The sequence below is a fragment of the Myroides albus genome (genome assembly GCF_009711045.1).
GTDB lineage: Bacteria > Bacteroidota > Bacteroidia > Flavobacteriales > Flavobacteriaceae > Flavobacterium > Flavobacterium album_A.
Map to the genome: position 1 here is coordinate 15,458 of NZ_WMJX01000017.1, position 40,838 is coordinate 56,295.

41 protein-coding genes and 5 tRNA genes are annotated in these 40,838 nt (G+C 34.4%); 25 read left to right on the plus strand and 21 right to left on the minus strand.

The window, feature by feature from the left end; all coding sequences use genetic code 11:
* Position 1: 1 nt before the first annotated feature.
* The 5 genes from GJV76_RS09200 to GJV76_RS09220 all read right to left on the minus strand — a co-directional run bounded on the left by GJV76_RS09200 (position 2) and on the right by GJV76_RS09220 (position 1,883).
* Positions 2-82: transfer RNA gene (locus GJV76_RS09200), tRNA-Tyr, on the minus strand.
* Positions 83-123: 41 nt separating this feature from the next.
* Positions 124-204, minus strand: a tRNA-Tyr gene (locus tag GJV76_RS09205).
* Positions 205-243: 39 nt separating this feature from the next.
* Positions 244-327: transfer RNA gene (locus tag GJV76_RS09210), tRNA-Tyr, on the minus strand.
* Positions 328-488: 161 nt separating this feature from the next.
* Positions 489-1,307 (minus strand): 3-deoxy-8-phosphooctulonate synthase, encoded by an 819-nt coding sequence (kdsA, locus tag GJV76_RS09215; protein WP_155092328.1) that lies wholly within the window; start codon positions 1,305-1,307, stop codon positions 489-491.
* A 12-nt stretch (positions 1,308-1,319) separates the two neighbouring features.
* Positions 1,320-1,883, minus strand: a complete 564-nt coding sequence (locus tag GJV76_RS09220; protein ID WP_155092329.1) for a DUF4199 domain-containing protein — start codon at positions 1,881-1,883, stop codon at positions 1,320-1,322.
* Between the two features lie 170 nt (positions 1,884-2,053).
* Here GJV76_RS09220 and GJV76_RS09225 point away from each other — a divergent pair, with 170 nt between their 5' ends.
* From GJV76_RS09225 to GJV76_RS09235, 3 genes are read left to right on the plus strand one after another with little or no spacing between them, the layout of a single operon-like run.
* Positions 2,054-2,560 carry a SixA phosphatase family protein gene (locus tag GJV76_RS09225; protein ID WP_155092330.1) on the plus strand — a complete coding sequence of 169 codons (507 nt, stop codon included), beginning with the start codon at positions 2,054-2,056 and terminating at the stop codon, positions 2,558-2,560.
* A complete protein-coding gene (gene ppk1 / locus GJV76_RS09230) occupies positions 2,541-4,655 on the plus strand; it encodes a polyphosphate kinase 1 (RefSeq protein WP_155092331.1) in 2,115 nt (704 codons plus the stop codon). Before GJV76_RS09225 ends, ppk1 begins: the two co-directional genes overlap by 20 nt.
* Positions 4,656-4,663: 8 nt before the next feature.
* Positions 4,664-5,575 carry a Ppx/GppA phosphatase family protein gene (locus tag GJV76_RS09235; RefSeq protein WP_155092332.1) on the plus strand — a complete coding sequence of 304 codons (912 nt, stop codon included), beginning with the start codon at positions 4,664-4,666 and terminating at the stop codon, positions 5,573-5,575.
* 11 nt (positions 5,576-5,586) lie between these two features.
* Here the strand turns inward: GJV76_RS09235 and GJV76_RS09240 are convergent, their stop codons facing one another.
* Together GJV76_RS09240 and GJV76_RS09245 are read right to left on the minus strand one after the other, a co-directional pair.
* Positions 5,587-6,345 (minus strand): TIGR02757 family protein, encoded by a 759-nt coding sequence (locus GJV76_RS09240; RefSeq protein WP_155092333.1) that lies wholly within the window; start codon positions 6,343-6,345, stop codon positions 5,587-5,589.
* Positions 6,346-6,353: 8 nt separating this feature from the next.
* Positions 6,354-7,019 carry an ABC transporter ATP-binding protein gene (locus tag GJV76_RS09245; RefSeq protein ID WP_155092334.1) on the minus strand — a complete coding sequence of 222 codons (666 nt, stop codon included), beginning with the start codon at positions 7,017-7,019 and terminating at the stop codon, positions 6,354-6,356.
* A 258-nt stretch (positions 7,020-7,277) separates the two neighbouring features.
* Here GJV76_RS09245 and msrA point away from each other — a divergent pair, with 258 nt between their 5' ends.
* Both msrA and GJV76_RS09255 read left to right on the plus strand, forming a co-directional pair.
* Entirely contained in the window at positions 7,278-7,826 is a 549-nt protein-coding gene (gene msrA, locus GJV76_RS09250) for a peptide-methionine (S)-S-oxide reductase MsrA (RefSeq protein WP_155092335.1), read from the plus strand.
* Positions 7,827-8,205: 379 nt separating this feature from the next.
* Entirely contained in the window at positions 8,206-8,628 is a 423-nt protein-coding gene (locus tag GJV76_RS09255; protein WP_155092336.1) for a hypothetical protein, read from the plus strand.
* Positions 8,629-8,688: 60 nt separating this feature from the next.
* Here GJV76_RS09255 and GJV76_RS09260 read toward each other — a convergent pair whose 3' ends face one another.
* From GJV76_RS09260 to GJV76_RS09270, 3 genes are all read right to left on the minus strand, one after another.
* Positions 8,689-9,204, minus strand: coding sequence for a DMP19 family protein (locus GJV76_RS09260; protein WP_155092337.1), 516 nt, complete (start codon positions 9,202-9,204; stop codon positions 8,689-8,691).
* Between the two features lie 61 nt (positions 9,205-9,265).
* A complete protein-coding gene (locus tag GJV76_RS09265; RefSeq protein ID WP_155092338.1) occupies positions 9,266-10,330 on the minus strand; it encodes a nucleoid-associated protein in 1,065 nt (354 codons plus the stop codon).
* Between the two features lie 64 nt (positions 10,331-10,394).
* The gene (locus GJV76_RS09270) at positions 10,395-10,940 is read right to left on the minus strand and encodes an IS1096 element passenger TnpR family protein (RefSeq protein ID WP_155092339.1); all 546 of its coding nucleotides are present in this window, start codon (positions 10,938-10,940) and stop codon (positions 10,395-10,397) included.
* A gap of 233 nt (positions 10,941-11,173) precedes the next feature.
* On the opposite strand from GJV76_RS09270, the gene GJV76_RS09275 reads away from it, so the two are divergent.
* Genes GJV76_RS09275 through GJV76_RS09295 form a run of 5 tightly spaced genes read left to right on the plus strand, consistent with a single transcriptional unit; the run spans position 11,174 to position 15,038 of the window.
* A complete protein-coding gene (locus GJV76_RS09275; RefSeq protein WP_155092340.1) occupies positions 11,174-11,347 on the plus strand; it encodes a hypothetical protein in 174 nt (57 codons plus the stop codon).
* Entirely contained in the window at positions 11,325-12,716 is a 1,392-nt protein-coding gene (locus GJV76_RS09280; RefSeq protein WP_155092341.1) for a 2TM domain-containing protein, read from the plus strand. The genes GJV76_RS09275 and GJV76_RS09280 overlap by 23 nt, the downstream gene beginning before the upstream one ends.
* A gap of 2 nt (positions 12,717-12,718) precedes the next feature.
* Complete coding sequence (locus tag GJV76_RS09285) at positions 12,719-13,078, plus strand: hypothetical protein (RefSeq protein WP_155092342.1); 360 nt, start codon at positions 12,719-12,721, stop codon at positions 13,076-13,078.
* Positions 13,065-13,829, plus strand: coding sequence for a LytR/AlgR family response regulator transcription factor (locus GJV76_RS09290; RefSeq protein ID WP_155092343.1), 765 nt, complete (start codon positions 13,065-13,067; stop codon positions 13,827-13,829). The genes GJV76_RS09285 and GJV76_RS09290 overlap by 14 nt, the downstream gene beginning before the upstream one ends.
* A 54-nt stretch (positions 13,830-13,883) precedes the next feature.
* Entirely contained in the window at positions 13,884-15,038 is a 1,155-nt protein-coding gene (locus GJV76_RS09295) for a TlpA disulfide reductase family protein (protein ID WP_155092344.1), read from the plus strand.
* 133 nt (positions 15,039-15,171) lie between these two features.
* On the opposite strand, the gene GJV76_RS09300 is transcribed toward GJV76_RS09295, so the two are convergent.
* From GJV76_RS09300 to GJV76_RS09325, 6 genes are all read right to left on the minus strand, one after another.
* Positions 15,172-15,894: an LOG family protein gene (locus GJV76_RS09300; protein WP_155092345.1), complete on the minus strand. Its 723-nt coding sequence runs from the start codon at positions 15,892-15,894 to the stop codon at positions 15,172-15,174.
* 12 nt (positions 15,895-15,906) lie between these two features.
* A complete protein-coding gene (gene uvrA / locus GJV76_RS09305) occupies positions 15,907-18,735 on the minus strand; it encodes an excinuclease ABC subunit UvrA (RefSeq protein ID WP_155092346.1) in 2,829 nt (942 codons plus the stop codon).
* 228 nt (positions 18,736-18,963) lie between these two features.
* A complete protein-coding gene (locus GJV76_RS09310; RefSeq protein WP_155092367.1) occupies positions 18,964-19,461 on the minus strand; it encodes an META domain-containing protein in 498 nt (165 codons plus the stop codon).
* Between the two features lie 601 nt (positions 19,462-20,062).
* Positions 20,063-21,340, minus strand: a complete 1,278-nt coding sequence (gene creD / locus GJV76_RS09315) for a cell envelope integrity protein CreD (protein ID WP_155092347.1) — start codon at positions 21,338-21,340, stop codon at positions 20,063-20,065.
* A gap of 51 nt (positions 21,341-21,391) precedes the next feature.
* Positions 21,392-21,691 carry a winged helix-turn-helix domain-containing protein gene (locus tag GJV76_RS09320; protein WP_155092348.1) on the minus strand — a complete coding sequence of 100 codons (300 nt, stop codon included), beginning with the start codon at positions 21,689-21,691 and terminating at the stop codon, positions 21,392-21,394.
* Positions 21,692-21,696: 5 nt separating this feature from the next.
* Positions 21,697-22,326, minus strand: coding sequence for a hypothetical protein (locus tag GJV76_RS09325; protein WP_155092349.1), 630 nt, complete (start codon positions 22,324-22,326; stop codon positions 21,697-21,699).
* Positions 22,327-22,658: 332 nt separating this feature from the next.
* On the opposite strand from GJV76_RS09325, the gene GJV76_RS09330 reads away from it, so the two are divergent.
* The 6 genes from GJV76_RS09330 (at position 22,659) to GJV76_RS09355 (ending at position 28,396) form a co-directional block, all read left to right on the plus strand.
* Complete coding sequence (locus GJV76_RS09330) at positions 22,659-23,627, plus strand: quinone oxidoreductase family protein (RefSeq protein ID WP_155092350.1); 969 nt, start codon at positions 22,659-22,661, stop codon at positions 23,625-23,627.
* A 127-nt stretch (positions 23,628-23,754) separates the two neighbouring features.
* Positions 23,755-23,919, plus strand: a complete 165-nt coding sequence (locus GJV76_RS09335) for a hypothetical protein (RefSeq protein WP_155092351.1) — start codon at positions 23,755-23,757, stop codon at positions 23,917-23,919.
* 24 nt (positions 23,920-23,943) lie between these two features.
* Positions 23,944-24,123 (plus strand): hypothetical protein, encoded by a 180-nt coding sequence (locus tag GJV76_RS09340; RefSeq protein WP_155092352.1) that lies wholly within the window; start codon positions 23,944-23,946, stop codon positions 24,121-24,123.
* Between the two features lie 416 nt (positions 24,124-24,539).
* The gene (locus tag GJV76_RS09345; protein ID WP_155092353.1) at positions 24,540-25,394 is read left to right on the plus strand and encodes an energy transducer TonB; all 855 of its coding nucleotides are present in this window, start codon (positions 24,540-24,542) and stop codon (positions 25,392-25,394) included.
* A 644-nt stretch (positions 25,395-26,038) separates the two neighbouring features.
* Positions 26,039-27,379, plus strand: coding sequence for an NCS2 family permease (locus GJV76_RS09350; protein ID WP_155092354.1), 1,341 nt, complete (start codon positions 26,039-26,041; stop codon positions 27,377-27,379).
* Positions 27,380-27,454: 75 nt separating this feature from the next.
* Positions 27,455-28,396, plus strand: a complete 942-nt coding sequence (locus GJV76_RS09355; RefSeq protein WP_155092355.1) for a ketopantoate reductase family protein — start codon at positions 27,455-27,457, stop codon at positions 28,394-28,396.
* A 92-nt stretch (positions 28,397-28,488) separates the two neighbouring features.
* Here the strand turns inward: GJV76_RS09355 and GJV76_RS09360 are convergent, their stop codons facing one another.
* Complete coding sequence (locus tag GJV76_RS09360; RefSeq protein WP_155092356.1) at positions 28,489-29,106, minus strand: hypothetical protein; 618 nt, start codon at positions 29,104-29,106, stop codon at positions 28,489-28,491.
* Positions 29,107-29,206: 100 nt separating this feature from the next.
* Here GJV76_RS09360 and GJV76_RS09365 point away from each other — a divergent pair, with 100 nt between their 5' ends.
* A complete protein-coding gene (locus GJV76_RS09365) occupies positions 29,207-30,058 on the plus strand; it encodes an alpha/beta hydrolase family protein (protein ID WP_155092357.1) in 852 nt (283 codons plus the stop codon).
* Between the two features lie 145 nt (positions 30,059-30,203).
* On the opposite strand, the gene GJV76_RS09370 is transcribed toward GJV76_RS09365, so the two are convergent.
* From GJV76_RS09370 to GJV76_RS09380, 3 genes are read right to left on the minus strand one after another with little or no spacing between them, the layout of a single operon-like run.
* Entirely contained in the window at positions 30,204-31,244 is a 1,041-nt protein-coding gene (locus GJV76_RS09370) for a COX15/CtaA family protein (RefSeq protein WP_155092358.1), read from the minus strand.
* A 12-nt stretch (positions 31,245-31,256) separates the two neighbouring features.
* On the minus strand, positions 31,257-32,693 hold the full coding sequence (locus GJV76_RS09375; RefSeq protein ID WP_155092359.1) for a CCA tRNA nucleotidyltransferase: 1,437 nt from the start codon (positions 32,691-32,693) through the stop codon (positions 31,257-31,259).
* Positions 32,694-32,714: 21 nt separating this feature from the next.
* Positions 32,715-33,287 (minus strand): L-threonylcarbamoyladenylate synthase, encoded by a 573-nt coding sequence (locus tag GJV76_RS09380; RefSeq protein ID WP_155092360.1) that lies wholly within the window; start codon positions 33,285-33,287, stop codon positions 32,715-32,717.
* A 203-nt stretch (positions 33,288-33,490) separates the two neighbouring features.
* Between GJV76_RS09380 and GJV76_RS09385 the strand changes: the two genes are divergently transcribed.
* The 5 genes from GJV76_RS09385 to GJV76_RS09405 all read left to right on the plus strand — a co-directional run bounded on the left by GJV76_RS09385 (position 33,491) and on the right by GJV76_RS09405 (position 36,066).
* A complete protein-coding gene (locus tag GJV76_RS09385; protein ID WP_155092361.1) occupies positions 33,491-33,934 on the plus strand; it encodes a PaaI family thioesterase in 444 nt (147 codons plus the stop codon).
* A 2-nt stretch (positions 33,935-33,936) separates the two neighbouring features.
* A complete protein-coding gene (locus GJV76_RS09390) occupies positions 33,937-34,998 on the plus strand; it encodes a chorismate-binding protein (RefSeq protein WP_155092362.1) in 1,062 nt (353 codons plus the stop codon).
* Positions 34,999-35,091: 93 nt separating this feature from the next.
* Positions 35,092-35,808 (plus strand): bacillithiol biosynthesis deacetylase BshB1, encoded by a 717-nt coding sequence (gene bshB1, locus GJV76_RS09395; RefSeq protein WP_155092368.1) that lies wholly within the window; start codon positions 35,092-35,094, stop codon positions 35,806-35,808.
* A 67-nt stretch (positions 35,809-35,875) separates the two neighbouring features.
* Positions 35,876-35,949 (plus strand) — tRNA-His (locus GJV76_RS09400).
* A gap of 43 nt (positions 35,950-35,992) precedes the next feature.
* Positions 35,993-36,066: transfer RNA gene (locus tag GJV76_RS09405), tRNA-His, on the plus strand.
* A 338-nt stretch (positions 36,067-36,404) separates the two neighbouring features.
* Here GJV76_RS09405 and GJV76_RS09410 read toward each other — a convergent pair.
* Positions 36,405-37,448 (minus strand): M28 family metallopeptidase, encoded by a 1,044-nt coding sequence (locus tag GJV76_RS09410; RefSeq protein WP_155092363.1) that lies wholly within the window; start codon positions 37,446-37,448, stop codon positions 36,405-36,407.
* A gap of 105 nt (positions 37,449-37,553) precedes the next feature.
* On the opposite strand from GJV76_RS09410, the gene GJV76_RS09415 reads away from it, so the two are divergent.
* The 3 genes from GJV76_RS09415 (at position 37,554) to GJV76_RS09425 (ending at position 40,738) form a co-directional block, all read left to right on the plus strand.
* The gene (locus GJV76_RS09415; protein WP_155092364.1) at positions 37,554-38,363 is read left to right on the plus strand and encodes an SDR family oxidoreductase; all 810 of its coding nucleotides are present in this window, start codon (positions 37,554-37,556) and stop codon (positions 38,361-38,363) included.
* Positions 38,364-38,447: 84 nt separating this feature from the next.
* Complete coding sequence (gene fsa, locus GJV76_RS09420) at positions 38,448-39,104, plus strand: fructose-6-phosphate aldolase (RefSeq protein WP_155092365.1); 657 nt, start codon at positions 38,448-38,450, stop codon at positions 39,102-39,104.
* Between the two features lie 233 nt (positions 39,105-39,337).
* Complete coding sequence (locus tag GJV76_RS09425; protein WP_155092366.1) at positions 39,338-40,738, plus strand: serine hydrolase; 1,401 nt, start codon at positions 39,338-39,340, stop codon at positions 40,736-40,738.
* The last annotated feature ends 100 nt before the right edge of the window (positions 40,739-40,838 follow it).

Sequence of the window (40,838 nt, forward strand, 5' to 3'; positions counted from 1 at the left end):
GTGGGGAGAGCAGGATTCGAACCTGCGAAGGTTTCCCAACGGATTTACAGTCCGTCCTCGTTGGCCGCTTGAGTATCTCCCCTCCGATATTTTAAAATGTATTATAGTCTATAAAAATAGTAGTGGGGAGAGCAGGATTCGAACCTGCGAAGGTTTCCCAACGGATTTACAGTCCGTCCTCGTTGGCCGCTTGAGTATCTCCCCTCCGGTATTTTACAATATTTTTACAGTCTATAAGAACTTTGGTGGGGAGAGCAGGATTCGAACCTGCGAAGGTTTCCCAACGGATTTACAGTCCGTCCTCGTTGGCCGCTTGAGTATCTCCCCTAAGCTTGATTGCTTATCTTCTTGTTAAGAACGGTGCAAAGATAGAGCTGTTTCCTTAATCTGCAAGCGTTCTTGAATTTTTTTTTGAAGTTTTATTTTCTCTGTACTGCTAAACCTTTGGTTATAAAAATAGTACAGAGAAAATTATTTTTCATTTTATTTTAGAATTTATTTACTGTTTGGCGTATCGCAACTAATTTAGTCATCAAGTCTTCAAAATAGTCCAAATGCAACATGTTTGCTCCATCACTTTTTGCATTAGCTGGATCGAAATGTGTCTCTAAAAATAATCCATCAACTCCTACTGCAATACCCGCTTTTGCGATAGTTCCAATAAGGTCAGGTCTACCTCCAGTAACACCAGAACTTTGATTTGGCTGTTGTAATGAATGTGTAATATCTAAAACAGTTGTTCCAAATTGTTTCATAGTTGGAATACCTCTATAGTCAACGATCATGTCTTGGTAGCCAAACATAGTACCTCTGTCCGTCATCATTACGTTCTCATTGTTGCAATCCAGTACTTTTTGAACTGCGTGTTTCATACTTTCAGGACTCATGAACTGCCCTTTTTTCAAGTTAACAGTTTTACCTGTGTTAGCAGCAGCAACCACAAGATCTGTTTGTCTAACTAAGAAAGCAGGTATCTGCAAGATGTCAACGTATTCTGCTGCCATTGTAGCATCGCTAATTTCGTGAATGTCTGTTACAGTTGGAACACCAAATTCCTTACTTACTTTTTGCAAGATTTTTAGTGCTTTTTCGTCGCCAATTCCCGTAAAACTATCAATTCTCGAGCGGTTTGCTTTTTTGAACGACCCCTTGAATACGTATGGTATTTTCAATTTGTCTGTTACTTTAACAATGTGCTCTGCGATGCGCATTGCCATTTCTTCACCTTCAATAGCACAAGGACCTGCTAATAAAAAGAAATTATCAGCATCCGTATTTTTGATTTGTGGGATATTATTTAAGTTCATAATCTTATCAGTTTAATATGTCTTTCTTTTTGTTTTGTTCTTTTTTACTTTGACTACTTCTGCTTTTTGAGTCGCATTTTTCTTTAGCAGTTCTTTGTCTTTGGTTTGTTGAAAATAAGAAACTACTGCGATGATAACTACTCCAAACGACAAGTTATTGGTAACACCGTTTCTAAGGAAAATGTCAAAGGTAGCATTCTTTTGAGCTTCTTCAAGCGGAATGTTGGTTTGTGTTACAATAGCTTGAGTCAAAGTATCCATGAATTCAGGAGTCACTTGATTAAAGGTAATGTATTGAATCATTGGGTAAAAGAATGTGATCAGAATACACATGACCAATCCACTTAAAAATGCTTTTTGCCAAGTAATAATACCGTTGTAAAATTCTTTCTTTTTCTGTCTTATACCTAACCAATAGAAAAGAATTAGAATAAAATTAAAAAGTATTTCAAGAAGGACTTCGAATCGGATCTTTTCAACGCTATGAAAACCCAGTGATTTAACTACAAACATCCAGACTAATGCAGCAAGTGTAGCAATCGCAGCCCACTTAAACTCAATTGAGAAGTTTCTCATTATGCTATATTAAAATTAATACCTCAAAATTAAAGTTTTTATTTTAGAGTATAAAATGTATTTTATTTTGATTTTTTTTATTAGATTTAAAGTTACTATTGATAACTCATTATGATTTAGACTATAAAACCAACAAATTTTAACCATTAATCAACAAAAAATGCTTTATTATGAAAACAATTATTTTGATTCGACACGCTAAATCTTGTTGGGATATAGTAACAGATGACAAAAGTCGTCCTTTGTCACGTCGCGGAATTAAAGATGCGCATTTAGTTTCAAATGCAATATTGTCTTATCTGCCAAAAAAATTCATTGTTTGGTCAAGTACAGCTGTACGCGCAAAACAAACTGCAATCATCTTTGGTCAGAATATGGATATTAACTTAGATTGTATCGTTTATAATGATGAGCTTTATACTTTTGATGAGTATGATCTTTTGAAAGTCATAAAAAAATGCAAAAATGAACATAATACTCTAATTCTTTTTGGGCATAATGACGCTATAACAAATTTTGTTAATAAATTTGGTAACGAATCTTTCGAGAATATTCCAACTTCAGGGTCTGTCATTATGAAATTTAGCATAGATAATTGGGAGGATATTTGCAAAGGGAAGATTCAATTAACCATATTCCCAAGAGATTTAAAAAATAATGAACACAAATACGCCTAAATACCATTACGTAGATAGAGAGAAAAGTTGGTTGTCTTTTAATGAAAGAGTACTGCAAGAAGCAGCTGACTCAACTGTACCGCTATTAGAAAGACTTAGATTTATTGGGATTTTTTCCAACAATCTGGATGAGTTCTTTCGCGTGCGCTATGCGACAATTAGACGAATGACACTTACTGGTCAAAGCAACCGAAAATTGAGTAGTGGAGAAGTTGTCAAAACGCTATTGAGTGAGATTACGAAAAGAGTAATTGAACTACAAAACGAAAGTTTGCGTATTCTGACAGAAGTTGAATCGAAGTTGGAGGAGGAGAATATTTTTATTGTCAATGACAAGGAAATAAACGAAAAGCAACAAGCTTTTGTAAAGGATTTCTTTCTGCATCAAGTATCTCCTGACTTAGTGACAATTATATTAAGTGATTTAGCTGAGTTTCCTTTATTGAGAGATACGCATGGGTATCTTGTTGTGAAATTGATGTTAGATGACAAATTAGTGCAAAAGCATCAATCAGAGAAAATTAGAAAGGCTGTATCTCCTGTGCGTTATGCTATTATAGAAATACCAAATATAATCAATCGCTTTGTAGAACTCCCTTGTGAAGGAGATAAGAAGTTTATCATTATGATAGATGATATTATCCGATTTAATTTAGATTCTATTTTCAATATTATTGATTATAAGGCGGAAGCAGCTCATATGATTAAAATCACAAGAGATGCTGAATTAGACTTCGATACGGATTTACACAAGTCGTTTGTAGAAAAAATATCAAGTGGAGTCAGGGATAGAAGAGAGGGTGCTGTTGTTCGATTTGTCTTTGACCGCGAGATGGAGGAGGAAACTTTGCAGTTTTTACTTCAGAATATTGAAATAGAATTGAACGACAGTATTATCCCTGGTGGCAGGTATCACAATAGACGAGATTATATGGGGTTTCCCAATATGGGGAGAACGGATCTTACCTATCCAAAATTACTGCCAGTAGGAGTGCCTAATTTAAGTCTTGAAGATAGTATTATACAGCAAGTACAGAAGAAAGATTATATGGTATATACTCCTTATCAATCTTTTTCATATTTGGTTAAATTTTTAAGGGAAGCTGCATTAGACCCCCAAGTATTATCTATAAAAATCACTTTATATCGATTAGCTAAGAACTCGCAGATTATCAGTTCTTTGATAAATGCAGTGAAGAATGGCAAGCAAGTAATTGCTCAGATTGAATTACAGGCGCGTTTCGACGAGGCTAGTAATATCTATTATTCAGAGTTAATGCAAGCAGAGGGCATTCACTTAATTTTTGGTGTAAAAGGGCTAAAAGTACACAGTAAGATATGTGTTGTTGAGCGTCTGGAGAATAAAAAAGTAAAGAGATACGGCTTTATATCAACAGGGAACTTTAATGAAAGTACGAGTAAAATCTATACAGATGTCACTTTGTTTACAAGTCATAATCAGATTATGAAAGACGTTTCCAAAGTATTTGAGTTTTTACAAGTAAACTATAGGGTTCACAAATACAAACACCTTTTAGTATCTCCTCATTATACTCGTAAGGGATTTTATAAGCTAATCGAGCGTGAGATAACTAATGCTAAAAATGGTTTGCCTGCTTATATAGGGTTGAAAATGAATAGCTTGTCAGATATTAAGATGATTGATAAACTATATGATGCAAGTTGTGCAGGAGTGAAAATACAATTGATTATTAGGGGAATATGCTCTCTTATTCCTGGTGTGCCTGGTATGAGCGAGAATATCGAAGCAATTAGTATCGTAGATAGGTTCTTAGAGCATTCTCGAGTTTATATCTTCGGCAATAACGACAAACCTGCAGTATATATTTCTTCTGCAGATTTTATGACTAGAAATTTAGATGAAAGGGTAGAGGTGACTTGTCCAATTTACGATGAGGATATCAAGCAAGAATTAATTGACACTTTCAATATCGGTTGGAAAGGAAACTATAAGACGCGTATTCAAAGTGGTGATTTATCTAATAATTACAGAAAAATTGAAGAAGGAGAAGTTTTCCATTCTCAAATGGAAATGTATAAATATTACAGAGAAAAATTAAATAACAAGAGTTAATATAATATATGCTAAAGATAAAGAAATACGCCGCTATAGACATTGGTTCTAATGCCATGAGATTATTAATAACGAACATAGTTGAGGAAAAAGGAAAAACGACTGTGTTTAATAAGAGTTCATTGATTAGGGTCCCAGTGCGTTTAGGACAAGATTCATTTACTAAAGGAGAAATTAGTGAAGAGTCGAAGTTGCGTATGATTGATTCTATGAAGGCCTTTTATTTGCTAATGAAGGTAAATAAGGTGGATAGGTATATGGCTTGTGCTACAAGTGCTATGAGAGAGGCTGAAAATGGAGAGGAGATTGTAGAGGAGATATATAAAGAATCTGGAATAAAGATTAGTATAATTGATGGGAAAAAAGAAGCGATGATAATTGCGTCCTCTGATTTAAAACACTTTATCAACAGTACACAAAATGTGATGTATATTGATGTAGGTGGGGGGAGCACTGAGTTTACGATATTTTCAAATGGAGAACAAGTTGCATCTCAGTCGTTTAGAAATGGTACAGTGCGACTGATAAACGATATGGTACCTAAATCAGTTTGGATAGAGATAGAATCGTGGATCAAGGAGAATACAGTAAACTTAAAAGACCTTGTTGTTGTCGGATCTGGTGGGAATATCAATAAGATATTTAAGATGTCAGCCAAAGCACAAGATAAACCTTTAACTTATAGTTATTTGACACAGCAATACAATAAGTTAAAGGAGATGTCTTATGATGAGCGTATTTCCGAATTAGGTTTGAATCCAGATCGCGCCGACGTTATTATACCAGCTCTACGCATTTATAGCAGCGCGATGAAATGGAGTGGTGCTAAGTATATTTACGTTCCTAAGATAGGAGTATCCGATGGAATCGTTAAAGCGATTTACTATGACCGTGTGCCATTAGATTATCAAAGTATGTAAATATAGGCTATTTAGAATTTTTCAATAGCACCTAAGCCAAATAAGGCAAAGTCATATTTTACTGGATCTATAGGATCCATCTGACGCAAAACATTATCTAATTCAGCTAATGCTTTTGCGTCATTTTGTTTGCGCTTTAGTATCCCCAGTTTACGAGCAACATTGCCAGAGTGTACATCTAAGGGACAAGATAGATCAGCGGTGCTTATGGTATTCCATATGCCAAGATCTACACCGTTATTGTCATTTCGCACCATCCAGCGGAGGTACATATTAATTCTCTTTGCAGCAGAGCCTTTCATAGGGTCGGAGATGTGTTTCTCTGATCGAGTAGGGTGTTCTATTTCAAAAAATAATCTTTTGAAATTAGATATTCTCTCTTGCATAGGAGCAGATGTATTTGCAAAAACACTTTCTAAACCATTGTGATTGGTATAAATGTGTTTGAGCCCTTTTATAAAAGTTGCAAAATCTACTCCGTTAAAGGTTCTATGGACGAATGAATCAAGATTGTCTAAGTGGTCTTGCTTGTGCTCCATAACGAAATCGTAAGGAGAATTCCCCATGAGTTCCATCATTCGCTTCGCATTCTTTATAATCATCTTTCTATTGCCCCATGCTATAGTAGCACTTAGGTAGCCAGCAATTTCAATATCCTCTTTCAACGTGTAAAGATGTGGTATCTGAATCGGATCATCAACAATAAAAGCTGGAGCATTGTATAAAAGAACTTTTTCGTCTAAAAATTCTTTAAGATCGTTTAAATTCATTTGTTTTATTACTTTGATACTATAATTCCATCAACCATTGTAAGCTTTCTATCTGCCATATCAGCTAATTCTTCATTGTGAGTAACAATGACAAAAGTTTGTCCTAATTCATCTCTTAATTGGAAGAATAGTTTGTGGAGGTTTTCTGCCGAGTGCGTATCTAAATTTCCCGAAGGCTCATCTGCGAAAATGACCTGTGGCTTGTTAATTAGAGCTCTTGCAACTGCCACTCTTTGCTGTTCTCCTCCTGATAGTTCAGATGGATAGTGCTTTATCCTATGAGATAGATCTAAGTAATTTAACAGATCAATAGCGTCTTGTTCCACTTCTGAAATAGTTTTTCCAGCTATAAGAGCGGGAAGATAAACATTTTCTAAAGCTGTGAACTCAGGGAGTAATTGGTGAAATTGGAAGATAAATCCAAGGTTTAGGTTTCTAAACTTAGAAAGTTCTTTATCGTCTAACTGCAGTATATCGCTGCCATTGATATGTAGAGAGGTGTTTTCTTGTGTAGTAGGATGATCAAGAGTACCTAATATTTGTAATAAAGTTGTTTTTCCTGCACCAGATGCACCAACAATAGATACAACTTCTCCTTTTTTAATGTGAAGATCTACTCCTTTAAGGACTTCTAATTTATCGTAGAATTTGTGAATATTTACTGCTCTAATCATATTTTGATTGTGGTTTTAGTATTGCAAAGTAACGATTTTTATGTTGCAAGAGCGAAACTTTGTCAGATTGTTTTTACAGTTATCAAATAAGTAATTGTGGAAATTACTTTAGAATTTAGTAGAACGACAAAGTCAAAGTAAGATTGTGAATACTTTGCTGTGACATATAACAACTAATTAATTCAGTCATTTTTTTTTATAGCGTAAAATATAATATTTTTATCTCTGATAAATAGTAATAGAAAATAGTATAAACAAATGGAGAACAATATAAACTTGCAAAAGGCCATTTTTGCTGGAGGGTGCTTTTGGTGTACAGAAGCCATTTTTAAAAACTTAAAAGGAGTAGAACAAGTGCTACCTGGATATATTGGAGGACACACAGTTGATCCTACTTATGAGCAGGTTTGTACAGGAGAGACCGGTTTTGCAGAGGCAATTCAAATTATGTATGATGGAAATGTTGTTAATTACAATCAATTGTTAGAGGTATTCTTTGCAACTCATAATCCTACTACTTTGAATAGGCAAGGAGCAGATGTGGGCACACAGTACCGAAGTGAGATATTTTATACGGGTCTTGAGCAGAAGACTTTAGCAGAGGAGTACATAGCTGTGTTGAGTCAAGAGCGCGTATTTGAAGATCCTATAGTAACTGTAGTCAGTAAGGCAACTTTATTTTATGTAGCAGAAGATTATCACAAAGATTACTTTGCTGTTAAGGGGGATAGTAATCCCTATTGTCAGATGGTTGTAAAGCCCAAAGTAGATAAGTTTATGACCAACTTTAGTAATAGAGTAAAATAAGTTAGATGTGATTGGGATGTCATTGCAAACTATCATATCGAAAGACTGACAACCTTTTTGCGAATTGGCTAAGGTGTTAGAGCTGTTTTCTTTTTAGGGGATTGAGATGATAATTATTTAGTATTTGCAGTGATATCCTCATCGTGCTTAATGTTGCTCTATCTAATCAGAAAGGGAAAAAAGAATAATTTAGTTTACTTCATTTTAGAATTATTGTCGAGAATTAATCTTATGCTAACTTTTGCATTAAAATGGCACTGTATAGGGCGAATTAATTGGTAGAGGTATTTGTTTAAATCATAAATTTTTATTAAATTTATAATAGAAATAAAAAAGAATAATATTAATAGTGTAATTGATTAACGCAAATTTGTTCCTTATGAAGAAAATTTTTACAATTCTATTTTTGGCATTAGCTTTTGGTGCTTGTAAAAATACAAAAGAAAGTAAGTCTCTTGGAGATCAGAGAGCTGGTGAATCTGTAATTGGTATGTATTACTACTTTGTTACAAATCAGAAATTAGATTCTTTACCTAATTACGTGGATAGCGAAAGTTTCACTGCTCAAGATGTAGAGGCATTAACAAGTCAAATAAAAGAAAGACATGACAGCTTAGGACCTATTGAAAGTTTTAAAATGGCTGACTGGAAATTAACAGAGCACAACAAAAAGGAGAAAACAAAAGATTTCATTTTTGATTATACTGTAGAGTATAAGACAAAAACAGTAAAAGAAAGAATCCATCTTGATAGAAAAGGTAAGGATTTGAAAATATCTAAAATTGAGTTTGATGTAGAGTAATATCTACGGTAATTCAATAGTAAAAAAAACACCTCACAATTTTAATTGTGAGGTGTTTTTTTATTGTATAAAATCTACTATTATCTTTTGCATTTCATCGATACTAACTACTTTTAAATCGGGATGATTTCTCAGCCAATTCTGATGATCTTCTTTAAGATCTGAAGTGAAATCCTTGAAAGAGTTATCTTCGAGTAATAGAGCAATGTCTTTTTGACTTTCAAATTTAGAGTCTAAGAATTTAGCCAGTTTAACTTTACTGAAAAGTTTGATTTTGCGCATTTGTTTCTGGAAATATTCCAAGTACTCAGTATTGCCGATAGCTTCTAAGCCAGCTTCTATAATTTCAATTAATTCTAATTCCCATTTGCTTTCGTGAATAAACTTAGCAAGACCTTGGTCTTTCAATATAGTGTGAAAATAGTCCACACAATAGCTTGTAAACCCGTCAGGATGGAGTTCGTCATCATTGACTTCAGATGCTCGTAAATAATTGATAACAGAAATGTTAGAGTTGATTAAATCATTGTTCTCAAAGGAATTTTCTGATATAAGTATGTATTCAAATTCTCTCATGATATGGTCGGTATTTAACAATAAAAGGCTATTCTTTGTGTGAATAGCCTTATGTATATAATTACGCTTTTTGTTCTTTGTTGAAGTAAACTAAGTAGTAGTACATTTGTTTTTCTTCATCCCATCCTTTTTCGACAAACTTATCTGCACTCTCAGGATTGATAAAGTCAAGCTTGATTTGAATATTCGTATCAAGATTAATGATGTTCTTGATTTTCTTGCGAGCATCAGTCACTGCATTATTTGCGATTGGGAAGTTGCTGATGTCTTCAATACTGTATTTTTCTCCTTTATCTACTTTGTAGTTTTTAAACTCTGCAGCTAAGTCAGGATTCTCAATTACCTCATTGATGAAGTTTGATTCTTCAAACTCGTCGTTCTTTGCAAAGTAGTTCACTGAACGGTTCATGAACATTACTTCTTCTTTTTTATCTTCTGCTGGAAGTACAACTTCTTTAGCGAAATCTTGACAGAACTTCAAGTATTTTTTAGTCATGAATGCTTCGTCTTGGAAGATATCTACAGATAAGAAATGCTCTAACCAATAACGTGCATCATATTTGTTGCTGTCAATAGTCAAGATTTTGTATCCTTCTTCTTTTTTGTAATTGAAGATAATACATCCTTTGTCTAATTTATTTAAGTTAATCCCCTGTTGTAGGATCATTTCTAAATTAGAACCATTTTCTTGGAATTGTAAGAAGTCAGCTTTAATCTCACTTTTAAATATCCCTATTGCATCAACTACATTGTTGTCTATAGATACATTGGTCAAGTAAGTAACATAAACTTCCCCATTTTTAATATGTGGGTGATTTGATTGCTCAAATAAGTGTTTTGTTATTTTCTGAGAAACTTCATGAGATTTAGCACTTGATGGAGCATTGAATAATTCACTTGCATAGTTATACATCTCATTAAATTCCAAATCAACATCATGCGCAAATTGATAATAACTCTCCTCTTTTTCTCTAAAAGGTTTGAAGAAATACTCTTTTAACAAAGGAGCTATTTCATCATTAAGTTTATATGGTTCTTCTGATAAAAAGAAGGCTTCACTTCTACTTTTATTTCCAACTCTATGGATAGAAAGTGTTTCTATGTGAGCATTAAATAAGTTAATCATGGCAAATAATAATATAAAAAGGTTATAAATCCCTTATATAAGGTTTAGTTAAATCAAAAGCGGATTAGTTCCAGTTGTCTTCGTACCCGAAGTCCTCAAAGTTGTCATCTCCGTCGAACATATCGAAATCTTCTTCATCAAAGTCATCGTCAAATTCTCCAAAGATATCATCATTCGAAACAGGATTTGCAGTAAATGATTGAGTCGGCATAGAATCAGGTAGTATACCATGAGAGAACAATAATTCAGGGTATGCATTTCCAGGTTCTTCTTCTTCAATCGCTCCTAACTCTACAAAGAAGGTAAACATATTCAAGAAATCATATACATAGATGATTTTTGTTTGATTCTCACTCAATACGCTATTGATTGGAGTAGAACTCATTGTTTTTGCTGAGTGATCTTCTCCTATATCAAATAATGAAATCTCCTCTTCAAGTTGAGTCCATTGATCATCACAGGCGTAAAATGAAGCTGCCTCCATTCCGTCAAAACCAAATGCATTTACAATAGCATTGTGTAAATCTTCCAGAGAGTCGTCTTCTAAAATAGCTATATCTCTAAAAATATCTTCTTCTGTATCAAGGATTACTCTAAATTTATATACCATAATTGTAATGTGAATTAGATGGCAAATTTAAACTTATTATTCATTTTTTTAGAATAAAAGAGTCCCTTTTTCGCTTTGTTTTTTTATGTAATACTCAGGGGTTTGACTTTCAGATTTTTATAAAAATGAGGGGCAATTTACAACTCATCCTTTAAATTCCACAACTCAGTAGTTATGTTTTGAGTATCTCTATACTTTAAAGGACATTTGTTCTAACAAAAAAATAAATGATTATGAATGTTATAATCTCGTTTACGCTATTTTTGATAAATACTATTTGTAGTTTAATAGGAATGTCAATTGATGATGTTAATATACAAGAACAAGTAATTCCCAAAAAGGAAAAGATTGAATGGATTGTTTATCAAGGAGAAAATAGAAAAGATGGAAGTAGAGAATACAAATAAGAAGGAGTACAGGGGAAAAGAGTCAGCTAAGCTATTTAAGCTATTTCTGTTAACGCTTTTGACCTATGTACTGTTTAAGAAAGTCTTAAAACTATATGGTTTAGATTTTCCAACGTTCATTGGCTATTTGGTGTTCTTTGGTGGCTCTTTTATGCTTGTACACTCATTTTTGGTCAAAAAGTTTTACACAGACATAGAGCAACTTCTTAGAGCGGATGAGAAGAATGTGAACAAACTTACTTTGTACTGTGGAATTACGCTCTTTGCTGTATTCTTTATGCTGAGTTTTATTATCAAGCTATTTCACCTCCTTTTTATATTAGAAGACCAGCGTATTCAGATAATATTGTTCAATGAGCACTTTAGGGCAATATGTAGTTTTAGTTTTTTATTGACTATTGTTTATACTATTTACATTTATACGCGCTTAAATGCTTTAGCGAAGAATCAGCAAATCGTTGAACAAAAAGTGATTACAGGGAATGTGTCTGCTCAGTTTGAAAGTCTAAAGAATCAGTTAGATCCACATTTCCTTTTTAATAGTTTGAATGTTTTAGGTGCCTTAATAGAAGAAGATCAGGACAAAGCTATTCTCTTTAATCAATCCCTATCGAGAACTTACCGTTATATACTGGATCAAAAGAACAAAGAACTCGTGCCTTTAGAGGAAGAATTGGCCTTTGCAAGAACCTATATTGAGCTGTTGCAAATGCGCTTTGAGGATAGCCTTACTTTTGACTTTCCCGAAAGCGTTAAGCAAGAAGGGGGAAAGGTGGTGCCTCTGTCTTTGCAGTTATTGTTAGAAAACGTGATAAAACACAATAAGGCTACTTCTGCAAAACCTATTCACATTACAATTGTTGAACAAGCTGATGGCTATTTAAAAATTCAGAATAATCTTAGTAAGAAAGAGTTGAGAGAGGGAAGAAAGGGAATCGGATTAGAGAATATTGCAAGTCGTTATGCTTTACTTACAGCAAAACCAATAAAAGTAGAGGAGTCTTCTGATTTCTTTACAGTACAAATACCTATACTAACCAAAAAAATTGAACATATGAGAATTATTGATGTACAAGAAGATGAACAAGATCTACTAATTGAAGCAAAGAAAAAAGTAGCAGAGTACAAGCGTTTTTATTCGCATTTAACTACTTACCTTTTAGTAAATACTTTCCTGATAATGATGAATATCCTTACTGATGCAACCTTTATGTGGAGTTTGATTCCGTTGTTTGCATGGGGGATTGGTTTGGGATCACATGCCATGAAAGTATATAATTACAGTTTTTTTTTAGGTAAAGATTGGGAGGATAAAAAGATGAGAGAATATGTTGAAGATCGAAAAAATGATAAATCAAATTGGCAGTAGTTATGAAAAAGGAACTGTCAACTAAGGTTAGTGAAAAGTATAAAGCTTATCGTTTTAGTTATACTAATAGGACTGTATATCTCGTATTGCAATTTGTACTTTTTGCAATTGTCCTCTTGTTTACAAAATACCTTGAACATTTGGAAATAGAAGATGTTAGGATTGTGTTTTTAAACAATGACGAAAAGCTGCAAATTGTCTTTTTTGCTATTTGGTTTGCGGTAATTACAATTAAACTAATCTTGCATTTTGCTGATTATATCCCCCTTTTAGATCGCTGGATAAATAGAGTAGAGAGAAGGGAAATGGATAGAATAAAGAATACATACGAATATCAAGTTAATCGATATGACAGGAATTAATATAGTGATTATAGAAGATGAAAAGCCCGCTGCAAGGTCGTTAGAGCGCAAGTTAGAGAAGTTAGGTTATTTTCCAAATGCGAAATTGACTAATGTAGAAGAGGCTATAGAATGGTTTGGTTCTAACAAAGAACCAGACCTCATCTTTTTAGATATACAGCTGTCAGATGGTTTGTCATTTGAGATTTTTGAACAAGTCAAAGTGAATAGTGCTATTATTTTTACTACAGCTTATGATGAATATGCTTTGAGAGCTTTTAAGTTGAATAGTATTGATTATTTGCTAAAACCTATCCAAGCAGATGAATTAGAGCAAGCCATTCAAAAGTTCAAAAATAATAAACAAGCGATTTTTGGATTTAATGAACAACTCTCCATGTTCACCCAGTTTCTCTCCAATAATGTGATCGAGTACAAGGAGCGCTTTGTTGTGAAGATAGGTATGCAGATTAAAATTATCAGTACTACTGATATTATGTGTTTTTTTAGCGAAAATAAAGCGACTTATATCAAGACCAATGAGGGAAGAAACTATTTAACAGATTATTCTTTAGAGGAGATTGAGAAGCACTTATCTCCAAATGATTTCTTCCGCATTAATCGAAAGTTCATTATATCATTAGTGTCAATTCACGAAATCCATGCTTTTTCCAATTCCAGATTAAAGGTAAATTTAAAGAATTTTGATGATGATGATTTAATCGTAAGCCGCGAAAAAGTTAATGATTTTAAAAAATGGATAGAAAAGTAGTATAATCTCTAAAAACTTCTTTAATTTAGGATTAAATTTTAAATAAGAAAAATAATGAAAAGAATTAGCGTATTGCTAGCATCTGCTTTAATATTCGTAGCTTGTAATAAAGCAGGTAATATTTCAGTAGAAGTTGCGAATATTCCTGACGGCTCAAATGTAGAGTTACAAACTATTGAAATAGGAGCAGTAGCGCCAACAACAATCTCTAAAGCTGAGGTAAAAGAAGGAAAAGTTGTATTTGAGAATACTTTTAATGACTTAGACGAAGCTTACATTGTATTTGGAAGTGAAGAAGAACCATTAGGAGCAGTTCCATTTGTTGGAGAAAAAGGGGATATTAAAATTTTCTATGACAAAGAGGAGTTAACGAAGATAAAAGTAGAAGGTACGGAAGCAAATAATAAGTTGCAAGAGTTACAATCTAATATGATTCCAAAGATAGATGAGCTTAAAGCTTTCTTGAATGACAACGGTCTTGCTTTGATGATGCCAGTTGATGAAAATGATCAAGAAGCTGTAAAAAATCGCGCAGCTGTTGAGCAAAAGTATGAAGCAATGGTTCAGGAGTTAGAAAACTATCCTGCTAACTTTAAAGAGAAAAATAAAAATACTGCCATTGCATTATTGATTTTATCTAAAGAAGTTCCTACTAAAGGAAAAACAGCTAAAGAATACCAAGAGGAGTTTGACGCTTTTTCTATTGACTTAAAAAGTACATTATTAGGAAAGAAAACACAAGCTGCTATTAAAACTTTGACTGAGAGCAAAACAGCTGTACCTGTAATAGGAGAGAAGATAGGTGATTTTAAAGGAACTACACCTGCAGGTGAAGAGTTGTCTTTATATGACTATATGCAAGGAAAGAAACTTATCTTGATTGATGTTTGGGCTGCTTGGTGTGGACCTTGCCGCAAAGAAAATCCTAATCTTGTAAAAGCTTATAAATTATATCACGATAAAGGATTTGATATTATCGGTTATTCATTAGATAGAACAAAAGAAGAGTGGGAAGAGGCAATTGCAAAAGATGGCCTAACTTGGACGCAAGTATCTAATATTGCTTATTGGAATGATCCAATCGTTTCTGCTTACGGGATTCAAGGTATTCCAGCAAGTTACTTAATCGACGGTAATGGTGTCGTGATTGCAACTAACTTGAGAGGTGCTGCTCTTGAGCAAAAAGTAAAAGAGGTATTAGGACTATAATATACCGCACGATAATAATAACAAAAAGGTTCCTGTAGTAATACTATGGGAACCTTTTTGTTTTACAAGTGATTATAGGACAAAAAGAAACTGCTTAGTATTTACTAAGCAGTTTCTTTTTTGTAATATGATATTAAAAGTTTGGTCTTAAATTATACTTTTTATAGAAGTTGTCAATTACTTCAATTACTTCATCCGCACTGTCAACTAATTGAATTAAGTCCATATCTTCCGCACAAATGTTATTGTGCTTAGTTAATAAGGTTTGTTTTATCCAATCAATCAATCCTCCCCAGAACTCAGTTCCAACAAGAACGATAGGGAATTTAGCAATCTTCTTCGTTTGAATTAACGTTACAGCTTCAAACAACTCATCAAGTGTACCAAAACCACCAGGCATTACTACAAAACCTTGAGAGTACTTAACAAACATTACTTTGCGTACAAAGAAATAGTCAAATTGTAAGTTTTTATCGTGGTCAATATATGGGTTGAAGTGTTGCTCAAATGGCAATTCGATGTTTAGTCCAACAGAAACACCTTGTCCTAAATGTGCTCCTTTGTTACCTGCTTCCATAATACCAGGACCACCTCCTGTGATTACGCCATAACCAGCTTTACTAATTTTGAATGCAATTTCCTCAGCTAATTTATAGTAAGGATCATCTTTCTTAGTACGCGCTGAACCAAAAATAGATACACTTGGACCGATACGTCCCATGTTCTCGTACCCATTTACAAATTCAGACATAATTTTAAAGATTCCCCAAGAATCATTTGTCTTTATTTCATTCCAAGATCTTTGTTTGAACTTGTCTTGAATTTTAGCCTCTTCACTTTCAAAAATTTCTTTCATATCATCTAATCTTTAAAGCTCATTCTTCAAAAAATGAGCGGTATAACTTTTTTTATTCTTTATAATTTCCTCTGGTGTTCCCGTTGCAACTATCTGACCTCCCTGACTACCTCCTTCATATCCTACATCAATGATATAGTCTGCAAGCTTGATTACATCCAAGTTGTGTTCAATAATTAATATCGTATTTCCTTTCTCTACTAATTTCGTAATAACTTCCATCAGTACGCGTATATCCTCGAAGTGAAGTCCAGTTGTTGGTTCATCAAGGATATAGAAGGTATTACCTGTATCTTTCTTAGAAAGTTCTGTGGCAAGCTTAATGCGCTGTGCTTCACCACCAGATAAAGTAGTACTTTGTTGTCCTAAAGTTAGGTATCCTAAGCCAACTTCATCAATTGTTTTCAATTTACGATATATTTTTGGAATATTCTCAAAAAACTCTACCGCTTCTTGAACAGTCATATTTAAAATATCCGAAATTGACCTTCCTTTGTATCTTATCTCAAGGGTTTCTCTATTAAAACGCTTGCCTTGACACGTCTCACATTCTACATATACATCCGGTAAAAAGCCCATCTCGATTGTGCGTACTCCTGATCCTTCACAAGTATCACAGCGACCACCTTTTACATTAAAACTAAACCTACCAGGCTTATATCCTCGTATTGCCGCTTCAGGGGTTTGAGCAAATAAGTTGCGTATATCAGAGAACACATCCGTATAAGTAGCAGGGTTTGAACGAGGAGTTCTTCCAATAGGACTCTGATCTATACAGATCACTTTGTCCAAGTGCTCAAGCCCCTTAATCTTTTTATAAGGTTGTGGTTTGGCAACTGCATTGTAAAAATGAGTATTCAAAATAGGATAAAGCGTACCATTGATTAATGTCGACTTTCCTGAACCAGAAACTCCAGTCACACAAGTAAGCGTTCCCAATGGAATATCTACTGTGACATTCTTCAAATTGTTACCCGTAGCTCCTTCTAATCTCAAGGTTTTTCCATTTCCTTTTCGCCTTTGTTTAGGAACCTCTATCTTCATTTGACCATTGAGATACTTAGCCGTTAGCGTTTGTTCTTGTAGCAATTCTTGTGGCGTTCCAGTACTGATTATCTTACCTCCATTCTTTCCGGCTCTCGGACCAATGTCGATAACGTAATCAGCTCGTTCGATCATATCTTTATCGTGCTCAACGACAAGTACAGAATTTCCAAGATCACGCAGTGATTCCAAAGACTTTATCAATCGCTCATTATCTCGTTGGTGCAGTCCTATACTCGGCTCGTCTAAGATATACAATACACCTACCAGTTGAGAGCCTATTTGTGTGGCTAATCGGATGCGCTGTGCTTCTCCACCTGATAGTGTACGCGAACTTCTGTTTAAAGATAAATAGGTTAATCCTACATCTTCTAAAAATGACAGACGAGTATTGATTTCCTTTAATATCTCAGTAGCAATACTTGCTTGCTTGTTTGTCAATTGTGGAGGAAGATTTTGAAACCATTTGATCAATGTTTCCACATCCATTTGGATTAACTCTCCAATGTTCTTTTCTCCGATTTTAAAGTACAATGCTTCTTTGCGCAGGCGACTACCACCACATTCTGGACAATCTATTTCGTCCATGAAGTCTTTTGCCCAACGTTTGATTGTCGAACTTTCGCTTTCTTCAAATTGATTTTTAATGAAATTGACAATTCCCTCAAAATCGATTTTGTAATTCTTAGTGATTCCTGCAACTTTTGATACTACCGAAAAGCTTTCATTGCCTCCATTGAGGATCACCTCCATGGCTTCATCAGGGATTTTTGAAATAGGATCGTTTAGCGAGAACTTGTATCGCTCAGCGATTGTTTCCAATTGTTTAAACATCCACGACTTTTTCTCCGTACCTAATGGTGCAATACCTCCAGCTTTAATAGATACTTTGTTGTCAGGTATTATCTTCTGTATATTCACTTGGTTAATAGTACCTAATCCATTACAACATTCACAAGCTCCTTTGGGAGAGTTGAAAGAGAAATTGTTCGGTTCAGGTTTCGGATAAGATATTCCCGTAGTTGGACACATCAGATGTCTACTGAAATACCTAAAATCACTTGAATCTTGTTCCAGTACCATGATGATATCATCTCCGTAATGCATGGCAACTTTGATGCTTTGGGCGATGCGTTGAAGGGTTAGTTCTTCTTTATCTACAGCTATTCGGTCAATGACAATCTCGATATCATGGGTTTTATAGCGATCAATGCGCATTCCAGATTCAATATCTCTAATTTCACCGTCTATGCGAACTTTAAGAAACCCCTGTTTTGCAATTTGCTCAAATAATTCTCTGTAGTGTCCTTTTCTTGCGCGAACAACAGGAGCTAAGATATTAATGCGTTTGCCGTCAAAGTCTTTTGCAATTAGTTCTTGGATTTGCTCATCGGAGTAGCTAACCATTTTCTCGCCCGTGTTATAACTATACGCTTCACCAGCGCGTGCATATAAAAGACGCAAGAAATCGTAAATTTCTGTAATGGTTCCTACTGTTGAACGTGGACTCTTGTTGGTAGTCTTTTGTTCAATAGCTATTACAGGAGATAAACCATCAATTTTATCGACATCTGGTCGCTCTAATCCACCCAAAAACTGTCTGGCATAGGAAGCAAATGTCTCTATATAGCGACGTTGTCCTTCGGCGTAGATCGTATCGAAAGCAAGTGAGGATTTTCCCGATCCAGATAATCCTGTTATTACAACAAGTTTTTCACGAGGTATTACGACATCTATATTCTTTAGATTGTGTACTCTCGCTCCTAAAACTTCAATATTATCGTCTGAATTAATCATAATTTTTTGCAAAGGAACAAAGATACATAATTATACAATTTTAAAGAAGTTTTATGACCTTTATGAGCATGGGATTAATACACTTTTAACGCTGAAAAAGAGACAGCGTGATTCATGTGCCTTTATTTTAGTTTAGAAGTAGAAATATACCCTAACTAAAAAGAAAAAATCCTTCTAATTTTTAAATTAAAAGGATTTTATATTGAAATACAATATTTTAAATATAGCCTACTCTGTTACTTCGGCTTTCTTAAATTTCATTACTACGATATCTCCAGAGATGAATAAAAGTTCATCACCTACAATATCATATTTTGTTACTGAAGTTAAACCTTGCATAAATACAGTGTCAGCAACACCTTCACAGAACATTTTTGTAGCTGCTAATTTATCTCCGATAGCAATACCGTTGTTCTCTTTGCTTTCATATTCACCCATGATGTTATTACAACCGTCATTACCGTTCAATTGATTCTCTCCTGAGAAAGTTAAACTTGGTTTTTTGTTAGGGAATAATTGGTCAACAGTTTTACCTTCTGCTGCAGGTGTGGTAACAGCTAATAGTTCCCAACTTCCTGTCAATTTACTTTCTGTTTTCTCCACTTGAACTTCTGTTTGTGTCGTTTCTTGATTCGTTTCAGGTGTCTCTGTTGTAGCTTGTTTGTCTTTACAGCTTACTACTGCAAAACTTAAAATTGAAGCTAAGATAAATACGGTTTTTTTCATTTTCATCTTTTTAATTAGTGATATAGCAAAAATAAGAAAAAATGAATGGTATTACAGTATCAAATTCATACTATGTGAGTATTGCAATGAAAATTACAGGAAATAATGTGTTGTACTTCTTTGTTAATTACCCTTTTAACGACTAATGCAAAAATAGTACAAATAGACGTAAAGAAACATAAATGATCAGTCCACTTTTTGAGTGATATAGTCGTTAGGCCTTTTAAATATCAGCTTTATGGCTCAAGCCATTTAAAGCCGATGGGTACTTTGTTCGGATATTGGTGCGATAAAGTACGCTATTTACTGGGATTAAGGGCACTTTTGCGAATGAACCTCCCACCATCTCCGAACAAACCCCTAACCAAGTAGGATACGGCAAATACCTCTCTGTAATTTATTTGTGTTTGGAAGTAAATTAGAATTGGAAAACTTATGAAACGTATTGCGAATATTGTAAAAAATAACCTCCTTTTCATCAAAGGAGGTTATAGATAGTGATACTTGTGTGTTTTAGTTAAATGATTCTTGTTCAGTTTATTGCGTCTGTCGCTACTGTTTGTTTAAGAATAGGCTTACACATTTCTATAGATAGACCTGTTTATTTGCTGAATGTTATTCGCTTTGAAAAGTACATCAGTATTGCTAAAATTGCAAAAAGTCCAATACTTCCGACAATTAACGCTGCTTCTTTCAACTGAAGTAAGAAGAATAAGAAAGTGTATAATAGCGATAGCAGTCCCATGATAGTCAGTGCAATTCTCTTGTTCTTGCTCAAGCCATAGAGGAATGAGGTAATCAATGTAATTGTCGCAGTGGCTGAAATTAAGTAAGCATAACTGAAACCAACGTACTCAGCAAAAGACAATAATAGGACAAAGTTGATACACAAAGCCAACCCTACTAAAGCGTAGTGCAAAATATTTATTTGAAGATTCTTTAAGTTCTCCATAAAGAAAAATGTTGCAAAAGTTAACCCGATGAATAATAAGGCATATTTAGTTGCCCTGTTTACTTTGCTGTAAAAATCATTCATCTGTAAGAATTTTAATCCAAATTCAAAAGTTTCTAAACTTTCCAGGTTGTTGATGTTTGCCTCAAAGGGAAATGATTGAAAGATAGTCCACGTTGGATTGCTTAACGTCATTTTTTCTGATTCGCTATCAGGTAGGTAGCTTCCAATGTATTTGATATCCTGATAAGTCGTATTCAGTTTTACTTTGTTTTCTTTGGCAGTGGCAAGAAACTTTAATTCTGTTGACCCTTTTAGGTGTAGAGGAAAACTGATTTTGCTAAGATCAATAGTAGATTCCTTGATGTCAAAACTCAAGAGATTTAAGCTTGACTTAGTGCTAATTTCGTTGTCCTGCTCAAAAAAATTGGAAGGATTGCCGTTGATATTGATTTGTTCTGTAAATCCTCTGCTATCAGATATAGCAAAGACAATCTTTGCTGTAGTAAATTGATCTTTGCTGTCGAGTTTTAACTTTTCTGCGATTTTATCGAGAGAGATAAAAGAGGCATCGACATTCAAATTTGTGTTGTAAAGCGTGACTTCATATAGGCTTCGCTTTTTAATTTGAGTTTCTACTTTTCCCGTTATATTTTGAGATTGTGGAGAAGTTAGTGATGGCACCGTTCTTTCAACTATGGTATTGTCTTTTTGAACATAGGTTTTTTTGTATTCTACATAAATGAAAGGGCCGTAGATTGTTTGTTCGTTACCCCACTTGGAAGTTACTTCATTTTTAACTTCTCTTTGAAACGATTCTCTTTCTGATACTATACCTGTGATAAAAGGGATAGCGATAAGTAATAGTAGGGATAGTACAGTAATGATGATTCCCTTGATCATTGGTTTTTGATTTTCTTTTTCCATATTTTAAATATTAAAAGTACTTTGATTTTCAAAGTAAAAAATTAAAAAAAATTATTTCAACTCTTTGATTAAATTTTCGAGATAGGTTAAGTGTTGTTTAAAGGCCATTTTTCCTTCTTCTGTAGCAGAATAGGTAGTGTTAGTTTTTCGTCCAATAAATCCCTTTGTTACAGTAATATACTGGCTTTCTTCTAAGTTTTTTAGATGAGAAGCCAGGTTGCCATCAGTCAGGCTTAAATATTCTTTTAGATCGTTAAACGAAAGTGATTCATTGACCATTAATCCGCTCATAATACCTACGCGGATTCTGTTGTCAAAGACTTTGTTCAATTTATCTAAATCAAATTTCATAACTGTTAGTTTTGTTTGTCGTATTTATTCCAAAGGATTATGCCATAAAGAAGGTGGATCAGCCCGAAACCAATAGCCCAACAAAGTAAGGTATAATCTATAAAATAGAAGGATACAAGTCCTAATAAAAGTTGCAATAGTGCTATTATTTTCACTTCTTTTACTGTGTCCTCCTGTACAGTATACAGAGCAAGTCCATAAAAAATTAGGGTAGTTGGTAAAGCAAAAGACAAAAGGTTGTACTTATACCACAATAGACAAAGAATACCACCAACAACAAGTGGTAGAGAAAAGCGAATTAGCAATCTCTTGGTTAAGCTATTGATAAATTGTTTTCCTTGTTTTTGCGTTTTCACAATGGTAAAATAGAAACCTCCAGTAACAGCCACTATAAAGGTGATCAATGCTAATGACAATAAGTTAAATGCATTGTACGTAGTTTGATAAGGATCGTTAAGCGTGAGGTCCTGATAGCTGTACAGTGAATTTGTTTGCCAGATATACAAGATACCGCTGGCAATTAATCCACAGAGTCCTACCCAAATTCCACTCCATCCACTAAGACTTAAAAACTTAGTAGAACGCTCCATCATTGTCTTGATTTGCGCTAAATCTTCAATAGCTTTATTACTCATAATAAAAGTACTTTGAATTACAAAGTTAATTAAAAATTGATAAGTTGGTTGCTTTTTTTTTTATTTTTTTCAAACGCCAAATTTGAGATAGACATCTGAGTGAATAGTAGCGATACAAAATCGATCTGAATTAGTAAGACATGCAAACATCTGGGTGGTTTAAGGGTGAATGAAGAAGATATTAAGTAGAGTTGCTTAGTTGTATTGGACTAAGAAAGATTTTGGATTGATAAAAAATGTGGGAGTCATATAAGTGAGCGGACTTGCTATCTTTTTTAGAAATGATACCTCTTATTGTTGTAATATTGTGCTTTATTTATTTTATTGAGAATATGAAGGCAGCAGTATTGTATAAGTCTGGTTCAGTACCTGTATATGGTGAAATAGAAGCTCCAGTTAGCAATGGTTTAAATCAACAATTGTTGCATGTTAAAGCAGCGGCAATTAAGAATTTGGACAAGGCGAGAGTGAGTGGAAAGCACTATGCGAGTTATAAGGATTTTCCTTGTGTTGTAGGGGTAGATGGCGTCGGGCTATTGGAAGATGGCAGACGTGTTTACGCACAAGGTATGACGGGGATGCTGGCTGAGTATGCATTGATTTCCCAACAGATTACACCTATCCCTCATAACTTAGATTATGTGACAGCCGCAGCCTTACCCAATGCTGTATTGGGTTCTGCCATGCCCTTATTGATAAGAGGGAAGCTGGAGAAAAGACAAAATATACTTTTTAATGGGGCTACGGGTGTTACAGGTCAGGTAGCCGTGCAAATTGCAAAATACTATGGAGCAAATGAGATTATCGTGACGGGGCGTAATGAGCGTATTCTTAATGAGTTAAGAACATTCGGCGCTACGCATACGATTAATCTAAAAGAAGGAGAAGAAGCGGTGAAAGGTAAATTAAAAGCGATTCACGATCAGTATCCTATCGATATCGTAATTGACTATCTGTGGGGACAGCCTATAACTTGGATTTTAGATACTTTAAAGGGCGGAAGTATACATCACCTATCGCATACTACAAAAATTGTAACAGCGGGTGATATGGCAGGTAAAGAGATTGCGTTAACTTCTGCTATCTTGCGTAGCTCTGCTATAGAAATACTGGGCTCTGGTTTTGGAAGTTTATCAGCCGAGGAATTAATTGTCTTTAACAAAGTAATCTTACCCGAAATGTTTTTATTAGCCTCTAATGACAAATTGAAGATTCAAACTGCGGCTTACCCTTTAGAGGAAATAGCAGAGGTGTGGAATAAGGATTTGCCTTCGGGTACTCGACTTGTTATTACGATTTAGTTATTTGCTGAGAATTACAAAAATATGAAATGAGGATTACTTTTAGTGTTTACTTGTTTAAGGATGTTCTAGTGATAATATAGAATGTGGTTACGATAATAGAGATGAATTAATTACCATTGATAAATTGATTGGTAAATGGGACTTAGTGGATGTCAAATGGAATAGTGATGAAGCGTTTTTTGAAGATAGATGTAGAAAGGAATTTAATGCATTTAATTCTAATACAAAGGCTATTGCAGATATTAAGTATGGACAAGATAATCAGTGTCATAATACAAGTATTGTTTAAGAAAGGTCTTTACACTGTGATAAAGTGAGCTACCATAACCCTAAAACTAAAAAGTATCGTGAAGATAAAATCTATAAACTAACAAATAAAGAGGGAATAGTATTCACTGCTATAGAATCAGAGTTTATGTTGATATTAGATATATATGACCCTAATGGTCCTGTTTTTGTTAGTCAAGTTATTAAAACATATAGAAGAAAATAATATAGTTGAAGAACTGTCTTTTAAAGGCAGTTCTTTTTTTTTGAGGTTTTACCTTGGTCTTACTGATGTTTCCGATACATTTCAGAATAAGTACTGACGATCTATTCGCAGATGGTTTTGTAGTTTTTTTGATTAGCCAAAAAAAGCAGAATAAGACATATTAGTCAAATAAGCTCATGAGGAGAAAAAGTGTATATCATGAGCTTTCTTAATAGGTTTTGTTAGTGTTTATTTAATAAAAATAAATACTTTAATTTGTAAATGTGTAATGTTTTTGTTTATAATTTGTATATTAGTCATATAATTTAGTATAATATTAATTTTTTAATACACTATGAGAGTAGCTGTAGATTGATTTAGCTGTTGGTATTCGAATAATCCAACAGTCTGTTGTTTAACATTTAAAATAAATAATTATGGCAAAGAATGATTTGTTTAGAAAAGATTGGTTGGATATTGTCTTTGAACACCGCAATAAGGCGTATGGAGCGTATAATTTGCGCAAAAACAGTTCGCGTACCACCGTTTTGTCCTTGGTAGCAGGAATGTTCCTCTTTAGTGCCGTATTTATTGTACCTACAGTGATCTCTAACTTATTTGCGAGTAATGATGAAGGTTCGGTTGTAGTGGTTCCTGATGAGGTTATTAGGCCTAAAGCAGTAGAAGTGGAAACCTTTATACCTAAGGAAGAGCCAATCGTAGAACTCCCTGCCAAAAAGGTAGAAACAGTATTAAGCAAGATTAAAGAAGTAGAGTTTCGCGAGTTGGAGGCAGCAGATGCGAATGAGGTTACTAAAGTAGCCCCTAAAGTGGATGATTTTATTGATGCTAACCCAGGAGCACATAATTTAGATGCTAATCCAGATGGGGTAATTGCTATTGATGAAGCCAGAACAGATAATCCAGATGAAGTGGTGGATTCCAATGACGCTACAAAAGGAGTAGGGCTGGAAGATACGACAGTATATATAGGAGTATCTACTAAGGCAGAACCTTATGAGACATTGGCTAAATTTAACAGCCGATTTGTGGACTCATTTAGGACACCAGAAATAGATGCTGGTGTGAAGGAAGTAAAAGTTATCCTGTCTTTTATAGTAGAGAAAGACGGTAGTCTAACAGATATCAAAGTGATGAGAGATCCTGGATACGGAGTAGGACAAGAGGCTATCAGAGTCTTAAAGAGAATGCCAAAATGGAAACCTGCCATGAATAAAGGAAAGGCAGTTCGTTCTCAGTTCACACTACCTGTTACGATTAGAGTTCAGTAAATTGTTTAGACTTTTCTATATGAAGCAGTATTCAGAAATGATGCTGCTTTTTATGTTTAAGATGTTCATCTATCTTGTGATAAGACGTTTTTAAAAACCTAACCCAAGCTTTATTTTTGAACTTACACACTTTAAGAGACAGTGCCCAAAGCAATTCTACTTCATATCTCTTTCATTTCTTCTACAACTATACTACAGTATGCTTTTTTCTTAGATTCAGAGCTATTTTGTATAATTACTTTTCGTTTTTATGTCTATCGCTTAATCTGTGTTAAAGAGGGATATGGCAATCATATGTGTACACACAGCGTCTTTAGATTTAATGAAGCATTGCAGATAGTTTGGGTTTTAGTGCTTAGTTATAGTAAATATTGTTTTAGGGGTGAATTATATTGCATTAATCTTTGTGTGTTCGAGATTGAAAAAAGAAAAGTTGTAAATGGTAAAGAAGAAGAAAACCCTGCCCAAGGACTTTCAAGAATTAGTTGACACAACAGTACTTTGAAAGAGTATTAAGTCATTGTGTTTTCATAGCGATGTATTGATTCTGTTTCTAATTAATTAGTTTTAATGTGGAATCTTTGAATTTTAATAGAGTTGTATTTAAAAACTTTTTACTTTTGTTTGCTTAACGCAACAACACAATGAAAAACTTTTTGGAGAACTACTTTCAGTTAAGTAGTAACGGTACCACTATAAAACGTGAGTTTGTAGCTGGGATAATTACTTTTTTAACCATGTCTTATATCTTGGTTGTGAATCCGAATATTCTTGCGGATGCCGGGATGGATAAGAGTGCTTTGTTTACCACAACTGCTTTAGCTACTATTTTTGCAACACTGTTAATGGGCTTGTATGCCAAATTGCCTATTGCTCAAGCTCCAGGAATGGGATTGAATAGTTTCTTTACTTATTCTGTTGTTTTGACTTTAGGGTATTCATGGCAGTTTGCTTTGACAGCAGTATTTATTGAAGGGATCATTTTTCTACTTTTAACCTTCTTTAATGTTAGGGAATTAATCGTAAAGAGTATTCCAAAAGTACTCAAAGAAGCTATCCCTGCTGGAATAGGTTTGTTCATAACGCTTATAGGTCTAAAGAGTGCAGGTGTGGTAGTAGGAGATCCCAATACTTTGGTTCGCTTAGGTGATTTTAGTCAACATACCGTATGGATAACGCTTGTAGGGTTGGTCGTTACTGGTATTTTATTGATTAGAAATGTAAATGGAGCCATTCTCTTTGGTATCCTTGCGGCGACAGTCTTTGGAGTTATTTTAGGTGATGTATCTTTGCCGAGTAGAGTGGTAGATTTACCTCCTTCAATTGAGCCTATCTTTGGAGAAGCTATCAAACCTATGTTTACGGCAGAAGGTTGGAACCAGATCTTGTCTATAGATATGGTTGTAGTTGTTTTTACTTTCTTGTTTGTTAATTTGTTTGATACAGTAGGTACCTTAATTGGTGTGATTTCTAAAACGAATATAGCGGACAAGGATGGGAATTTTCCTCAAATGAAAAAGGCTTTATTTACGGATGCAATGGGGACTACTTTTGGAGCGATATTAGGGACAAGTTCTGTGACTTCGTATGTAGAGAGTGCCTCTGGTGTGGCATCGGGAGGTAGAACTGGACTAACTGCAGTAAGTGTAGCTGTTATGTTTGCCTTAGCTTTATTCTTGGGACCGATATTCTTGATGATTCCTGCAGCTGCTACAGCTCCAGCATTGATAATCGTAGGGCTATTTATGATTAGTTCTGTATCGAATATCAATTTTAATAATCTATCAGATGGCTTACCTGCATTTTTAACGATAGTTTTTATGCCATTCACTTATAGTATTGCAGAGGGAATTGTATTTGGTATTTTGAGTTTTACAGTTTTAAAATTAGGTGCTAATCAGCATAAGGATATTACCCCGACGGTATATGTACTTTCTATATTGTTCTTGATAAAGATTGTATTAGACGTGGTGTCTATCGGATAATACAATAAATTGAAAAAGGGAATTTGGTTTCGAGAAAACTTATTACCTTGTTTGAAATTATAAAACAAGTAGCATATGAAGACTCGAATTGCAATTTTAGGCATAGGAGGTGTTGGGGGTTTTTATGGTGGTCTATTAGCAAGTTATTATAAAAATGACCCCAGTATTGAAATAATTTTTGTTGCAAGAGGTGATAATTACCAAGTGATAAGTACCAGTGGGATTGAAGTTTATACTGATAAGGAGAAATGGGTAGGAAAACCTAATTTAGTTGTTGATCACATCAAGAAAGCTGGTAAGTTAGACTACATTATCTTAGCGACAAAAGGATATGATTTGGAACCAGTCATTAGCGATCTTAAAGAGGTCGTAGATGATAGTACCGTTATATTGCCCCTTTTAAATGGAGTAGAAGCTTTCGAATTGTTAGCCTCTGCATTCAAAGAAGGACAGGTCTGGAAGGGGTGCACTTATATTGTAACTCGATTGAAAGAACCAGGTGTAGTGGATAATCCCAGTGGAAGACAACGTATACTCTTTGGTTTAGACAAAGAGCTTACCCCGCAAATGAGCTTTTTTGAAAAGATATTGACTGACGCGGGAATTAATGCCTTAGCGACATGTGATATTAGTAGGGAAGTGTGGGAGAAGTATATTTTGGTTTCTTCTTCTGCGACTGCGACAACGTATTATAACTCTTGTTTTGGCGGCGTAATGGAGCATCACGCAGATGTTATGCACCAGCTCTTGATCGAGATATCGTCATTGGCGAGAGCTAAGGGAATTACTTTGTCAGCTGATATTGTAGATGTAGTGGAAGGTAGGTTAAAGGCTATACCTTATGAATCGACAACATCTATGCACAGTGATTTTCTTAGTGGTAAGCTTTCTAATGAATTGGGGATTATGACAGGTTATATTGTCAAAGAGGCAGTAAAATATGGTGTTGAGGTACCTAAGTACAAAGAGATGTTCGAAAACCTAAGTCAGAGAACAGGAGAGAAGTATTTAAAATAGATTTTATATCTAATAATATGAAATTAAAAAAGGAGTGTATTCATACAGAATACACTCCTTTTTAGTTTGTTTGAAAAAAAATATCACTTTACTTATTTGGTTTTCTGTGGAGCTATTGCTTCTGTAGGTTCACTATGTTGTTGCATCATTTTCATAAATTCTTCGCGTTGCCTTTGCATATCTTCTTGCATCGATTGCATCATCTCCATGATATCACTTGTAAAGAAACTGTCTTGTTCTCCTGCATGGCTATTGCCAAACATGGAACTTTGCATACCGAAATTACTTTGGTTGCTAAACATGGGGTTATTTGGAGTTGAAATTTCTAAGTATTTATCTCCTTTGTCGTTCTCGTGAATTGTTATCGAATAAGGACTTATCCCCATGGAGTTATACTCTGACTTTTGTTGAGAAGACCCTCTTTCGTCAATAAATTTTGTCGTAATACCGATGATCTCACCTTTGTCATTTCTCTTGATGTTCGAAAAGTTTAAGGTAGCTACTTTTTCATCGTTGACTTCTTTTTTTATCAACTCTAAATCAGTATCTTTAGTTTCCTTAGTAATTTTGTACTCATAGGTAGTGCTTTTTACCTTGAAGTCATTCTTTTTCTCTTGTGCATGGCTAAAGTCAATTCCTGCAGAGATCAATAAAAACGTTAGCATTAGAATACTACTTGTGAATTTCATGCGTTTAGTTACTTTTTTCATTGTAAATATGTTTTTATTATAAGTTGATTGTTGCTAAGTTAGTTTTTATAGTTTTAAAATAGATATAAATTATTACTATCAAATGTTAAAATGATGTGTTATGAAAGGTGAATTATTTAAAAAGACAGTTGTATTAAAGAGCTCAAATAATAGAGATATATTGTCGGATATTACCCGTCCAGCAAATGATAAAGTATTGCCTTTGGTGATATTCTGTCATGGATATAAAGGTTTTAAAGATTGGGGAGCTTGGGATTTAGCGATGGATTATATTGCAGAGAAGGGATGCTGTGTAGTGAAGTTTAATTTTTGTATGAATGGTACTACGGTTGACAAGCCTACGGAGTTTGAGGATTTAGAAGCTTTCGGACATAGCACTTATAGCCAAGAACAAAACGATTTGACTACTGTAATCGATTATTATAAAACACTTGATGGGATAGATGCGAGTAATATTTATTTGATTGGGCATAGCCGTGGAGGTGGCGCAGTCATTCTTCAAGGATATTTTAATTCTGATGTAAAGGGAGTTATTACTTGGGCAGGTGTTTCTGATTTTAGAAAGCGCTTTCCACATCACGATCGCTTTGATCAATGGAAAGAACAAGGGGTATTCTATGTAATCAACGGAAGGACAAATCAGAAGATGCCACATTACTTTACTTTTTGGGAGGATTACGAGCAAAATGAAGAACAACTTAATGTACAAGTCGCAGCTCAACATTTGAATAAGCCAACGTTGATTGTACAGGGGACTGAGGATGAGGCTGTGCCGTTAAAAGAAGCTCAATTACTTCATCAGTGGATTTCGAACTCTCTACTCAATATTGTAGATGGTGCTAATCACGTCTTTGGGGCAAAACACCCTTATGAGGATAAAGAGTTGCCATTGCATCTCAAACAAGTAGCGGAGGCAACAGCCACGTTTATATTGGACAATGAAAAGCAATAAGTTTTTTAGGTCAGATATTCCTTTGAGGTTGTGGTAATATCCTGTTTTGAATACAAGACAATTTAATTGAGAAAATAGAATAAAAAAAGCGAAACAAGAATTTGACGTTTTCTTGTTTCGCTTTTTTATGTATTTAATTTCTTTTTTAGTCTTCCGAACTTCTACCGCAGTAGTAACATTTTCTTGCTTCGAGAATTAATTTGAATTGTACTCCAAATAGTATAGAAGCCAGTACTAAGTGCGCTGTTTGTGATCCAAATGGGAAGTGAAGATAATTCATCAAAACCCCCGTAAATACTTCTAAGATTAGCAAAATCATAACCCATTTCATTTTGTCAAATCCAAGGTTGTATTTTCTATTGGTGTAGAACAAATAGATGTTTACAGCTAAAATTAAAAAGGAGAAACTACGGTGTATGTAGAACTCAATATTTGGCATATTTAACCATAAATGTTCATTGCCAATTCCCGCTTGTATCTTTTCATCTATAAACTCTCTTACTTGAGTACCTAATACAGTTTGTACTAATGTAAAGATTAAGGATACAATAAGTATGGTTTTGAAACTGCTGTGGTATTTTCTAATTTCTTCATTTCTACATCTACATGCGTGTATGATACTGATAATAATCGCTACGATAACTAACGCCATTACCATGTGAACTGTAATCTTAATTGGGTTTAGTACGGAATAAACAACAACTGCACCTAACCACGCTTGAAATACCATTAAAGCAACAACTAACCACGAGGCAAGTGTAATGGATTTTCGCTCTTTCCAATATGAAAACGAGGCAATAGCCATTGCCAAACAAGCTAATCCTGCCAAAGCACCACATAACCTATTGATGTATTCGGTCCAAGTGTGATTTGGATTAAACTCAGCATAATCGTGCTTAGTATATTTTTCCCAGTGAACCTCGTTATACTCAGATGTTGTTGTAAAATCCTCTTTTGCTTTCCATAAACTATCGTCATGAATAATCATTTGTCCTTTTTCATATTGACGATCTGGTTGCCATTGCAATACTTCAACATCAGTAGGAGGGATGTAGTATCCGAAACATTTAGGCCAGTCTGGACAACCCATTCCTGAACCTGTCATCCTTACCGCTGCACCAGCAAATATCACTAAATACACTAATATTAGTGAAGCTTTAGCAAAGGGTAAAAAATAATTTTTCATATATATTGTCTATTATTTATTGACTATTTCTAATCCCATTTTTTTAGCTTTTTCAAGCATAAAATGGTAAGCAGCTTCATATTCATTTGGTATAACACCTTCTAAAATAGCTTCTTTGATTGATTCTTTGATTGAACCAATTTCTCTGCAAGGTTTTAAACCAAATATATCCATAATTTCTTCACCTGTAATAGGAGGTTGGAAATTGCGAACATGATCTCTTTCTTCTACTTCAACAATTTTTTGTCTAACAACTTTGAAATTATTGTGGTATTTCTTGAATTTATTTGGATTCTTAGTGGTAATGTCTGCTTCACATAGCGTCATCAAATCTTCTACATTTTCCCCTGCATCAAAAACTAAACGTCGCACTGCAGAATCAGTAACTTCTTTCTGTGCTAAGACAATTGGCCTTGAGCTCATCATAACCATCTTTTGAACAAACTTCATTTTTTGATTCAATGGCATGTGTAAACGAGTGAAGATTTTCTTCACCATTTTGCCTCCTAAAAACTCGTGCCCATGAAAGGTCCAACCGTTTCTCTTTGTATATCTCTTAGTAGGAGCTTTGCCAATGTCGTGTAAAAGGGCTGCCCATCTAAGCCATAAGTCATCTGTGTTTTGACTAATGTTATCTACAACCTCTAAAGTGTGATAGAAGTTGTTTTTATGTGTGTGACCTTCAATTTCTTCTACTTGGTTTAGTGCAGTTAATTCAGGAAGAATCAAGTCTAATAACCCTGTTTTATACAATAAAAGAAATCCTTTAGAAGGAGTTGTTGTCAATAGTATTTTGTTCAACTCCTCGACGATTCTCTCTCCTGAAATAATATCTAAACGCTTGTGATTTCGAGTAATTGACTCAAAGGAATCTTCGTGAATAAAGAAATCTAACTGAGCAGCAAAACGCACTGCTCGCATCATGCGCAACGGATCGTCAGAATAGGTAATATCTGGATCTAAAGGAGTGCGTATAATTTTGTTATTCAAATCACTAACGCCGTTAAAGGGATCTAACAATTCGCCGTAGTTTGCTTTGTTTAAAGATAAAGCCAAGGCGTTAATTGTAAAATCACGTCTGTTCTGATCATCTTGTAGTGTGCCATCTTCTACTACAGGCTTTCTACTGTCAAAGTGATAAGATTCTTTTCGTGCACCAACAAATTCGATATCCATATCATCAAAGCGCAACATGGCTGTGCCATAGTTTTTAAACACTTGAACTTTGGGTTGATTAGGCAATAATTTAGAAACTTCCAAAGCAAGTTCAATACCACTGCCAACAGCAACAATATCAATGTCTTTCTTAGTGTTTCTTTGAAGTAAGAAGTCTCGAACGTAACCGCCAATCACATAACTGTCAACTTTTAGGTTTTCAGCTGCTTTTGATACGTAATCAAATATAGGATTTGTTAAGGCTTCTTTATATATTGGAGTTTTAGTATTCATAATGATAAAAGGACAATACCGTTATTTTCTAAGTATTGTCACTTGACTATTTGCTGTTAGTTTTATTACAGTTGATGGTTTAACAGGTTTGATTTCTGTTTGTCTTAGATTCACAACATAATCTACCCCGTCAATAATTTCCTTTGATATTTCCTTGAAATTTTGAGGAGAAGGCTGTCCGCTTATATTAGCAGAAGTTGAAACCAAAGGCGATTTCATTCGCTCAATTAATTTAAAACAAAAAGGCTCCGTAACAATTCGAACGCCTAAAGCGTTGTCAGAGGAAATAATCTCTTTAGCAACATATCTTGGATTGTCAAGAACAAGTGTTGTTGGCTTGTCGCTATAATCAAGGATATCCCAAGCAACTTCGGGAATTTCGTTAAAAACCCTATGTAGAAGTCTGTCTCCATTGACAAGAACAATCATGCTTTTGGATTCAGCTCTTTGTTTTAAACTGTAAATTTTCTTTACAGCTTCTGGATTATTTGCGTCACAACCTATTCCCCATACAGTATCTGTAGGGTATAAAATGATACCACCATTTTTGATTATTTCGTATGCTTTGTGCACTTCTGCCTGGATATCTTCCATTGTGTTTAAAAAAAGTTGTAGTTTGTGTGTATGTTTTTGTGGGGCAAAATTACTAAAAAATAAGAAATTGAACGTTGATTAAAGTCAGGAAACTTGGAGATATAGGAAAAAGAGTGATAATTATATTTTTTTTAAGAATTGAAGGGGAAATTTACTTTAATTTTAAGAGCACTAAGCCACATAGGTTTTAAATTTGTAAGATTATGAGCAATAATATAAGAAAGAACTTTGATAAGGAGGCTATTTTAGAAATGTATGCTAAAGTCTCTAAGAATACCCTGATGGAAACATTGGGAATAAAATACGTTGATGCAGGCCCAGAATACCTTGTAGCAACTATGCCAGTTAAACCTGAAGTGCATCAACCCATGGGATTGTTGCATGGTGGTGCCTCAGTGGCCTTGGCAGAAAGCTTAGGGAGTGGGGCTTCTCTTATGTTGATAGATCCAGAAACGCAGGAAATCAGAGGTATTGAAATCTCTGCTAATCACGTAAAAAGTAAGAGAGCTGGTTTAGTGACAGGAACAGCTAAGTTGATTCATAGAGGTCGTATGTTGCATTTATGGGAAATTCGCATAACAGATGAAAATGGGGAGTTAATTTCACTCTGTAAAATAACTAATATTGTAATAGATAGAAGAAAGTAAGTATGTATTTGTATAAATGTTTACTTAAGCAATTTGAAGAAAAAAGACCATTTGTAGTATATAGAAAGCCTAATGCAGATCAAATGGTGGGGCTTTTTCAAAAAACGCGAGAGCTACACCTTATTGAGAATTTTGATGAAGTGGGATTTGTTTTAGCTCCTTTTGCACAAGGAAAGCGATTTTATATTCCTTTATCTGAATCAGCTATTATTGTAGAGCAAGCGCCACAAGGGAAATTGGATTTAGAGGACGTTGAATTAAATTACAATGATGCGATTGCTAAAGAGAATTTTGAAGATTTGGTGAAGCGATGTGTGTCGGCAATTAAGCAGAATGTTTTTGGAAAAGTAGTGCCATCCAGAAAAGAGAGTATCCAAGTAGACGTTCAAGGTGATTTGGAAGGGCTGTTTAATAGATTGTGCTTATCATATCCTACGGCTTTTTGTTATGTGATTTATCATCCAGAAATAGGGATGTGGGCAGGTGCAACACCCGAATCACTATTAAAAGTAAAGGATGGAGTATTAGAGACCATGGCATTAGCAGGAACCCAAGTAAATAATGGGCAACAAGATGTGGTATGGGAGCAAAAAGAGAAGGAAGAACAGCAGTTTGTGACTGATTTTATAGTGGAAAGTTTAAATCCATTAGCTAACAAGATAACAGTTTCTGAACCATTTACTAAAAGAGCTGCACGCGTTATGCATATATGCACAAGTGTGGTAGCAGAACTTAAAGAAAATAACGTTAAAGTTATTGTAGATGCATTGCATCCCACGCCAGCGGTATGTGGTATGCCAAAAGCGAAGGCCAGAGAGTTTTTGATTAATGAAGAAGGCTATGAGCGTAAATACTATGCAGGATATATAGGTGAACTAAACTGTAATGTGATTGAACAAACGGTAGAAGAGACTGATTTATACGTTAATCTACGCTGCATGGAAGTGGAATGTGACAAAGTGAGCTTATACATTGGGTGTGGGGTGACTAAAGATAGTGATCCTACGTCGGAGTTTATCGAAACTGTGAATAAGTCTTCGACGATGAAAAAGGTTTTAAAATAATTAGTATTAATATTAAAAGGAATTTGTATCTGAATTACTCTTGTTTTTTTTAACAGTTAGTAAGAATGATTAAGAGTTCACAACAAAGGAATGATGAAATTAGATATCTTAGCTTTTGGAGCACATCCAGATGATGTGGAACTTGGATGTGGAGCAACAATTGCCAAAGAAGTGTCATTGGGGAAAACTGTGGGAATAGTTGATTTAACCAGAGGAGAGCTTGGAACTCGTGGCACAGCTGAAACACGTAAAGCAGAAGCAGAAGAAGCAGCAAGAATACTTGGTGTGTCTGCACGTGAGAATTTGGGTTTTAGAGATGGCTTTTTTGTCAATGATGAAAAACACCAACTGGAAATAATAAGAATGATACGCAAGTATAAGCCAGAGATTGTCTTGTGTAATGCTATAGACGATAGGCATATTGACCACGGAAAAGGAAGTAAGCTTGTTTCTGATGCTTGTTTTTTATCTGGATTGATGAAGATTCAGACAGAGTTAGACGGAGTTAGTCAAGAAGCATGGAGGCCAAAACTGGTTTATCACTATATTCAATGGAAGAATATTGAGCCAGATTTTGTTGTAGATGTAGAAGGTTTTATGGAGCAAAAATTAGCTTCAGTTTTGGCTTATGGGACGCAATTTTACGATCCAAAATCGAGTGAACCGAAAACGCCAATAACATCAAAAAACTTTTTGGATAGCATAACGTATCGCGCGCAGGATCTAGGAAGGTTGGTTAATAAAGAATTCGCAGAAGGATTTACTGTTGAAAGGTATTTAGCAGTCAGCAGTTTAGATAAATTGATGTAATTTTTTTCTAAAAAAGCTTGCGAGGTATAGAAAAATAGGTACCTTTGCAACCGTTAAACAAAACACGGTGGTTGTAGCTCAGTTGGTTAGAGCGTCGGATTGTGGTTCCGAAGGTCGTGGGTTCGAGACCCATCATCCACCCAAAAACTTTGGGATTTAGTTTTAAAATAAAATTCATGACACGGTGGTTGTAGCTCAGTTGGTTAGAGCGTCGGATTGTGGTTCCGAAGGTCGTGGGTTCGAAACCCATCATCCACCCAAAAGGAAAAGGCTATTCTATTTAGAATGGCCTTTTTTTGTCAGTATATGTTAGAATGTTTTATCTAATTATAAATATTAGTATATAGGTAATTGCTAAGCATTTGATAGATAGGAATGAAAAAGAATCTAAAGTAATCCTTCGATTGATAAAACTTAGCACAAGAGCAATGGGAAGTACATATAAGGCATAGTACATTGGAGTAAATAAATTATTATAAATCCAAGCAAAGGCAGTATAGCTTTCTATATTATAGGCATACCCAGCTCTTATAAGCCATAATATAAGATTTGTCATGCACAAGATAAATAATGAGATATCAATTATTTTGGCTCTTTTAGTTCTTTTTTTCTGTAAGTTGGGGTCTGTGTTCTCCATTTGCTAATTTCCAAGCTGTTGTAAAGATTAATTGAGTTCTCTTTGTAAGTAAAGGTAGATCTATTTTATCAAAAGTATCTGAAGGTAAATGGTAGTCATCATGAGTGCCATTGTAATAAAATACTGCCGGAATACCTTTTTGGGCAAAACTATAATGATCAGATCGATAATAAATTTGTTGTGGATCATTTTCATCGTCAAATTTATAATCAATTGTAAGGTTGATTGATTCTTTATTTGCTGAACTTACAACATCATAAAGATCTTTGCTCAATTTTCCTGAACCAACTGCAAAAATATAATCACCTTTGCCAGAGTGCTCTTTACTTCGGCGTCCTATCATATCAATATTAAGGTTAGCAATGGTGTTTTCAATTGGAAATATAGGATTCTGAACATAGTACTTTGAACCAAAAAGTCCAAATTCTTCCCCTGTAAGGTGGATAAACAATACAGATCGCTTGGGTTGAATCCCTTGTTCTTTTAATTGTTGAAATACTCTTGCTATCTCCATAATAGATGCAGTTCCAGAACCATTGTCATCAGCTCCGTAATATATTTGATCTAATAGTATTCCCATATGGTCATAATGAGCAGAAATAATCAAAACTTCCTCTGGTTTTTCTGTTCCTTCAAAATAGGCTAGTATATTCTCACTGTCTTGTAGTTTCATCATTGAAGGTTTCATAAATGAAGAGGGAATACTCTGTAGATAGCCATCCATTTCTTTTGGTGGTGCAATTCCCCTTTTCTTGTAGAAGTTGACAATGAATTCAGTTGCTTTTTTCTGACCAGGCTCGCCAGTACGTCTACCTTGAAATTCATCAGAAGCAAGCTTTTTTAAGTTTGTTGCAATCGAATCTTGGTTAATTAGCGCGTAATATTGATATGGTACTACAGTAGTGTTGTTTAAAATACTATTATCTAAATTTTGCTGTACGCCTTTACAAGAATTTAGCAAGAGTACAGCAAACAAACCAAGTAATAATGTGTTTTTAATCATGTGGAACTAATTAGTTTTGTGTAAATATAGCAACTTATCAAATTATAGTGTATTCTTTATTATTGTTATCGATAGTATTATATTTGTTTAAATAAGAAAAGTAAAATGAGTAAAGTAGTTTTTATCACTGGAGGATCTTCTGGTATAGGCAAATGTGTAGGAGAGTATTTAACTCTAAAGGGATTTAAAGTTTATGGAACAAGTCGCAATCCAGAGAGGGTCGTAGGATCTAAATTTCCATTAGTTCAGCTCGATGTAAGAGATAAAGTAACTATTGTAAGTGCTATAGCTGAAGTAGTAGCAAAAGAAGGGAGAATCGACATCTTAATCAACAATGCAGGTGTAGGAATTACTGGTCCTATTGAAGAAATTCCTACAGATGAGATAATTAATAATTTTCAAACTAACGTTTTTGGTCCAATTGAAGTTATCAAAGCAGCATTACCTACGATGCGAAATCAGAAAGGTGGTTTAATTATTAATGTTACTTCTATTGCAGGATATATGGGATTGCCTTTTAGAGGTATTTATTCATCTTCAAAAAGCGCTTTAGAGATGATAACAGAGGCTTTGCGCATGGAACTGAAACCTTTCAAAATAGAAGTTACAAATGTAGCTCCTGGAGATTTTGCCACTAATATTGCTGCAGGAAGATATCATGCTCCAGTGTTACAAGACTCTCCGTATAAAGATGTTTATCAAATGTCTTTAGACATGGCAAATACACATGTGGATAGTGGTAATAATCCAATGGAAATGGCTGAAGCTATTTTTAAAATAATCAATACTAAAAAACCTAAAGTTAGGTATAAAGTTGGGGAGAAGTTGCAAAAGTTTTCTTTATTCTTAAAGAAGGTTCTACCGAGTAAAACTTATGAGAAATTGCTAATGAATCATTATAAGATAAAGGAATAAATTATGATTCAAAAATTGTGATTAACCCAGATATAAGTTGTAATTTTGGACTACAGCATAACATAATATAAGAAATATATTACTATGAAATTTTTTATTGACACAGCTAATTTAGATCAGATTAGAGAAGCTCAAGCACTTGGTGTTTTAGATGGTGTAACTACCAACCCTTCTTTAATGGCTAAAGAAGGCATTACAGGGGCTGCGAACATTATTAACCACTACAAAACAATTTGTGAAATTGTAGATGGTGATGTTAGTGCAGAAGTTATCTCGATCGATTATGATGGGATGATAAAAGAAGGTGAAGAGTTAGCAGCTTTAAATCCTCAGATTGTTGTTAAATTACCAATGACAAAAGAAGGTATAAAAGCATGTAAGTATTTTTCTTCTAAAGGTATTAAAACAAATGTAACATTAGTGTTCTCAGCAGGGCAAGCTTTATTAGCTGCTAAGGCGGGAGCTACTTATGTATCTCCATTTGTTGGACGTTTAGACGATATTTCAACTGATGGATTAATGTTAATCCAAGAAATTCGTCAAATCTATGATAACTATGGTTTTCATACTGAAATCTTAGCTGCATCAGTGCGTCACACAATGCATATTGTGAACTGTGCTAAGATTGGAGCAGACGTAATGACTGGGCCATTAAGTGCTATCGAAGGATTGTTAAAACATCCTTTGACAGATAATGGATTAGCTCAGTTCTTAGCCGATTACGCAAAAGGAAATAAATAAGATATAATAAAAATCTTATACATACATTTACAAACTACAAACGAAAGAAAAGGCAACCGTATGGTTGCCTTTTTTTGTATGGATTCAAGTTAATGACTGGCAGTAATCTTTATATTCTATGATATGTGAGTTTCACAAAGGATATATTATTGTAAAAAAATATTGAATTATTGTTAAAAAGAATGTTATCTGTAAAATTACTAATATATTTAGAGGATAAAGTTAGATGATATATGAAGCGTATAAAGATTCTTTTCTTATTGACCTTACTGTCAATAGGTGTAGTACATGCTCAAGAGAAAGAAAAAAATGTAATAGTTGAAACCTTTGTAAAAGATTATAATTCGGAAGATTATGATGACTTTTACACGTATTTCTCTACTTCTCTAAAAGAGGAATTGCCTTTCAATCAAGCAAAGAATTTCTTTGTTGAGATGAAGGGAAAAATGGGAAATATTAAGAGTATAGAGTTCTATGGATTAGACGATAATCAATTGGCTCTTTACCGAACAGAGTTTGAGAATAAGGAAGTAGCATTATTAAACTTGGCTATCAATTCTCAGGGAGAGTTGGAGGGATTCCGCATTATTGATATGCCGGATAATAATAAGAAGGCATCTGCAATAACACAGAAAAGTAACCAAGATATTCTTTTAGAATCTGCTAAAGGTCTACCTGCGAAAGGACAGTTTGCAGTGGCTATCATTGACAACGATCAAGTGAATTACTTTGGAGTAGAAAATAAAAAGGGTAAGATAGTACTGAAAGATAATAGAGAAAATTTATTCTCAATGGCGAACTTTGCTACTATTTATACCTCAACCTTATTTGCAAAAGCAGTTAATCAAGGAAAAATAGAGTTAACACAAGATGCCAATGACTTTTATGATTTCGAATTCAATAATAAAGTTAGACTTCCATTAACTAAATTAGCCAATCATACCAGTTTTGTTCCCATGTTACCGCCTTTGGAATCTGTTAGTATTGGCGAAGATGAGTTCTTTAGTGGATATAATCAAAATCAACTCCACGAGTATTTAAAGAATCAACTCACAATAGATTCTTTAAACATGCAGTTAAAACAAAGTTTTTCTTTTTTGGGATATGCTATTTTGGGTGATGTGGTGTCAAAAGCACTCGAAAGTGACTTTAATACACTTGTTGAAGATCAAATCTTCAAACCTTACAAAATGAATAGTAGCATAGTTGATTATCAAAAGAAGAATAAAAAGATTTTAAAGGGAATTAATAGATTAGGGCAAGAGTCTACTGTAGTACCAGTAAGTATGTTTAAATATGCAACAAGTACTTATTCGAATACAGTAGATTTGGGCAAGTTTGTTCAAGCACAATTTGATCCAACAGATGAAGATTTGTCGTTGACAAGACGAGCAAGTGTCATTGTATCACCTACCTATTGGTTGTCTTCGGGTTGGAAAATAGCCTTTCCTTTTGGCAATGACACCAAGCTGTATTTTTCAAGAGCTGTAGATAGTGGATATTCAAACTATGTTGGCTTTGATCCAGTTAAAAAGAAAGGGTTAATCATATTAGCTAATAGCTCTACAGAGGAATCTTTAAAATCTTTAGATGAACTTAGCTTTCAGTTAATGATGAAGCTATTAAAGAATTAAAACAAGTGAAGTTTATAAAACAAAAGAGGATCAGATAAATTATTTACCTGATCCTCTTTTGTTTTATTGGTCGCAGACTGTAGTTAAAACTATGCACTTT

Bases quoted from the DNA above. Each gene is read 5' to 3' on its own strand.
- kdsA (WP_155092328.1), bottom strand. From the start codon at position 1,307: ATGAACTTAAATAATATCCCACAAATCAAAAATACGGATGCTGATAAT.
- GJV76_RS09220 (WP_155092329.1), bottom strand. From the start codon at position 1,883: ATGAGAAACTTCTCAATTGAGTTTAAGTGGGCTGCGATTGCTACACTT.
- GJV76_RS09225 (WP_155092330.1), top strand. From the start codon at position 2,054: ATGAAAACAATTATTTTGATTCGACACGCTAAATCTTGTTGGGATATA.
- ppk1 (WP_155092331.1), top strand. From the start codon at position 2,541: ATGAACACAAATACGCCTAAATACCATTACGTAGATAGAGAGAAAAGT.
- GJV76_RS09235 (WP_155092332.1), top strand. From the start codon at position 4,664: ATGCTAAAGATAAAGAAATACGCCGCTATAGACATTGGTTCTAATGCC.
- GJV76_RS09240 (WP_155092333.1), bottom strand. From the start codon at position 6,345: ATGAATTTAAACGATCTTAAAGAATTTTTAGACGAAAAAGTTCTTTTA.
- GJV76_RS09245 (WP_155092334.1), bottom strand. From the start codon at position 7,019: ATGATTAGAGCAGTAAATATTCACAAATTCTACGATAAATTAGAAGTC.
- msrA (WP_155092335.1), top strand. From the start codon at position 7,278: ATGGAGAACAATATAAACTTGCAAAAGGCCATTTTTGCTGGAGGGTGC.
- GJV76_RS09255 (WP_155092336.1), top strand. From the start codon at position 8,206: ATGAAGAAAATTTTTACAATTCTATTTTTGGCATTAGCTTTTGGTGCT.
- GJV76_RS09260 (WP_155092337.1), bottom strand. From the start codon at position 9,204: ATGAGAGAATTTGAATACATACTTATATCAGAAAATTCCTTTGAGAAC.
- GJV76_RS09265 (WP_155092338.1), bottom strand. From the start codon at position 10,330: ATGATTAACTTATTTAATGCTCACATAGAAACACTTTCTATCCATAGA.
- GJV76_RS09270 (WP_155092339.1), bottom strand. From the start codon at position 10,940: ATGGTATATAAATTTAGAGTAATCCTTGATACAGAAGAAGATATTTTT.
- GJV76_RS09275 (WP_155092340.1), top strand. From the start codon at position 11,174: ATGAATGTTATAATCTCGTTTACGCTATTTTTGATAAATACTATTTGT.
- GJV76_RS09280 (WP_155092341.1), top strand. From the start codon at position 11,325: ATGGAAGTAGAGAATACAAATAAGAAGGAGTACAGGGGAAAAGAGTCA.
- GJV76_RS09285 (WP_155092342.1), top strand. From the start codon at position 12,719: ATGAAAAAGGAACTGTCAACTAAGGTTAGTGAAAAGTATAAAGCTTAT.
- GJV76_RS09290 (WP_155092343.1), top strand. From the start codon at position 13,065: ATGACAGGAATTAATATAGTGATTATAGAAGATGAAAAGCCCGCTGCA.
- GJV76_RS09295 (WP_155092344.1), top strand. From the start codon at position 13,884: ATGAAAAGAATTAGCGTATTGCTAGCATCTGCTTTAATATTCGTAGCT.
- GJV76_RS09300 (WP_155092345.1), bottom strand. From the start codon at position 15,894: ATGAAAGAAATTTTTGAAAGTGAAGAGGCTAAAATTCAAGACAAGTTC.
- uvrA (WP_155092346.1), bottom strand. From the start codon at position 18,735: ATGATTAATTCAGACGATAATATTGAAGTTTTAGGAGCGAGAGTACAC.
- GJV76_RS09310 (WP_155092367.1), bottom strand. From the start codon at position 19,461: ATGAAAAAAACCGTATTTATCTTAGCTTCAATTTTAAGTTTTGCAGTA.
- creD (WP_155092347.1), bottom strand. From the start codon at position 21,340: ATGGAAAAAGAAAATCAAAAACCAATGATCAAGGGAATCATCATTACT.
- GJV76_RS09320 (WP_155092348.1), bottom strand. From the start codon at position 21,691: ATGAAATTTGATTTAGATAAATTGAACAAAGTCTTTGACAACAGAATC.
- GJV76_RS09325 (WP_155092349.1), bottom strand. From the start codon at position 22,326: ATGAGTAATAAAGCTATTGAAGATTTAGCGCAAATCAAGACAATGATG.
- GJV76_RS09330 (WP_155092350.1), top strand. From the start codon at position 22,659: ATGAAGGCAGCAGTATTGTATAAGTCTGGTTCAGTACCTGTATATGGT.
- GJV76_RS09345 (WP_155092353.1), top strand. From the start codon at position 24,540: ATGGCAAAGAATGATTTGTTTAGAAAAGATTGGTTGGATATTGTCTTT.
- GJV76_RS09350 (WP_155092354.1), top strand. From the start codon at position 26,039: ATGAAAAACTTTTTGGAGAACTACTTTCAGTTAAGTAGTAACGGTACC.
- GJV76_RS09355 (WP_155092355.1), top strand. From the start codon at position 27,455: ATGAAGACTCGAATTGCAATTTTAGGCATAGGAGGTGTTGGGGGTTTT.
- GJV76_RS09360 (WP_155092356.1), bottom strand. From the start codon at position 29,106: ATGAAAAAAGTAACTAAACGCATGAAATTCACAAGTAGTATTCTAATG.
- GJV76_RS09365 (WP_155092357.1), top strand. From the start codon at position 29,207: ATGAAAGGTGAATTATTTAAAAAGACAGTTGTATTAAAGAGCTCAAAT.
- GJV76_RS09370 (WP_155092358.1), bottom strand. From the start codon at position 31,244: ATGAAAAATTATTTTTTACCCTTTGCTAAAGCTTCACTAATATTAGTG.
- GJV76_RS09375 (WP_155092359.1), bottom strand. From the start codon at position 32,693: ATGAATACTAAAACTCCAATATATAAAGAAGCCTTAACAAATCCTATA.
- GJV76_RS09380 (WP_155092360.1), bottom strand. From the start codon at position 33,287: ATGGAAGATATCCAGGCAGAAGTGCACAAAGCATACGAAATAATCAAA.
- GJV76_RS09385 (WP_155092361.1), top strand. From the start codon at position 33,491: ATGAGCAATAATATAAGAAAGAACTTTGATAAGGAGGCTATTTTAGAA.
- GJV76_RS09390 (WP_155092362.1), top strand. From the start codon at position 33,937: ATGTATTTGTATAAATGTTTACTTAAGCAATTTGAAGAAAAAAGACCA.
- bshB1 (WP_155092368.1), top strand. From the start codon at position 35,092: ATGAAATTAGATATCTTAGCTTTTGGAGCACATCCAGATGATGTGGAA.
- GJV76_RS09410 (WP_155092363.1), bottom strand. From the start codon at position 37,448: ATGATTAAAAACACATTATTACTTGGTTTGTTTGCTGTACTCTTGCTA.
- GJV76_RS09415 (WP_155092364.1), top strand. From the start codon at position 37,554: ATGAGTAAAGTAGTTTTTATCACTGGAGGATCTTCTGGTATAGGCAAA.
- fsa (WP_155092365.1), top strand. From the start codon at position 38,448: ATGAAATTTTTTATTGACACAGCTAATTTAGATCAGATTAGAGAAGCT.
- GJV76_RS09425 (WP_155092366.1), top strand. From the start codon at position 39,338: ATGAAGCGTATAAAGATTCTTTTCTTATTGACCTTACTGTCAATAGGT.